Here is a 57671-nt window from a genome sequence, read left to right as displayed (position 1 = left end):
AATTTCTTTAAAAGATTGATCAGTCATCGTAACATAATTGTTAAACTGCCAACTCAAATTATACTATATGGTGGCGACAAAAAAGCGGGAAAGTAGGTTAAAAGTGAATAATTTGAACGCGAATTATCAACGCTTATCTTTTGGTTGGATCTTGGCTGGTATTATTACTTTGCTGTTAATTGCTACTACTGGCTTATACTGGCTCCCCCATACAAGTAAGACTATTACCCCCATTTCTCACCCGGGGGCTAGTATGTTTGTTTCTCGAACATCACCTGCAATGATATCTCTACTGGTTAATCCCCAGGAGTTACAATCTTTAGACCGGGAATTTACTCAGGCGATCGCCAAATTATTGGCAAAAAATATAACTAATGATATTCAATCCTGGTTAGGTAAGGAAATTAGCTTGGTTGTTACCACTGGGGATCTAGACCGTAACCCAGATAATGGCATGCAACCGGGATATTTAATGATATTGGAAACGGAGGATCCAACTGAAAGCCGGGAGTTTATTAAATTATTATTTTCTCAAAGAGCTTTATTAGGAAAAACACTAGAAGTTGCAAAATATAATGGTACAAAGTTGGTTTATGATCTGCCCAGTGAAAACAAGTTAATATCCAGTCAATTTTCGGGGTTTGAAATCAACAGTTCTTTAGCTGGTGCGGTTGTAGGTAAATATGTTTTGTTTGCCAATGATATCAAGGTTTTAAAAGAGTCAATTAATAATGTTCAAGCTCCGAATTTGAATTTAGTCAGTTCTCCCAAATATCAAAAAGCTATTCAAGAACTGCCTAAAAATGCCCTAGCTCTGGGATATTTTAATTTACCATATTTGGCAAGATGGCAAAATTTAGAGTTTCCAGAAACATCAAGTTCTGCCAACTATGATAGTCAGCTTCTTTCCTTAGTGTTAAATCCTGATGGTTTGTTGGTAGAAACTGGATTTTTTAACCCATCCCCGGTTCCTAACCAAGCATCTAGGGCAAGGTTAAATAATGCTGTGAATTATCTTCCGGAATCTGTTGGTTTAGCAATTATTGGCGCTAATCTCCAGGAGGAGAGTAGTATAAATAAACTTTGGCAACAAGCAACAACTACTATTTACGGATCCCCAACTATAGGTACTCGTAGGTTATTACCACATTTGTGGGAAATTCAAGAACAATTAGGAATCACCTTGGCCAATGATATTTTCAGTTGGATAGATGGCGAATATGCTCTGGGGATTTTTCCTAGTTTGGAGGATAATACTCATTGGACCTTTATTGTGGAAAATTCCCCCAGTCTAATCCAGGGGATTGCTCACTTAAATACTGTAGCTGTAAAACAGGGATTTAATGTTAGTTCGTTCCCATTAAATGACCAAACAATTTTTGCATGGACAAAACTAAAATTCCTTAATAAAGTTGTAGATGCACAAATCATAGGTCTTCATACAACAGTTGATAACTATGAAATTTTTGCTTCCGATATTTTAACAATGGAAAAAATCCTCACCCATCAAGAAAATCCCCTTACCCAAAACCGCCAATTTAAGACAGCTGCTGGTCATAGATCACAAACCAACCAGGGTTATGTGTATATGGACTGGCAAAAAAGTCAAAGATTTCTCGAAAGTCAACAACCCCTAGTTCCATTGGGGGAATTGTTCGCTCAACCACTTTTTAAAAACTTGCGATCGCTCACAATTAACAATTATGGTCAGAACCCAGGGATGTGGAAAGGTGGAGTGTTTTTCCAGCTTAAAGATTAAAGACTTTGACCAATATTTTTCACCAGAGTTGGAAATCTAGTGCCCTATGATTTAAAATAAGAAAGTAGCTTTTTTGGATAATATCTCGATGCTATCTACACTGCGTGACGATTTTCGTATTATCTTTGAACGGGATCCAGCTGCTCGCAACTGGTTGGAAGTTTTATTTTGCTATCCGGGTTTACAAGCTCTCATCTTCCATAGAATAGCACATACCCTACATACCATGGGTATTCCCCTAATTCCCCGTCTCATTTCCCAGATAGCTAGATTTTTCACGGGTGTGGAAATACATCCAGGTGCGGTAATTGGTAAAGGAGTATTTATTGACCATGGTATGGGAGTGGTGATTGGAGAAACTGCCATTGTGGGTGATTATGCTCTTATATATCAGGGTGTAACCCTAGGTGGTACGGGTAAACAAAGCGGTAAACGTCACCCCACCCTGGGAGAAAACGTGGTTGTTGGTGCGGGTGCTAAGGTGTTAGGTAATCTCCAAATAGGTAGTAATGTTCGTATTGGTGCAGGTTCGGTAGTACTCAGGGATGTACCATCCAATTGTACTGTTGTTGGTATACCAGGGAGAATTATCTATCGTTCAGGGGTGCGTATTGCTCCCTTGGAACATAATAATCTACCTGATTCTGAAGCAGAAGCAATTCGAGCTTTAGTTAATCGTATTGAAATGCTAGAGGAAGAAATCAAAAATCTCAAAGACCCAATTCCATCTTTCCCTAGTTATCTGAAGAGCCCAGTTTTAGTGGGTAAACTAATAGCAGATCAAGAATCACCTAGGGAACAGAAACTCTGTCATATTCGCGATAAAGCCATACAAGAATTTTTGGATGGTGCGGGTATTTAGTTATCAAAAATTTGGGTCTAAAATGTGCAAATATGGTTGACTTCTCCTGAACCCCCGTGTCTTTAGACCGGGGAGTCAAATAACACTTAAATTATTGGGTCAACCTAACTACTAATAAGCAGAGAAATATCTATAAGTGGTAGAATAATCTTAACCGTTGTTCCCCGATTTAAACCCAAACTTTCCAAAGTAATTTTCCCCCCCATTAATTCAATCAAATTGCGGGAAATAGCTAATCCTAAACCCGTTCCCTCAAATTTGCGCGTGGTCGTACCATCTACCATCACAAAGGGACGAAATAATTTTTGCTGCTGCTGTGGATCTATACCTATACCAGTATCCACCACGGAAATAACCACATATAATTTACTATGTTGTTTGATAACTTTAGTGCTAATTGTAATACTTCCTTCTTCAGTGAATTTAGTGGCATTACCAATAACATTGATCAGCACCTGTTTGAGTTTGATTCTATCACCCTTAATAGGGATAACTTGCTCTGATATTTCACATTTTAATTGCAGTCCCTTCTTTTGCACGTTGACTGATTGTAAATTAATTACTTCTAGTAATAATTGGCGTAATTCCAACGGAATCATCACCACCGAAAGTTTACCAGCTTCTATTTTAGAAATATCTAACAAATCATTAATAATCCCTAAAAGATGAATTGCTGTATCATCAGCTTTTTTTAAAAACTCTAATTCCTCCTCCTTATCGTCACATAAACCATCTCTCACTAAACGCACACAGTTAATAATAATATTGAGGGGATTTCTCAATTCATGGGATGTGTTGGCTAAAAACTGACTTTTGACGGTGTTAGCTGATTTAGCCTCCTTCCAAGCCATTTCTAACTCTTCTGTCCATGCTTTCAGTCGTTCCACCATTTGATCCAGTGCTTGAGCTAATTGATTAAACTCCTTAATTCTAAAATTGCGCGGAATTGGTTGTACTGCATGATGACTGTGAATATTTAAAGCATAGTCCCTTAACTCCTCTACAGGATCTGCTAACAAAGGTGCCAAATACAAGGAAACCAATAAACTAGCACCTACCAAACCAACTGTTAAAGCAATAAGTATCAGTTTAATCTGATCTAATCCTAAAAGAGCATCTCTAACACTAGCAACAGCTAATATCACCCATTTTTCCTGTCTTTGTTTAGTAATGGGATTGGGAATAGCTGTATACCCAGCTACCGAGTCCTCTCCGTCGCTAAAATGAAAATTTATGGAGTTATTATTACCCTCAAGAGCATCTTTAATAACTCCTTTTAGCTGCTGCAAATCTGTATATTTATTAATATTAGTTCCTATGGTTTCTAAAGATGGATGGGCCAGAATAGTCCCGTCTTCACTAATCACTACTAAAGCACCAATGAGAGAACCTCGTTGATTTTCCATTTGTCGGTGTAGTGTAGTTTTAATAATTAAAACATAAGCCAAATTTCCCCGCTGATTATACACTGGTGCTGACAAAACTAATTCCAGTTGGTTTTCTGCAGGACGTTTACCAGTAATTCCCGATTTCAATGGTAAAACTGGTGTAATGTGAACCTGATGACTAATTCCACCAGAAAATTGACTATTAATCCATGACATACTATTTTCTATCAAAGGTTGATCGCCACAGCTACTAGCAATCACCGGATTCCTATCATCCCTATTATCAAGATGATTGAGTTGAATACAATCAATTTGATTGGGCAATAATCTCTCTATTTGCTTGATTAATTTTTCCACTTCTATAACTGACCCCGATTTTATCGCTTGAGTCTGAGTAGCTGTCAGTAAATTGGTTTCTAGGGTGGCGATCGCATCTGTAATTTTCTCTCCTTTATTAATCGCACTATCAATTAAATTTTGCCGAACATTATTTAGCAAGCTTGAACGTGCTTTATTCAGTGCGGCTATTTCCCCAATTAATAAAACCGGAACAAAGACCAGTAATATTCTGGTTACTAAAATTCGTCTAAAGGAAGATTGACGGAGTTTAACCATCGCAGGACTCACTTCCAAAAATGTATACACTATCATCGCTACGGTACAACACTTGCCATATCAGATTCAACACTGCTGCAACGCCACAAAAATTAAAAATCTATCTACCAGTTCATATAGTGCTTTCCAGTTCTGGTAATTTTCATCCGGATATTAAGTTTTTTTAACAATCGGTTGAATACTGGTTAATTAATACCGCTCAAGGTGCTATCTTTTGGCAAGGACGTTAATTATCCGTATTTTCAAGTGTGTTCCCACCTTGTAAATACTCACTTTAACTTACACTGCTTCTACTGAGAGTGTGTCAAATTTATGTCTCAACAATTGCCCGCACCCAACCAATTCGGGAAATTACCCACCGAAGCTCAATTAGAAGAAAAACTAATGCAGGATGTGTTAATACTATTATCTAGTATGTTTCAAAGGGAAGAGTCCACTATTAAACTAATCTTGAATTGTCTTTATGATATCGGTGCCAATAATCTAATTAACCAAAAGTTTCGCTACGGTACTATAAATAAGCTCTTAAAATGGATCTCGAAAACATCCAAACCCGCATTCCGGATGATTGCTTGGCAATGGTTCAAAAAAAATTGCCCCCAACTCATTGCTGACTGGTTACATACCCAAATAGAGTTTAAACCCCCCCAACCTACACCCTTACCAAGTCCTAGGGTGGAAGTAATTAAAGATATTAATTCCCTACCTCCCATGACTCAAGACCAAATTTATGAAGTTAACCATGAAGTAACACAACTCCGCTCCCAGGTCAAACTATTAAGGGGTATTTTGGTGGGTCTAGCTACCGTATTAACTGCTAGTTTTATGTGGGCTGGCTATATAATAGAACATTAACTCCATTATTACCAAGGGGATGTGGTCAAATTTTGTCTAGTTTCCAGATAGACAAGTAGGGCATTAATATCAGCAGGGTTAACTCCTCCAATGCGGGATGCTTGTCCAACCGTGAGAGGTTTAACCGTGGTGAGTTTTTCCCTAGCTTCCTTAGAAAGAGTGGTAATAGAATTATAATCCAAATTGGGGGGTAGATGGCGATTTGCTTGACGAGCGATTTGGTCGATTTGGTTTTGCTGTCTGGCTAAATACCCAGAATACTTAATATCTATTTCCGCACCTTCCTTTTCCGCTCCATGGAGATGGGGATTGCCAAGTCCGTATCTTTCCAAATCAGAATAATGGATTTCTGGACGACGCAACAGATCTGCGAGGGTGATGGAACCCTTAATAACCTGTTGAGTATGTTGAGTAATCAACCTACCAATATCCTCATGCTCCTTAATTCTGGTGGAATGGAGTCTTTCCTTTTCCCCAATAATTTGTTCTTGTTTTCTAGTAAACAAATTCCATCTTCTGTCATCAATTAAACCTATTGCTCTTCCTAGGGGGGTCATACGTTGATCCGCATTATCAGATCTTAGTAACAACCGATATTCTGAGCGACTGGTGAGCATACGATAGGGTTCTCGTAAATCCTTCGTGCACAAATCATCAATTAAAGTGCCAATATAACTTTGTTCCCGGGGAAAAATCACCATTTCTCGACCTTGGGCAAACTGAACCGCATTAATGCCCGCCACCAATCCTTGAGCAGCTGCCTCTTCATAACCCGTTGTCCCATTAATTTGTCCGGCACAAAAAAGACCTTCTATTTTTTTAGTCATTAAAGATGGGTAGCATTGAGTTGCAGGCAAGTAGTCGTACTCCACAGCGTAAGCTGGACGTAACATCACACATTTTTCCAAACCCGGAAGACTTCTCAACATGAGGATTTGCAAAGTTTCTGGTAATCCCGTGGAAAAACCCTGAATATAGAGTTCGGGTATATCTCTTCCTTCTGGTTCAATAAATATCTGATGACTTTCCTTGTCTGCGAACCGCACTATCTTATCCTCGATGCTGGGACAATAACGAGGACCTTTAGCATCCACCCAACCCCCATATACGGGAGATAGACCTAGATTTTCTTGAATGAGACGATGGGTTTCTGGAGTAGTGCGGGTCATGTAACAGGGAATTTGCTCTTTTTCTACCCATACTTGCGGGTCAAAGCTAAACCAACGGACTTCCCCATCTCCCGGTTGGATTTCCATTTTGCTGTAATCTACAGATCGCTTATCCACCCGAGCGGGAGTTCCAGTTTTCAATCTTCCAGTTTCAAAACCCAAGCGATGGAGGGTGGTAGTTAAACCCACTGCTGCAAATTCTCCTGCTCGACCAGCTTCCATGGATTTATTTCCTACCCAAATTCTCCCTCCTAAAAAGGTTCCTGTAGTTAAAATCACAGCTTTACATGCAAAAGCCACACCAAAATAGGTTTCAACCCCAATTATTTCATCGTTTTTGCCCAAAACCAAGTCGGTTACCATAGCTTCCCGAATGGTCAGGTTCTCTTGGTTTTCCACAATTCCCTTCATCACAGCTGCATATTCACGTTTATCAGTTTGAGCTCGTAGGGCCCAAACTGCTGGACCTCGAGAGGAGTTCAGGACTCGTTTTTGCAGGTAGGTACGGTCTGCCATTTTACCAATTTCCCCACCTAAAGCATCCACTTCATGGGTGAGTTGGGATTTGGCTGGACCTCCCACCGCTGGATTACATGGTTGCCAAGCGATTTTATCCAGATTCAGGGTTAACAATAGGGTAGGACAACCAAGACGAGCAGCAGCTAAAGCTGCTTCACAACCAGCATGACCTGCGCCTACTACAATTACATCATAAGCATCTTGAAATTCAATGTTATGGTGATTATTATTTTGAATAGCATTTTGAACAGTAGTTTCCATAATCATTATGGTGAAAAAATATTGGGGGATTTTTAGTTGGTGTTTTTAATTGTAATTATATACCGCACCAAAGGTGAAGAAAATGGCGTACAGTGATTTTAGTTTAACTCAATTTAGAAATAAATTTCACATCGAAATTAATGAAGATCCGGATTTATTTGCCCATGTCAACTCCGTGGAACCTAGTGATAAATTAATCAGCACTCTGGGGGAAACTATGGAAATGGCCCTAGCAATCAATACGGAAAAAGCGCGATCAGAATTCATCATCGCCCCTATTTTGTTGGAAGTACGACGCAGGGCCAATTATCAAATTAGTCTGTTTTCTGGCAGTGATTTTAATGTGGATCCTGAACAAGGTTTAACTGGCTATTGTGATTTTATTATCAGTCTCTCTCGGGAGCAATTAATTATTAATGCTCCTGTGGCAATTATTGTCGAAGCAAAAAATGAAAACATTAAAGCTGGCTTGGGTCAGTGTGCAGCTACCATGTTAGCAGCTCAGCTGTTCAATCAACAGCAACATAATGGATCACCTGAAATTAAAACTATTTATGGAGCCTTAACCACAGGGGACATTTGGAAATTTTTGCAGTTAGTAGAAAGCAAGTTATTGATTGACCTAAATAACTACTATATCAGTGATCTTAATAAAATCCTAGGTATTCTCTTGGGATTAATTGTACTATAGCACTATCGATCATCTTCCGTGGATAGATTTGTAACTTCCAATACAAAAACAACAGAGCATAAAGTGGCAAATTTAGCAATCTTTGATCCTAAAACTACTTGAGGTTATAGTCTTAATCTGTTAGTCAGTAAACCTTATCCAACTAATTATGGTTCAAGAACTGAAACGTCCACGCCAGATTGCGTCCTTTCCCGAAACTGCTCCCGCAGCCAATCCTGTGTTTTTCAGGACCTATAGCCGTCGCACCCAAACAGGATTAAGAGAATCCTGGAGCGATGTATGCGATCGCACTTTAAAAGGACTAGTAGAGTTAGGAAAACTCAACTTGGAAGAAACTGCACTGTTAGAAAAAATGCAACTACAGATGAAAGCCTTACCGAGTGGAAGATGGTTGTGGGTTGGTGGTGTGTGATTCGTTGAATCGAAACTGGTTTAATTGAACCGGGGGATGATTCGGTGGGTTCAACAACCGAATAAAAAAGTACGGTTAACCGAACCCAAATAACTGTATAACCTTATAGGTGATGTGATAGACACAGAGTCCTATCCTCCAAGCGTGGGAGTGAAAGCATTTCCCCTACCTAGGGACTGGTAATCAAAGGGTAAAGCGGGGAAAAAAGCTGGTAACACCAAACCATGAGGTGAATCCCAGCGAGCAGGAGTGCATGGATAACGAAAGTGAAGGTACATCTAAACAGTCGTCACCTAGCAAGTAGCGAAAAAAATGGTTGATACGCTGCTGTCAAAAGACAAAGAGACATTAAGGAACCCAAAAGTACCACCATTAAGGTCACGCTTTCCTGTCTCCGGCTGAGTAGTGCCATCCTAAACACTCAAATCAATGGTTATACGGAACGAAGTAATTTTATTAGCAGCTCTTTCCGGGGTCGATAGGGAAGTAGGAACCAATCCGCAAGCTCTAATAAAAAGAGATGGAATCAGAAGCAAAGGTCTACCTGTAATGGGTATGAATAAGCTGACAGATTCCCGATGATTTGGAAGATAGAGTTTCATATAGCAATGAAAATGACTAAAACACGGAAAACACCGATGGTGGTATGGGCACAGATAAACTGGCGTAAGCTAGAAAGGGCTGTGTACAAGTTGCAACAGAGAATTTATCAAGCCTCTAGTCGGGGAGATGTTAAGGTAGTGCGTAAACTGCAAAAGACTCTGCTGAATTCCTGGTCTGCCAAAATGCTTGCTATTCGCCAAGTAAGAACAGAATACCAAGCACAACAATTATTGATTAAACTGGCTCTAGAACCTGAGTGGGAGGCTAAATTTGAGTCTCATAGTTATGGATTCCGACCGGGTAAAACTTATATGGATCCTATAATGGCTATTAAAGAGGCAATGAGGTATGGTAGCAAGTATGTTATCAGTGCCAATCTTGCCCAACACTTCGAGCAAATTGACTACGAAAAGCTATTAAGTAAGATAAATACTTTCCCAAAACTCCGTAGGCAAATAAGGGTAGGAATGAAATCGGGTATATACAATCTTAACTCATGGTTATTAAATCAAGAGATAATCCATCCCGGTAGTTTACTTTCCCCGCTTTTAGTCAGTATTGCTCTCCATGGCATGGAAAAAATTGTCCGAGAATATGGCAAAACTATTCCAGGTAAAAAAGAGGAAATAACCTTGATTAGACATGGCAGCGAATTTGCACTGCTAGATTCTGAATTCGATGTAATTATCAAGGCTAAAATACTGATTGAGAAGTTTCTGAGTGATCTAGGTATACAAATCAACTTGGAGCAAACTCTCAAGGGTACAAAATCCCCTGGGTTCAATTTTCTGGACTTTAATATCCGCCAATATGAAATCAAAACCCATTCCCAACCACAAAGGTATCAAACTTTCATCCAGCCCAGTCAAGAAGCAATTAAAACCCATTATGGGGAACTAGCTCAAGAAATAGATAAATTTAAGTCTTGTCAATCCCAATTAGACTTAATTAAACGACTAAATCCCATCATTACCAGATGGAGTAACTATTATTTCCCTGTTAATAGTGCTAAAACATTCCAAAAGCTAGACCACCTAATGACCTTAAAATTAATTGCCTGGGTGAAGGCCAGACATAATCACAAATCCACCAAACAGTGGGTCGAGAAATATTTTGGCTCCAAAGACCAAGCTAATTGGGTATTTCGTGCGTTTGAAGAAAGTCAACCGGTGTACCTTACCTACCATCATGGATTTCTCAACGCTGTCAAGCAGTGTGACACCTATACCAAGACATCAACCCCAAATTGGTACTCTTAAAAGAGCCAAATCATTGAGGAGCCGTGTGATGCGAAAGTATCACGCACGGTTCTGAAGCCGAGTCATATTGGAGACAATGTGGCTTAGGGTCATACGGAATGGTTAAAAAAGTCGAAAAATTTCTCTGGAGCTTATAACTGCACTTCTACAAACCTCATAGATTGGCAAGCATTTGGTTTAATGATGGATCTGGCCATGATGGGTTGTGGTACAGGAGCAGTGATTGAACCCCAGTATATTAATCAATTACCCCCCATTCGTAATCGGTTACAGGTGACCATTCAGGGGAAAATTGGCAACACTCCAGAAAAAGACCGTCGGGAGTTTACAGAAACAGTTATAGAAGGTAATCGGGTGACTATTTATGTAGGAGATAGTCGAGAAGGTTGGGTAAATTCCTACCAAACCCTTCTAGAACTCTCTACGGATATACGCTTTACCGATGATATTCAAGTGTGTGTAAATCTTGATGATGTGCGTCGCTCCGGAGAAACCCTCAAGGGATTTGGTGGTGTTGCTAACCCAGTCAAATTATCCGGATTATATACTCGTTGTGCTTCTATTCTCAACCAAGCTGTAGGTAGAAAGTTAAATTCCGTCGAATGCTGTCTATTAATAGACGAAGCTGCCGTATCAATTGTTGCTGGTAATATTCGGAGATCGGCGGGTATGAGACAATTCATTGCAGAGGATGAAAATGGAGCAACAGCCAAAGATAATCTGTGGAAACAAGATGCTCAAGGAAACTGGAGCATAGACCCAGAAAGAGATGCTTTGCGCATGGCCAATCATACTCGAGTGTTTCATCACAAACCTACTTTAGAAGAATGCCTTGCAGCTGTTCAGAAACAGTATTATAGTGGTGAAGGAGCAATTCAATGGGCTGGTGAAACAGTAGCTAGAGCAAATATTGATTTACTCAAAACCCTTGAACTAAAAAAACAGTTTCTGAATGCTTATGCAACAGGACAGGCCAGAACATGGATAAAAGAAAATTATCCAGAGATGGAAGATTCAGAGCTGGAACATCGTTTGGGTAGATATGGTTTAAACCCCTGTGGTGAAATTATTGGTGCTGACTTCCATTGTAACTTAGCCGAAGTACATTTAAACCAAATTGATCCTGATAACTATAAGGAACAGGAGGAAGCCTTTAAAGCAGCTGCTATATCCGTAGCTGCCTTATTAAATCACAAATTTCAGGAGATCCGCTATCAACATAGTCGAGAATTGGATCCCATTGTTGGTGTTTCCTTCACGGGGTTGTTTGACTTCTTTGTTCATGCTTTTGGTGTGGAGTGGTTACATTGGTGGGAACAGGGAAGACCAGAAACCCAGGAAGGACTAATATTTAAACGGGGTGAGCAAAAATATCTCAATAAATGGCGAGAAATAGTACATCAAACCGTTTGGGAATATTGCGACAAACATGGGATTAAAAGGCCCAATCGTTGTACCACTGTTCAACCTAGCGGCACAAAATCCTTATTAACAGGTGCTTCTCCTGGTTGGCACCCTCCCAAAGCGCAACGATTTATTCGTCGGATTACTTTCCGTAAAAACGACCCAGTAGCTCTAGCTTGTTTGGATTATGGGTACAGTGTCATACCTTCCCAATCTGATAAAGACGAACAAGGTAATTTACTGGATAATCCCTTTGACCCCCGTTGTAGTGAGTGGTTAGTAGAAATCCCCGTAGCGGTTTCTTGGGCGGATTTACCAGGAGCAGACAAAATAGATGTATCCAAATTTTCTGCTTTGGCTCAGTTAGATTTTGTCATGGAGGTACAGAGGTGTTATACTACCCATAATACCTCAGCAACCTTAGAATTGAGATCTGACGAAGTTGAATGCTTAGGAACTCGCATATATGAAGCCATTCAGAAGGATGAAGGGTATATTTCAGCAGCCATACTAGGGAGATTTGATGATATTCAAACCTTTCCTCGTCTACCCTTTGAACCGATAGATCAGAAAACATATCAAATGTTATCCGCTCAGGTAAAGTTGCGACGGAGAACGGAAGATTTTTGTCAAGCTCTAAGTCGTTATGATTTAGGTGAATTAATAGAATCAGGGCCAACTGCTTGTGATTCTGACAAATGTATGTTTCCCGAACAGCTTATAGAAAAGTCGTAGGTTTTTAAAAACGGAGGTGGATGCAGCCATCATGCCATTTTGATTTCCACTATATGGCTGGAGCTAATCCATTCTCCCTGAGCATTATAACTACGAATCAGTCTTTGTCTTTCTGTATCTTTGACTAACCAACCTGCTTCGATGAAAAACTCTTTTCTCCGCTCCAGTTTTGGGGGAACGTTGCTAGACACACCATCTGGCAAAAGTATTTCCTCATTGTTTAACTTTTGATTAGATTGTTGTCTGGATGATGGTTCAAATATCAACCTGTTGTCTACTATTTTACCGAGAGAAATCATTTCTTCCCCAGCAAACAATTGCTGTTTTTCTAAATGCCCATTATCTAGTTTTTTAATTTCCAAGTAAGTTGTTTCTTTATTGGATGGTCTTAGATCTGAGTAAACCGTATGCGATATTCCTTGCCACTTACCGATTAGCTGTTCTACTGTTAGTTGGGGTCTCTCCTGTGCATCCGTAAAACTACGAAACTCCCTAATTAGCGTTAAACCACTTAGTTCACCGTCCTTATTATATAATTGCACCAAACGAGACCTGCGGTTCTCATGGACAAAACCATATTCCGCACCAAATTCAGCAAAGGGGGCCAGTTGCACGGTTCCCTTAGAAAAAGCACCTGTTTCAAAAAAAATATTCTCTTTAGCCAGGGATGTATATTCCTGTTGATAGTCTTGAATAACAGGACTATCATAATCATGACCTTGGAAACGTCGTAGTCTAAACAATACAGTTTCGTTGTTATTAGTAGCCTCTAAGTTTAAAATACTCAGAGTAGAATCCAAAATCTCCCCTTGACCAGAGATGCGAGTGAATGAGCCCCTCCACTCCCCAGCATTTTTGAGAAAATTGCGCCAATTAGTTAACATAAGCCCATTCCCCCCTTGCGAGTGACTACAGCTATAATCTATAATAAGTTTTTACATTATTACATTATGGGTGGAGAGTGTAATGTTTATCAGTGAATTATCGCCTCTGTTTCAAGAGCTAAAAGAGCATCCCGTTTCCTTTCTCAGCGGGTTTGTCTCTGGACTATTACGAATCAATCTGACTGAGGATCCGGTAAAAACCTGGCTGGATAAGCAAACTTCCTCATGTCAGTCTTGTAAAAGTGCCACTGATGACCAAAATGGAGCCAAAAATAAACCTCAACAAATTTCTATTGATTAATCAAAGTCTAGAACCCATGATGAGTAAGCATTATAGCTCACCTTCATGCAGGTGCTTAAACCATATTTTTGGGCTATTTTTGCCAAACTACTTGCCATTTTGAGTAAACCAGTGTAAAATACATAGGTGGTCGGCATGAGGAATTGGCAGACTTTAAACGGACGTGAAAGCAACAATACTACTTAGGTAGCAAGTTGTGGACAATCGTCAAGAATCCCTGATCTTCTAGGTCAGTGCTTATGTCAATATATTAATGGATGGCTGTGTTGAGTGGTGTGGCAAATCTGAGAGCGTCTAATCGGCTTCCTACTTGTCCACAAACCAACGCTAAAAAATTGCCAAGTTGCATTTTTTTACTAACCATCCCCCTTTGTTGAAAATTACGTGACTCACAATGACTATCTACATTGGAAATCTCTCTTACCGCGCAACTGAAGCAGACTTAAAAGCCGTGTTTGCAGATTATGGCGAGGTAAAAAGAGTTGTTTTACCTACTGACCGCGAAACAGGAAAGATGCGCGGGTTCGCTTTTGTTGAAATGAACGAAGATGCACAAGAAGATGCTGCCATATCAGAATTGGACGGTGCAGAATGGATGGGTCGTCAACTAAGAGTGAACAAAGCTAAACCAAAAGAGGAGAATAATAGGGAGAATAGACCAAGGAAAGGACACTCCAAAGGATAGTCAGAGGACAAACTATAAAAATCTCGGCACTCTTAACACTACCAATAGTATATAAACAATAGCAAGTTGTTGCTCCTAGATATCTCCAGAGCTTGACCGCCTTGCTTCCGTGAGGTGTCTAGGGTTTGTTCGGGGTGGGTGATGTTGATCTACCATCCATATTTTTTCGTTCTTATATTTTTGTTTGAACAGGATTAATCTGATCTAGTACTTGCCATATTTCTTGCATCATAGCATCTAACCCTGTGCGAGTGACAGCGGAAATAATAAAAACTGGGGCTAGGGATAGGTGATTTAACCTTGTAGCTAGTCCATTTAAATCCACAACTTCTTGATCCACAGCATCAACCTTGTTAAGAGCTAAAATCTGTGGTCGTTTAGCCAAGCCTCTGTCGTAGGCTTTGAGTTCTGCTTGAATAGTGTGATAGTCAGCAATAACATCTTCACTGGTACTATCTATGAGATGTAAGAGGATTCGGGTGCGTTCGATGTGACGTAAGAAGTCATGACCTAGGCCTGCACCATTGGATGCGCCCTCAATTAGACCTGGAATATCAGCAAATACCGTACCATCACCCGTGGGTTTTTTCACCACACCCAAATTAGGAATTAGGGTAGTAAAAGGATAATCAGCGATTTTGGGACGTGCAGCAGACAGGGAAGAGATTAAAGTTGACTTACCAGCATTGGGTAAACCGATAATACCGACTTCTGCTAACAGTTTTAACTCCAAGCGCAAAACCTTTTTTTCTCCTTCCAGACCGGGGAGTGAGTATTCTGGAGCGCGGTTGCGGTTACTGAGAAAGTGCTGATTTCCCAGTCCACCCTTACCTCCTTCTGCTGCGCGAAACCGTTGTTGTGGTTCCACTAAATCACATAATAAACCATCCGTTGTTCCATCATAAATAGCAGTACCGCAGGGAACTTCCACAATTAAATCTTTGCCACCAGCACCCGTACAATTATTGGGACCACCACGATCGCCATTTTCCGCTTTAAATAAGTGTTTGTATCTAAAGTCCAATAGAGTTTGGAGATTGGGATCTGCCACAAAAATTACCGAACCGCCCTTCCCTCCGTTTCCACCGGAAGGACCACCTGCTGGGACATATTTTTCCCTGCGGAAAGCCACAATACCATCACCACCTTTACCTGCTTCTACCTCAATAATTGCTTGGTCTATAAATTGCATACTAGTAATTACTTGGACATTTTGGACATTATTTGCCATGGAAAACCATTATAGCCATCTCTAGATGTATTTGGAAATATCCTCCTGACAATCATCTGCAAGATAGGACAAAGCGCGGAAACGTAACCCAACTAATTGCGATCGCCACCTGCTGTTCGCAGGAAGTTTTCCGCCTGCGATTTGTTCTGTGGTATAGGGAGTAGCACTCATAAAAACTCACGCCCAAAAATTTTTTAAGTAGGTCATTCCTATTATGACTGTTTCTGGATAGATGGGGAATTATTCGTGGAGATTATTTTGCGGTTTACTTCTTGTGGTGGTAAGTTTTTAAAAACCATCGGGTGTGGAGGTGAGACTTGCTAATTGAACTGTTAAGATATATGATGTGAATTGTTAACAGTAAATTTTTTGAGAAGTATATATGTTTTTTTTTGGAATTGAACATGAAGTAGCTTTTATCAACCACCAGGGAAAGTTCGCCGATTTTAACTGCACAAATTTTCAAGACTTTCAACAAATAGTTGATGCTTTGCCCATTTATCCCCATGATTATCTGGAGTTAAGAGTTGGGGATGCGGGAATTAAAAAGAAAAGATGGTATATTGAGGGATTTGAAAGATTTGATGCGGGGGGAGCATTACTGGATTGTTCCCCCAAGGGAATTGAAATTAGAACTACCATACATCCAACTATTCAAGGTGCCATTGATGAATTAACTACCAGTTTTTCTTTGTTGAGCCAAGTGGCTAATAATCGGGGGTTTGTTCCCATTTTAGCCAGCTTTAATCCCTATACCTGTAAATTTGAACCACAACCACCATTAAATGATTTTGAACTCCAACAATTACAGGTGTATCCTGATGAACAAACTGCCTATATCTATATGGTTTCTTATGGACCAGATTTAAATATTTCCCTGGCAGATTTACCAATGGAAAAGGTAATTGATATCGGTCAAAAATTGACCTACTACAGTCCTTTTATTGTTCCTTTTACCTATAGTTCACCATTTTATCATGGTACTCTCTGGGATGGACTTTCGGTGAGAACCTTTATCAGAACGGGAAAAAGATCTGCTACCCTAGTATTTGTAGAGAACCAACAACAGCTGATTACAAGTACGCCTTCACTAACTAAGATAGCTCGGATTCCAGCTGAAATTGGCAGAATAGAGTTTAAAGCCTGTGATAGTTGTGATGATTTTGCTATTTATGCAGGTCTATTGGCATTATTAAAGGGTTTGATACTAGATACCACTTTATTAGACAGGGCTATTATACCCGATGCCAAGCTGCATCAAATTTCTGCTAAAGAAGGATTTAACCATGAGGATATTTTTAACATGGCTAATAAACTTCTAACAGCTGCTGAGGAGGCTTTGATTAATGATTCAGATGTTAAGTTTTTAGATACATTAAAACAAATTTTACTGAGTCGCAAAACCAAGTCCCATCAACTAATTGAATTGTGGAAAAGTATGGGTTCAATTGAGGAAACACTTAAAAAGACATACCATTCCCTATTAACATAAAAGAGGATTAAGTTATCAAAAAGTTGGGGTTTACGAAAAATCATGTATGTCACCTTACAAGTAAATGGAGAAAGTCGCACCGTTCCACCAGCAACTTGTTTACCAGAATTACTGCGAAAACTGGGTTTTAACCCTCGATTGGTAGCTGTGGAATACAATGGTGAAATTTTACACCATCAATTTTGGTCAGAAACCCAAATCCAGGATGGTGACCACCTGGAAATTGTTACCATTGTGGGTGGAGGCTAAATGGATATTGTTTAACAACAGTCACGGACTCTCTCCAGGATGTGGTAAAAAAAATGAAAAGTTTTGTAAACTAAGATTAATAATCTTTATATTTATGATGGAACCTCCGTGCAAGAAGATTTTCGGTTGATTGTGGATTTGGTTTCAGTGTTTGCTGTCGCTGCTTGTGGTGGAATGTTAGCAGCTTTGCTGAAACAACCTGTCCTCCTGGGATATCTGGTGGGAGGAATGATTGTTGGACCCACCGGATTGGGTTTAATCAGGGAGGTAGTGCAAGTAGAAACTCTTGCACAATTTGGTGTAGCTTTTTTATTGTTTGCCTTGGGGGTAGAATTTTCCTTTAGTCAGCTGAAAAAGGTAAGGGCTATAGCGTTGGGCGGTGGGGGATTACAAATTATTCTCACTATTATTACTACTGTGATTGTTTGTGGTATTACCGGTGCTTGGGAAACTTTACCTGCTAAGGGCGTATTTTTAGGTTCTATTCTTTCTCTCTCATCTACAGCAGTTGTTCTCAAATGTTTGATGGAGCGCAATGAAACAGAGACAACCCATGCTCAGGTGATGCTAGGTATTTTGGTGATTCAGGACCTAGCTCTAGGTTTAATGCTGGCAATTTTGCCCGCTCTCCATCAACCAGGAGAATCTATAGGTTTAGCACTCTTCAATGCCATCGCGCGCATTGCTTTATTTGCAGCGGGCGCTGTAGTTGTTGGTATTTGGATAATGCCACGTATATTGCGTCTTTTAGCACGCACGGAAAGTCGAGAGTTGTTCCTATTGGGTGTGGTGACCTTATGTTTATCTATTGCCATCCTAACCGAATATTTGGGTCTTTCCATTGAAATGGGAGCTTTTGTCGCGGGGTTAATGATTTCTGAGGTGGAATATGCGGACGAAACATTGACGATTGTTGAACCGCTACGAGATGTTTTTGCCAGTTTGTTTTTTGCTTCTATCGGGATGTTAATTGATCCGGTGTTTTTATGGCAAAATCTGGATTTGATTCTGGGTTTAGTTGCTCTGGTGTTCCTAGGGAAGTTTTTAATTATTACCCCCTTGGTTAAATTATTTCGCTACCCACTTAAAACAGCTTTGATTGCCGGATTAGGATTGGCTCAAATCGGTGAGTTTTCTTTTGTACTTGCTAGTGAGGGTCAGGTGTTAGGGTTGGTTTCCCGTCATGTGTATTTGTTGATTGTGGGGACAACAGCTGTTACTTTAATGTTGACTCCCTTCGTGCTGAGAGTCATACCATTTTTATTTAATTTAGTAGAGTTTATACCTTGGTTAAAACCCTATCTAGTGGATGAAAGAGCAGAGGATTTTACAGAAGACCTACCCACCAAAGATCATGTGGTAATTTGTGGTTATGGTCGCATCGGTCAAAATTTGGTGCGGTTGCTAGAACCCTACCAGTTACCTGTGGTAGTGATTGAACAGTCAGAAAGTCGAATTCAGCAGTTACGGGAATCGGGAATACCTTATGTATATGGTAATGCAGTTAGTTTTCACGTGTTAGAAACCGCTGGAGTAAACTATGCCAAAGCAATGGCGATCGCACTTCCTGACCCTACAAGCATTCGTCTATGTTTAAAAAGGGCTTTGGAGTTATCACCGGAATTAGATTTAGTGGTGCGTGCTACTCAGGATAAGAATATTGAGGTACTTTATCAGTTGGGTGCGAAGGAAGTAGTGCAACCAGAATTTGAAGCTAGTTTGGAAATGGCCTCCCACTTACTAATGGATGTGGGACTAGGGAAAGAGCTAATAGAGCAAAAAATGCAGCAAATACGTCAAGATCATTATTTGGATTTACGACCAGAATGGTCTGCTGCTCAAGTTTCCCAGCACCTACAGAAAGTCACCCAGGATTTAAACCGTCGTTGGTATGACCTACCTGTTAATTCTCCTTTAATTGGGATGACCTTAGAGGAATTGGATATGCGTCGTCTCATTGGAGTTAGTTTAATGGCTATTCGTCGTGCTGATGGCACAGAAATAGATTATCCCCATAATGGTACACGACTAGAATCAGGCGATCGCCTATTGGTGGTGGGTGCAGATGAGGAACTAACAGCTTTAGTAGATTTTGCCCAGGGTAGTATTGCAGTTCCAGGGGGAGCAAGTGCTTGTCAGTGGGTAACAGTTCAGGTTAATTCTCCCATTTTGGGTAATAATTTGGCGGATTTGATTTATAAAGATTATGGAATAAAAGTGCAAGCAATCCGTCGGGATGGTAAGTTAAGTGGTAATCCCACCAATGTGGATCTGAAAGTTGGAGATCAGGTTTTACTATGTGGTAACTTGCCTCAACACTACCCAGAGCAGATGGAAAAGTTACTTGACAAACCGTTTGTTATACAAGCCCTATCTGATGTTCATGAATAAATTTGAATATTAAGTGAATATCTATTATGTTGGTGGATTGCTATCATGGGACACCTTTAAATAGACAATAGCCAGTCTATTAATTGTAATATGGTCATCTTGAGAATCCACCACACATATACAGTTAACATCTTGCCAAAAAATCCTAGCAGTGATAGTATCACCAGTAGTCAATTTAAACTGCACAGTAGTTTTCTGCTTGATCCAGTTTTGTATTTGTCGAATACTGGGTAAAGTGGTGTCAAATTCTATGGGTGGCATTTTTGGGACAGAAGAAATAAGGTTTAGGTTGACTAGCAATTTAGATTTGATCATCGAAAATGACCATAGAATTTACAAAGTATCACGGTTTGGGCAATGATTTTATTCTGATTGACAACCGTTGTGACCTAACTCCCCTAATTACCCCCGAAATGGCCATAAGGATGTGCGATCGCCATTTTGGCATTGGTGCTGACGGTGTTATTTTTGCCCTTCCCGGTCAAAAGGGAACAGACTACACCATGAGAATTTTCAATTCCGATGGTTCGGAACCAGAAATGTGTGGTAACGGTATTCGCTGTTTAGCTGCTTTTTTAACCGAATTGGAAGGAATTTCCCGCAGTAAGGACTACTATTTAATTCACACCCTAGCTGGTGTAATTAGACCCCAACTGACGGATGATGGTCAAGTGAGGGTAGATATGGGTTCACCTCGTTTACTTGCTCAGGAGATTCCCACAACCCTAGCACCTGGTAACAGCAAGGTAATTAACCTCCCCCTAGAAATTGGGAACCAAACTTGGCATATTACCTGTGTAAGCATGGGGAATCCTCATTGTATTACCTTTGTGGAGGATGTAGCGAGTATTCCCTTAGAAATTATTGGTCCTGAATTTGAACATCATCCAGTTTTTCCTCAACGTACCAACACAGAGTTCATTCAGGTTGTTAATCCTCATCACTTAAAAATGCGAGTGTGGGAAAGAGGAGCAGGTATTACCCTAGCGTGTGGTACAGGTGCTTGTGCTTCCCTAGTTGCTGGAGTTTTGAATAATTTATGCGATCGCATGGCGATTATAGAACTACCGGGGGGGAACTTAGAAATTGAATGGTCAGAAACCGATCAAAGGATTTATATGACCGGTCCAGCGGAGCGGGTATTTACCGGTAAAATGTAAGGGATCTGGGTGGAATCATCTCTTGGTGGTAAAGACAGTGGTAAACATCATCACCATCCCACCCAGCAAAATGAGGACTGCTAGTCCTCCAGTAATTAAATCTAAAGTATTAGTGTTATCCATAATTTATGCTTTTTTATCCTTGATAGCTAGATTAGAATGCCAAGGATAGAATCTTAGCATTTTCCCAAGTTCCATGGGGTGATAACTAAAGATACATTTTAGTTTTTAAAAAATACATTGTTGATTACAACCGAAAAAAGAATTTAACCAGAAAATAGTAGAAGAGAAAAAATATTATTAATCATAGAAGACGAATCATGGTAGCGATATCAGAGACACCACGTTTGACCATCCAAACTGTAGAAATTGCTCCCAATACCATTGCGATTCGTTCTCTAGATTGGGATCGTGATCGCTTTGATATTGAGTTTAGTTTACAAAATGGCACGACCTATAATTCCTATTTAATACAGGGTGAAGAGACCATTCTGATTGATACATCCCATCAGAAATTTCGTCAATTGTATTTAGAGACCCTAAATAACCTAGTTGACCCTCAGACCATTGATTATATCATTGTTAGTCATACTGAACCCGACCATAGTGGATTAATAGAAGACGTGCTGAGATTAGCACCTAGAGCTACAGTATTAGCATCCAGAGTTGCCATTCAATTTTTAGAAGGTTTGGTACATAGTCCCTTTTCTAAAAGAATAGTTAAAAGTGGCGATCGCGTGAATATTGGCAAGGGACATGAAATAGAATTTGTCAGCGCTCCCAACTTACATTGGCCAGACACAATTTTTAGCTTTGATCGCAAAACCCAGATTCTTTACACCTGTGATGCTTTTGGGATGCACTTTTGTGATCATCGCACTTTCGACGAAGATTTAGAAGCGATTGAGGCGGATTTTAGATTTTATTATGATTGCCTAATGGGTCCAAATTCCCGTTCTTTATTAAATGCTATGAAGAGAATGGGTGAACTAGGTAAAATTAAAATTATTGCTAGTGGACATGGACCCTTACTCTATCATCATCTGGAAACCCTAACCGAACATTATCAAAATTGGAGTCAAAAACAAACCAAGACAGAGAACACTGTAGGTTTATTTTATGTTTCTGGTTATGGATATAGTGATCAGTTAGCTCATGCAATTGGTGATGGTTTACAAAAAACAGGTGTGGGGGTAGAAATCATTGATTTGCATAGAGACAACCTTGCAGAAATTCAAGAACTAGCCACTAGAGCATCGGGTTTAATTGTAGGAATGCCACCGAGTTCTTCAACGGTTGCTCAAGCAGGTATTAGTTGCATTTTAGCTGGAGTCAAAAGTCATCAGTTCCTAGGTTTATTTGAGTCTTTTGGCAGTGATGACCAACCGATAGATATCTTAGGAAGAAAGTTTATTGATTTAGGAATTAAAGAGGGATTTACTGCCATTCGCATGAGAGAAATTCCTAGCGAATCCACCTATAAAATGTGTACTAGAGCAGGTACAAATTTAGGGAAATTGATCCTAGAGAAAACCAATAATAACCAGACGAAATCTCTGGATGTGAACATGGAAAAAGCCCTAGGGAGAATTAGTAGTGGACTATATATTATAACTGCTAAAAAAGGTGAAATTAGCGATGGCATGATGGCTTCTTGGGTAGCACAAGCTAGTTTTCAACCCTTGGGATTTACCATAGCAGTTGCCCATGATCGACCTATTAATAATCTATTACAACCAGGCGATCGCTTTATTCTTAACGTCTTAGCAGAAGGAAACTATCAAGAGTTGAAAAAACACTTTCTCAAACGATTACTACCAGGTATGGATAGATTTGCAGGAGTGAAATTTCAACCTGGTAAAAATGGTTCACCAATTTTAAATGACGCCCTAGCATATATGGAATGTGAAGTCATCAGCAGGATGGAATGTAGTGACCATAGGATCTTATATTGCACTGTTGAAGATGGCAAAGTTTCCCAGACTAATGGTTTAACAGCAGTGCGTCACCGTAAAGTAGGAAACTATTATTAAGATATATGGGGTTTCTTGAGTTTTATTGCACCTAAAATACCTATGATAGAATCTAAACCACGGGATGTACAAATTGGGAGTATTGGGACTAACACACAGATTTTAAGAGCTAGAAGTTGGTCACGATTAAGATTTGAAATTGAATATGGACTTTGTCGTGGTACAACTGCCAACTCCTATTTAATCACAGCAGATAAAATTGCCATCATTGATCCACCCGGTGCAAGTTTCATCAACATTTATCTAGCAGCTTTACAAAACCAAATCCATTGGCAAAACTTAGACTATGTAATTTTGGGTCACTTTAGTCCCAATCGCGTACCAACCTTAACAGCATTATTGGAACTAGCACCACAAATTACTTTTGTTTGTTCTCTTCCTAGTGCTAATAATTTACATTCCACTTTCCCAGACGAAGATCTGAAGATTTTGATTATGCGGGGGAAAGAAACTTTAGATTTAGGTCAAGGTCATATTTTAAAATTCCTCCCCAATCCTAGTCCTAGATGGCCAGAAGCACTTTGTACTTATGACCCACAAACCCAAATTCTTTATACCGGTAAATTATTTGCAGCTCATCTTTGTAATGATCAGGTTTTTGATGACAATTTAGATAGTAATTACCAGGAATTGGAAGAAGATCAAAAATACTATTTTAATTGTTTAATGGCGCCCCACATAACCCATGTAGAAGCAGCACTAGAAAAAATTGCCCACTTGCAAGTTCAAATTTATGGAGTAGGTCATGGTCCATTAATTCGTAGTGGGTTAATTAAGTTAACTCAATCCTATTTTCAATGGAGTCACGCTCAAAAAGAGCGGGAAATATCCGTAGCTTTACTTTATGCTTCCGCTTATGGAAATACAGCTACCCTAGCACAAGCAATAGCTCTGGGGATAACTAAAACTGGTATAGCAGTCAAATCTATTAATTGTGAATTTACCTCCCCCGAAGAAATTCATACCACCGTGGAAAAAGCAGACGCTTTAATTATTGGTACCCCTACTATCGGTGGTCATGCACCTACACCCATTCAAACCGCATTAGCTATTGTGTTAGCTACTAGCGATAACAGCAAATTGGTGGGTGTATTCGGTTCCTACGGATGGAGTGGAGAAGCTTTAGATATAGTGGAAACAAAACTGAAACATGCAGGATTTCCCTTTGGATTTGATACTCTAAAAGTCAAATTCAAACCTGACGAACTAACATTAAAAATCTGTGAGGAAATGGGTAGAGACTTTGGTCAAAACCTAAAAAAGACCAAAAAAACTCACCCACCCCGGGAAATTGCCACACCAACAGAACAAGCAGTAGGTAAAATAGTTGGATCCGTATGTGTATTGACTACTAAACAAGCAGAAATTTCCATGGCAATCTTGGTCACCTGGGTTTCTCAAGCTACATTTAAACCACCGGGAATTACAGTGGCGATCGCTAAGGAAAGAGCCATAGAATGTCTAATGTACATTGGCAGTAAATTTGTACTGAATATTTTCAGTGAAGGTATTCACACAGACTATATAAAATCCTTCCGCAGGAATTTTACTCCCATAGAACACCATCTGAGTGGGATTAAAACTATAGTAGGGGAAAATAACTCTCCTATTCTAGCTGATGCAGCTGCTTATTTAGAATGTTCCGTTAATCAGCATTTAGATTGTGGAGATCATTGGGTAATTTATGCCACCGTTGACCACGGTAAACTCATCAATCCTGATGGAGTGACAGCCATAAATAAGACAAAAGCCTCATAAAGATGTTGAGTTATTAAACTTAACTTAAAATGGGCTACGGTAAAACCAATCGTTTTTCAACCGACTTTGGGTGTCGGGTAAGGGAATTCATTCCTACAGGAGCGGTGTGGTACAATTGACTGAGCAAGTATTTTCTCAATAACATGGGTAGCACATTTGGTCATCTTTTCCGAATTACGACATTTGGTGAATCTCACGGTGGAGGTGTGGGAGTTATAATTGATGGTTGTCCTCCTAGACTGGAGATTTCTCCCGCAGAAATTCAATTTGAACTGGATAGAAGAAGACCAGGACAAAGTAAAATCACCACACCCCGCAAAGAAGCAGACAGCTGTGAGATTTTATCCGGGGTGTTTGAGGGTAAGACCCTGGGAACACCAATTGCCATTCTGGTGAGGAATAAAGATACCCGCTCCCAGGATTATGACGAAATGTCTGAAAAATACCGTCCCTCCCACGCGGATGCTACCTACGACGCTAAATATGGATTCAGAAATTGGCAGGGTGGTGGTAGATCTTCTGCACGTGAAACCATCGGTAGGGTAGCAGCAGGGGCGATCGCCAAGAAGATTTTACTTCAGGTAGCAGGTGTGGAAATTATTGCTTACGTTAAACGTATTAAGGATTTGGAGGGAACTGTTGACACTAATACTGTGACTCTAGCAGATGTGGAGAGTAATATTGTCCGCTGTCCTGACGCAGAAATTGCACCCCAGATGATAGAACTAATTGAGAAAACCGGTAGGGATGGTAATTCCATTGGTGGGGTGGTAGAGTGCGTGGTGCGCAACGTTCCTAAAGGTTTAGGAGAACCGGTTTTTGACAAGTTGGAAGCTGATTTAGCCAAAGCTGTTATGTCTCTACCTGCTAGTAAAGGTTTTGAGATTGGTTCTGGCTTTGCAGGAACTTTATTAACGGGTTTTGAACATAATGATGAATTCTATATAGGTCCCCATGGTGATATTAGAACTGTTACTAACCGTTCGGGTGGAATTCAAGGGGGAATTTCTAATGGTGAAAATATTATTTTAAGAGTTGCTTTTAAACCAACTGCGACTATTAGAAAGGAACAAAAAACAGTCACCAAGGAAGGGGAAGAAACCGTCTTAGCGGGAAAGGGAAGACATGATCCTTGTGTTTTACCCCGTGCAGTACCTATGGTGGATGGAATGGTAGCTTTGGTTTTATGTGATCATCTATTGAGACACTATGCACAATGTAAACTCCTCTAAGATTGCTCCAACTTTATTACCGTCTCCCCTGAGACCAGGGGATCTATTACGCGTTATTGCTCCCAGTGGTGGACTCAGAGAAATTACAGCTTTTGAAAAGGGTGTAAAAATTTGGCGAGACCGTGGTTATAATGTTCAAATTAGTGATAACATAGAAAAGCGATATGGCTATCTCGCGGGCACTGATGACCACCGTCGTCACCAGTTGTGCGCAGCATGGCAAGATCCCCAATGTCGTGGAATTATTTGTGCTAGAGGGGGGTTTGGTAGTGCTCGTATTTTGGAAAATTGGCACTGGGAGCAAAATCCACCAGACCCAAAATGGCTAATTGGATTCTCTGATATTACCGTTCTACTGTGGAGTCTATATAAAGGGGGAATTTCTGGTGTACATGCACCTGTACTGACTACTTTATGTGATGAACCACCATGGTCAATTGAAAGGTTATTTGACTGGGTAGAGGGTAGAGCTATTCACCAATTACAGGGTAAAGGTTGGGGAAACGGTCAGGTAACAGGAATATTACTTCCTGGAAACTTGACTGTAGCTACCCATCTTTTAGGAACACCCCTTTTACCACCAATGGATGGTGTAATATTAGCTTTGGAGGATGTTACTGAAGCACCTTATCGAATTGACAGAATGTTGACTCAATGGCGATTAAGTGGTATTCTTAGTCAAGTAAAAGGTATTGCTTTGGGAGGGTTTACTAATTGTCAACCACCCCCTAATATACCAAGCTTGACTATACAGGAAGTTTTATGCGATCGCCTATCTGATTTAGGTATACCTATTGTGTCTGACCTACCTTTTGGTCATGACATTCCTAATGCTGCTTTACCTGTGGGAGTACGAGCAAGATTAGATGCGGTGCAAGGAACATTAGAAATTCTCTGATTTAGGACCATCATCATAACCCGTGACTCCGGAAGTCGGGGGAGCGTCAAAAAACTTCATAAACAACATGTATGTTAAAATGATGATCAAACCACTACTACAGCTGAATAGGTGGCAATTAAGTCGCCAGATTTCCATACTGTTATGCTTATTGAGTTTATGTTCCTTGGCAATATTGAGTGGTTGTCAAAACAACATACCTCAAAAAAACCATATTACCCATCTAACTTTATGGCAAGGAATTAACCCACCAGCGAATCGGGATGTTTTTCAAAAACTAGTGACCAAATTCAATCAAACTCACCCAAATATTCAAGTTGATTCGTTGTTTATTTTGGGATCAGATATGGCATTACCTAAAATATTAACCTCTGTAGTTGGTAACGCCACTCCCGATCTTTTGGTTTATAACCCTGGAATTACCGGACAAATTGTAGAACTAGATGCGGTAACTCCCCTAGACCAATGGTGGAATCAATTTCCACATAAATCTGAGGTATTTCCTAACTTGTTAGAGCAGTTAAAACTAAATGGCAAATTGTGGTCATTACCATTGTGGAATAGCAACGTCGGCATTTTTTATCGTCCGGATTTATTTGAAGCTGCTGGTATCACCCAAACTCCTAAAACTTGGGAAGAATTAATAGCAGTTGCTCAAAAATTAACCCTAGATAAAAATGGAGACGGACACCCAGAACAGTATGGCATATTATTACCTCTAGGTAAAGGGGGATGGACTGTTTTCACTTGGTTTCCCTTTGTATTAAGTGCAGGGGGGGGAATCATGACGGACAACTATCCAAATCTCAACAACCCTGCTGCTATTACCGCAATCAAATTTTGGCAACAACTATTACAAACAGGTGTAGCAACCCTATCTCCACCAGAAAGAGGTTATGAGGAAGATGCTTTTTTCGCTGGTCGGGTGGCTATGCAAATTACTGGACCATGGTCTTATATTACAAAATCTCCCATACCCTTTAATGCGTTTCCTATCCCCATCCATACTACTCCAGCAACGGTAACTGGTACGGGTAATATATTTATGATGAAGACCACTTCAGAAAAACAACAAGCTGCTCTTAAATTCCTGGAGTTTATTGTCAGTCAAGAATTTCAAACCCCCTGGTCTATAGGAACCGGTTTTTTACCCGTCAATATCAAATCTTTAAATAGTCCTGAATATCAAGACTATCTCCAAACCAGACCCTGGTTAAAGGTATTCCTAGACCAAATTCCCCTAGCTGGTTCCCTTCCCACTATAGCTGGTTTTAGTCGGATCTCGGAAAATTTAGGTAGAGCAATTGAACAAACATTATTGGGCAAGTCCTCAGCTGAAGTTGCCTTAAAACAAGCTCAGGAACGTTTGGATGTAATTTGGGGAGACATGTCCTCCCCCTAAATTGCCAACCAAAATGGAAACTACACCGGAACATGAAGGTTTTTGGCAGTCTCAAAGAAAAAAGCCACATTCTCTTCTGGTGTTTCTGGTAACACTCCGTGTCCCAAATTAAGTATGTGTCCCCAATTGCCAGCTTTGCGAACTGTGTCTAAAATTCTCTCCCGGATAAACTGCTTTGACCCAAATAATACCCCTGGATCTAAATTTCCCTGCACCTTAACGTTATTACCCAATCTTCTACGTGCATCTGCCATATCCACAGTCCAGTCAATGGTGAGAATATCCGCACCAGAGGTAGCCATTCTTTCCAACAGTCCCGCACTACCCGTAACTAACAAAATCAGGGGTGTTTGTGGATGGGTTCTTTTCACTAACTCAAACACCTTTTTTTGGTAAGGTAAGGCAAAGATATCATAATCTTGGGGACTTAATTGCCCTGCCCAAGAATCGAACATTTGTACTACTTGGGCACCACAATCTATTTGGTAGCGGATATATACGGCTATAGATTCTGCCAACTTGTCTAATAACTGATGGAGAATATTAGAATCTGAGAAAGCCATATTCTTAATTATAGAATAGGTTTTAGAGCCTTTTCCTTCCACTGCGTAAGCTGCTAAAGTCCAGGGTGCGCCAACAAAGCCCAGTACGGTTGATGCACTACCTACTTCCTGACGCAACGCTCCCAAAATCTGACGAATAAAAGGTAAAGCGGTTTCTGGATCTAGTGGGTGTAACTCATCAACTTGTTGTTGAGTGCGAATGGGCGAAAAAATAATTGGCCCTTTTCCTTCCGCAATATCCATGTCAATACCCATTCCAGGTAGGGGAGTGACAATATCGGAAAATAAAATTACTCCATCGGGTTGGAAAGCTCTCCAGGGTTGGAGGGAGACTTCAATGGCCACCTCAGGAATTTCTGAGCGTTCCCGAAAAGAAGGATATTTCTCCCGCAGATCTCTATAAGCTTTCATGTAACGTCCCGCTTGACGCATCATCCACACGGGGGGACGATCTACCTTTTCACCGCGTGCAGCTCGGAGCAGGAGAGGAACCGTTGAGGAAACACCCATTTAACACTTCATCCTAAGTCACTTTTATATTTCATGTTTAGCTTATCATCCCCAGCTTACGGTTCCCTCTTATATCTTTATAAAACTCAACATTCTTCAACCTTTGCTGACTCCGCTGGTTTTGAGAACATCTGTCATGGTGGGACAATAGTTGGGTAGGTCGAAAATTCCTGGGTTAATGGGATTGTTATAGGTAAAATGTCTATACCTCATGCAGAATCTGTCCCAGGAGGCCATTTGAATTTTAAAGACTTTAATGATTAAATCTGCTAAAGCTAGAGAAAGGGGAATGCGAAAGTAAATCTTTTTGTTTAGGTATTCACACACCTCTTCTATAGCTTGATTTACTGTTAGTGGTGCTTGACCTAAAACCAGTCTTCTGGGGTCTCCTTTTTGTAGTGGGTGATCAATCAAATGCTCTACCACCTTGGCAATGTCTTTACCATGGATAAAGTGAAAACTACCATCGGTTTTTAAAAACCGAATTATATTCAGATATTTTGTCACTTCATGAATACCCGAGGTCAGGTGAGAGTAGGGTTTGTTTTTATCTCCTCCCAATACTAGGGTGGGGAATACTGTGGTAATTTTGGGGAAAATCTCTAAATCCTCAATTTTACGTAAACACTTGTATTTGGAGCTAATATAGTCGGTGCCAATTTCTCCAGCTTCTTTTAAGGGTTGATTTTCACGATTTAAAACACTAGCAGTAGAAAAATAAATTACCTGTTCACACCTGTCAGGATTTAATAGATTCATTAGTTGTATGGTTTTATTGACATTAATATCAAAGATATTATTTCCTCCCCAGGAAGTAGCTGTTAAAACCGCTGTGTCAATAGTTTTGAGTAAATTCCCCAAATTACTAATTTCCCCCATGTCGCCCTGTAATATGGTCACACCAGGACGCATATCAGTATTAACTTGCAGTTTGTTAGGATTTCTCACCAGTAAATAAAGTTGATGATTGGTGTTTTCTATTAGTGTTTCACTAATGTAGTGACCAATACAACCGCTGGCACCCGTGATTAAAATTCGTTTTTGATTCATTGAAAATTTTCTCCCCTACTTCCTCCGCTCTTCTAGCTTGCGATAGACCGATCTTAAATCTACTTGGTGATGGGCCAAAGCCACAAGAGTATGATAAAACAAGTCCGCCACTTCACCCGCGATCGCATCTGGGTCATCATCTTTAAAAGCCATGACTACCTCCGCACTTTCTTCACCTATCTTCTTTAAAATTTTATTATCCCCCCCTGCTAATAACTTACAGGTGTAAGAACCTTCCGCAGGATAATCCCGGCGATCGCATATCACATGAAAAAGGTGAGATAGGGAATCTGGGGGAGGGGGAATAATTTTGGTGTCATCCAACTGATGAAAACAACTACGTTCCCCGGTGTGACAAGCGATATCACCAATCTGTTCCACACTAAATAGTAGAGCATCACTATCACAATCATAGCGAGCAGTTTTCACCTTTTGAATATGACCGGAAGTAGCTCCCTTGTGCCAAAATTCCTGACGGGAACGACTCCAAAACCAGGTTTCTCCTGTAGTTAAAGTTCGTTGTAATGATTCCTGATTCATCCAAGCCATCATTAACACAGTACCATCAAGATAGTCTTGGATGATTGCTGGTACAAGACCATATTGGTCGTAGCGGATTTTTTCCACTGGGATAGAGTATTCTAAAGATAGAGATTGGGAGGATAGCATAGTGTGCGACGGACTTTATTTAAGAATCATCTCAATAATCAAACCATATCAAAATATGGGATAAAACAATAGGATAAGTTTATCCTATTCTTTCATAGAAACTGAAATTAATCACCACTTATAGGAGATCACCTTGGTAGACACTACTATTAGAACCACAAAATCCCAAGAAATCTTTGCAGCAGCTCAAAATTTAATGCCAGGAGGAGTTAGCTCACCCGTACGCGCCTTTAAATCAGTTGGTGGGCAACCAATAGTATTTGATAGGGTTAAAGGTGCTCATATTTGGGATGTGGATGGTAACAAATACATTGACTATGTAGGCACCTGGGGTCCAGCCATTTGTGGACACGCCAATCCAGAAGTAATTAGTGCCCTACATCAAGCTCTAGAAAAAGGTACAAGTTTTGGCGCGCCCTGTGTGCTAGAAAATATCCTAGCAGAAATGGTAATTGATGCTGTGCCCAGTATTGAAATGGTAAGATTCGTTAATTCTGGCACAGAAGCTTGCATGGCAGCGCTGAGACTAATGCGAGCTTACACCAATAGGGAAAAAATCATCAAATTTGAAGGATGTTACCATGGACATGCGGACATGTTTTTAGTCAAAGCAGGTTCAGGAGTAGCCACCCTGGGGTTACCAGATTCACCGGGAGTGCCAAAATCTGCCACAAAAGGTACATTAACAGCCCCTTTTAATGATTTAGAAGCGGTCAAAGCACTATTTGAACAAAACCCAGGAGAAATAGCTGGGGTAATTTTAGAACCAGTAGTAGGGAATGCTGGGTTTATTGCTCCCGACGCAGGGTTTTTAGAAGGGTTAAGAGAAATTACCCAAGAAAACGGAGCATTACTAGTATTTGACGAAGTAATGACCGGGTTCCGAATTGCTTATGGTGGTGCCCAGGCAAAATTTGGCATTACCCCTGATTTAACCACCCTAGGGAAAGTGATAGGTGGGGGATTACCCGTAGGAGCTTACGGAGGTCGTCGAGAAATCATGTCCATGATTGCTCCAGCAGGTCCAGTCTATCAAGCGGGAACCCTATCTGGAAATCCCTTAGCTATGACTGCTGGAATTAAAACATTAGAACTATTACAGAAACCGGGAACTTACGATTATTTAGAGAGAATCACCCAGAAATTAGTCAATGGAATGCTAACAATTGCCAAGGAAGCGGGACACAGTGTGTGTGGTGGCAGTATCAGCGCCATGTTTGGTCTATTTTTTACATCAGGTCCCGTGCATAATTATGAGGATGCCAAAAAATCAGACACAGTCAAATTTGGTAGGTTTTATCGGGCCATGTTGGAACGTGGTATTTATCTAGCTCCTTCCCAATTTGAAGCTGGTTTTACTTCTTTAGCTCATACAGAAGAAGATATAGACCAAACCCTAGCAGTGGTGAAGGAGGTACTCAGGGGAGTTAATTCCCCAACCTAGGTGGAGAGTAGCTAAACTTTGAACATTTTTAAAGATAGTGGAAATTTGGTACTGCTGTTTGGTATTTGTGGAAATGTGATTAAATCAGGAGGGTCAAATATGACTTCTAAAACAAAAGAAACCAAACCCAGTTATGTTTTCCGCGCCAGTTGGGCCATACTGCTACTGGCTATCAACTTTTTAGTAGCAGCTTATTATTTCCATATTATTGAGTAGGTAGGTGGAGAGGGACCGAATCTCCCAGTTTCTAGCCCCTCCCCTACACTGTTCCTTTAAACAGTCCTTTGGGACGAATGAGTAAAACTAAAATCATAATTAACAAGGCAACTCCTTGCTTATACTGAGATCCTAACCAAGGAGTGCTGACTTCCTGGGCAATGCCAATAATAAAGGCAGCAAATATGGCACCATAAGGGTTGCCAATTCCCCCTAAAATTACTGAGGCGAATAGGGGTAAAATTAAAAACCAGCCCATGTTAGGACGAACAGCAGTAATTAAACCATACATACTACCGCCTAGGGAGGTAAAGCTACCCGCAATAATCCAGGTCCAAAGAATTACTCGTTCTACATTAATCCCGGAAACCCTGGCTAAATCTAGATCATCTGCTACTGCTCGCATGGCTTTACCAATTTTGGTGTTCTGTAATATATAGTGCAGGAACAAAATCGCCAATATGGCTAGGACTAAAACTAGTAATTGATTTTGTGGCACTTTCAAACCGCTTATATCCAAGGCCTGAATTACCGGAAGATTGTAATTTTGGTTTTTACCCCCCCAAAGAAAAATAATCCCGTTACGGACAAATAGGGCCAGTCCAATGGAGATGATAATCAGGGTCGTAGATGTGGCACGTAATGCTCTCATTCTTGACCACAGTATCTTCTCTGTTATTAACATCGCTATCACGGTTAATATGGCTGCAACAACCATTGATAACCAAATGTTCATTCCCCACCCGTTTATCACCCAGGTAAAATATGCCCCTAAGGTTAAAAAGTCTCCATGGGCAAAATTCGATAGTCTTAAAATTCCATAAGTGAGTGTTAGTCCTACTGCTGCCAAGGCAATAATACTACCTACCGCAATCCCATTAATAATTAATTGAGCTAGTTGTGCATCCATTAATAAATACTACTATAAAGTCACTTTACTTAGATTCTAACATCAATATCACCCTATGAATATCATAAGTTATATCTCATACGAAGCTAGTGAGGAAGATTAACTTCTGTGTTAACATACACAGTGTGGAGATCACTATATGAAAATATAACCCTTATTTATCTCCCGCTGTTTTCCGCTAAGGTTAGTATCTTTGGTCACTTTTTATGTACAAATACTCAAACTTACCAAAAGGAAATCCTCGGATAGATAAAACCCCCAAACTCTTACGCACCATCCAACAACAAGGATATGATTTGTGGTTGGAAAAACATTTGAATCGGTTACAACTTAGTCTAAATTTTTGCTTATTCACAGCAGTTAATACACCTTTAAGCACGGGTGAACCTAATACCCAGGAGGCAAAAATCGCTGAGTCCCAGATTTTGCAAACTCTGCTTAATGAGGTTTATGCTGCTTTGAATTTTAATGGGTTGGGTCTTGAAGGTATTACATTATATATAGCTGAGTGTGAACCTCAAGAAAATATGGCTAGAATTGTCTTGATGTGTAATTCACCAACTTCACCTCCATCCCTGTCACAAACAACCTCCAGATGGAATTTGGAATCCCATATTGGTCTCCCCGATCTCCTGGAAATGGAAAAGCACAACCCTCCCCTAGCTTGGCGTTTTCCTGATGATTCTACTAATGTGACTAAATGGCTAATTGCTCTTCATCCCCTATCTGATTTATCTGGTCTTGCTAAACCTCAATTTTCTCCCTTGCACTGGCGATCGCAGTTTATTCAAAAAGCCATTAAATATTCCTGGACTTATTTAATACAAACTCAAAAAATTCAGACTTTAAAATATTCTTATCAGTCCCTATTACAGTTTAATTACAACCTAGAACGTAAGAATAAACTTAAAAATCAATTTTTGGCCAACACTAGTCACGAAATCAGAACCCCCTTGACTTCGATTATTGGATTTACTGAGTTATTATTAGCTCAAGGTTACCAAGCGGAAAGAGAACGCCATCAAGAATATTTACAGATTATTCAATCCAGCGGTAAGCATTTATTGAGTTTAATCAATGACATTTTAGATCTTTCCAAAATAGAAGCCAATCAGCTAGAAGTGCAATGGGAAGTAGCCGATATACCATCATTGTGTAAAAGTGTTTTGGCCCTAGTGAAGGAAAAAGCAGGAGATAAGGGTTTAAAATTACAATTGGAAATCAATGAGGATGTGAACACTCTGTTGGTGGATCCTCTACGACTGAAGCAAATGCTATTAAATCTATTGTTTAATGCCATAAAGTTTACTAATGTAGGGAGTGTAGGTTTACGAGTTGTTCTTAAAGATTCATGGTTGAGATTTACAGTATGGGATACGGGAGTTGGCATTTCTGGGGAAGACCTGTCTCTACTGTTTCGTCCCTATACCCAACTAGTAAATACCATAAATACCCAACAAAATCATGGCACCGGTTTAGGATTGATTGTGACCAAACAACTTGCGGAAATTCATGGAGGTAGTATTGAGGTGCGATCGCAATTAAATCAAGGTTCTGAATTTACTATTATTCTACCTCTCAAATCTGAGAGAACTACCCAAATACTAGAAATTCAACCAGAACAAGACCCAGAACTAATTGACAAAACTCTTGACCACCTAATTAATACTCCAACCAATATTCAAAAAATCAATCACTGCACAATATTACTAGTAGAAAATGATCTAAATAATAGTGAACTCATAAAGACTTATCTAAATAGATTAGGCTATCAAGTTATACACGTAAAAACTGCCACAGAAATGTGGGTAAATTTACCACAAGTGCAACCGACAATCATCTTAATGGATTTGAAACTGCCAGATGGTAACGGACTGAACTTAGTATCAGAAATCAGAAAAGACCCCAGATATCAGAACATTCCTATCATTGCTCAAACAGCAATGGCCATGAAGGGAGACAGAGAAATATGTCTAGCTTCCGGTTTCACCCACTATATTCCTAAACCCATAAATTTGACAAATCTCGGTGCTATACTGGAAAAGTGCCAGAACTCCTAGCAATCAACCATCCTACTTGTCCATAGCTTTCTGGATCAAGCCATATATGTATAAAATATTAAAAATATGACACTCACAGAAAAATTAGAAAAATTAAAGACCTTATTTGCCGAAATGGGACATGCTTTAATAGCCTATTCCGGAGGAGTTGATAGCACACTAGTAGCCAAGGTTGCTCATGAAGTATTAGGCGATCGCGCGGTAGCGGTAACTGCAGTATCCCCATCTTTACTACCGGAAGAGTTAACAGAAGCTACTGCACAAGCAGCAACCATTGGGATAACCCATAAAATTGTCCATACTCAAGAGATGGCCAATCCCAACTACACGTCCAATCCAGTTAACCGGTGCTACTTTTGTAAAAGTGAATTACATGACACGCTCAAACCCCTAGCATTAGAATGGGGATACAGTTATGTGATTGATGGGGTAAACGCTGACGATCTCAAAGACTACAGACCGGGAATTCAAGCTGCAAAAGAAAGGGGAGCAAGATCACCCCTAGCAGAAATAGGAATTACTAAAATGGAAGTGCGTCAACTTTCCCAACAATTAGCACTACCCTGGTGGAACAAACCCGCCCAACCCTGTCTAAGTTCCCGATTCCCCTACGGAGAAGAAATCACCATAGAAAAATTACAACGTGTGGGGAGAGCAGAAATATATTTAAAAACTTTGGGTTGGGAAGACCTGCGAGTCAGATCGGAAGGGGAAACCGCCAGAATTGAACTCCCACCGGAAAAAATCAAGGATTTCGTCCTCAAAACAGACTTACCTACCCTAGTAACCACTCTGGAAAATCTAGGGTTTATTTACGTCACCTTAGATTTAGAGGGTTATCAGAGTGGTAAGCTGAATCGAGTCTTGACAAAACAGGGTCCCGTCCTTCCCAAAAAATAATCCTGATAGAGAAAAAGGAAAGCAGAAAAATAACAATAAGTGACATACTCCACACACTCCCTTACAGGTGAGTGTGGGCTTCTCAACGACTCTTCTATGAAGACATTGATTGAGCTTTGAGGGCGTGTGTCCCACGCGCCTTTATATTTATAGCCGCATTTAGATCCCGGCACAAGCTAAAACTATTGGGAGGAATTCGCCCAAATTAGCACCTGTTTTTGGTCAGGACTGTAGCTATTCCACCTAAAAATTTTGAGGTTATTTCTTACTTAAAATGGTTCCCAAAGAAATCTAGCTACTGATGAAACTAAACCCAGGAAAGTCAAAATTTCATCACTTTGATTCCAGATTTCCTTGGGATTTGCTTTGAGGTTGCTGGAGATACGACTTTAACTTGATATTAGCCTGATGACAGTCTTAATTCTTGGTCTTCACCCAGGAATCAAGACTAGTCCGAGTTAAATTTCGCCGTCCACTTGCATTTTGTGCACTTGATCAGCTAACTCTTGACGACCTTGGTCATCTAGCTTATCAATTGCCAACATACCCATGAGGATAACCTCTTTTAACGTCAGACGGGTAGAATGTGCCTGTTTTTGCACAGTCTCTTTGATCACTGGACTTACGCCAATTGCGGTACTTGCTCTAGCCACGGAATTCACAATAAACATTAACGACTTCGGATAAAATCTTAGCACTTTAAATGCAATTATTGTCTACATAATAAAACTTAACAATTTTTTTTTTAATTTTCTTTATCTTCTTCCCTCCACCTATCCCCCTTTTCTCTATCTTCCCCTCCTTACTCCTCCTTCTCCATTTTTTGATGCCAACCCTGACTAGACCTGGTTTAGAAGGAGAAGTCCTACCTGTAACAGACCCACCCCTAACCCTAAAATACCTCCTAGATTCACAATTGCCTGTAACTCGTTCTTGACAATCCCCTCAATAGCTGCTTCTAAGTCAGCAGGTGAGGTGGCCTTCACTTTTTCTACAATAACTTTATCCAGGGATAAAATTGGAATTGCTTGCGCTACAATGGTTTCTAGGTCTTTTTCTAAATACTTGTCTAAGATTAGGGCTAACTCTTGAGCCACAGACTCTAGGGAACTGTTAACAATGGCTGAATCGCGCAGACGATTTAGTAGAAGCATGGAAATTTTTTCCCATTCCGCTGATTCTGTTACTTCCTGTATCAGGTTACTGCCAGTGTCTCGCAGATAATATCTTATGCTCTCTTTTACACTCTTTCTTAATTCACGAACTGTGCCAATGGGCAAATTTTGCAGGGATAAATCCTGTAATAGCTTTTTCAGGCGATCGCCCAATTGTAGGTCTTGAACTAACTCTTGCAGTCGTTGATTAGTCAATTCCTTCTCATCCAAACAAAAACTTCTGAGTCGGGTAAGAGTATTTCGTAAACCGAAAAGATTAGCTACCACCCAGTAAGTACCACTAGTTTTTTCTCTAAAGCTATCATCAATAGTTTGAATAGTTTTATCTGTGAGAAAATTAATTATTGCTTGTCTTAACACATCCGGTGGAAAAGCAACCTTCAGTAACCAGTCAGCTAACCAAATAGCCTGTTCTTCGTTTAGTCTAAACTCTAATATTAGACGGTCAAAAACTTGATTAATTTGTACTTCTAGAAAATCTTCTTTACGAGCTAACACTCTTAACAGACGGGGAAGAGAATCCCCCAATAAATCGCGCAAAATTCCCGCCAAGATCTGAGCAGTTTTCTGATTTTTTTCCTGTTTAATTTGGGCTAGTGCCAATTGCAACAACCATAGGATAGCAGCTTTGACCCGGTCAGTTGCCAAAAGTCGTCCAGCCAATTTATGTAATTCGTCTGGAGTTAGGAGGGAACCCATGATAGCATGGGCAATATTGTTTCCCAATCGCTCTTGATTACTGGGAATCAAACCAGGAGTAAAAGGTAACTTACGTCCCAGAACATAGACGGGTCTGTAGGGACGGAAAAGCATTTTAATGGCTATATCATTAGTGAAATAGCCAATTACACCACCCAGGACGGGAGGTGATATATAAAGCCAAAGATGTGACCAATCCACAGGATTTTGGAATCAGTTCGATTAGGGAACGACAATTACTAATACCCCCATCATAGCATTAGAAATTGGATAATGAACAGCATTGACAAACCCAACTTGACGTGCTAGGGCAACCTGTTCTTTACCCCTGGGAAAACGCTGCAAACTGGGACTGATGTAAGCATATTCTTCCCTTACACCCAAATTAGTGGCTAGGGGAACAACCAGATAATCTAAATACCATTGTTGAAAGGTCCTCCAGATGTGGTCATCAGGACGATGAAAATCCAAAATTGCCGCCCTACCCCCAGGTTTTAGCACTCGATAGATTTCCTGTAAACTGCGGGTGATATCTGTCACATTTCTTAAACCATAACCCATGGTCACAACGTCAAATTGATCATCTGCAAAGGGAAGACTCAGCACATCTGCTTCTGTCCAGGTGATAGAATATGGGTTCTGGGATAATTTCTGGCGGTTTTTAGCAGCATTAAGTAAATTATTAGAGAAATCCACACCATATACTCTACCAGCAATTCCTGCACGTCGAGCCAAACGAAAGGTTAAATCCCCACTACCACAGCATAAATCTAAACAAGTATCTCCTGGTTTCACACCACTCCATTTCACAGTCATTTCCTTCCAGATGCGGTGTTGTCCCAGGCTTAGCCGATCATTAAGTTGATCGTACACAGGAGCAATACGGTCAAAAATATCACGAATTCCTTGCTTCATTGGTGGCGGAAAAAAATTGGGAGATTTAAAATTTAAAACAAAACAAACTACTTTTGGTAATGAAATCGAATCCAGTCTCAATATAACATGAATTGTCTTGGTAGCGATCGCTCGTTTAAAAGAATGGGAATTTATCTGCGATCGCACCTTGTCAAAAATTGGGAGCTGTGTTAATGTAGGTGTTAAAAAATTTAATATATAATTAATATATAAAATTTAATATATAAAATACAACCAGTAAAGCTTAATAATCTTTCAGGTAATTTAAAGATGTCTACATCGAATAGAAACACATCAGTTTACGACCAAGACTTTTATCTTTGGATTCAGGAAACCATACAAGCTTTGCAATTAAGTAAGTTAGACCCCAAAGAAATTCCCCATCTCATTGAAGAACTGGAAGACATGGGCAATAGTCAAAAAGATGCTTTAGAAAGCAATTTAATCCGGGTGCTTCAGCACTTACTCAAGTGGAAATATCAAAAGCATAAACGTACTGATAGCTGGCGGGCATCAATTACTGAACATAGTCTGCGTTTAAATAGAGCTTTTAAGAAAAGTCCTAGCTTGCGACCATATTTTGCCCAGGTTTTTGACGAGTGTTACAGCGATGCTCGACTCATCGCTTCCCGGGAAACTGGTTTAGAACTGGAGGTATTTCCCCAAGAATGTCCCTTTGATCCCAAAGACGTGCTCAATCCAGAATATTTGCCATAGTTAATTTAATATAACTGATAGAGATTAAGAACTATTATGGACATCAACTATATCATTGAACTAATGAGACTATTTCAGCAAAGTGGACTTTATCACTTTGATGTCACAGCAGTTGACAATACCAATCCGTCTTATCTCAATCACAATGCCATTGATCGATATTTCCACAGTTATGATGTCCACTATATGGAAATGGAACAGGAAGAGAAAATAACACTGTTAAAAAACACTGATATCATTGCGGAAAACGAGCAAGTGACAGTTGGTGGTCTTTTGGTCTTTGGCATTAATCCCCAGCGGATTTTCCATAATGCTTCTATCTCATTTGCCCACTTTCTAGGAGATACAATCTCAGAAGAGTTAATAGACAAAAAAAATATTGAAGGATCACTGCCAGATCAGGTACAAGCAGCATTACAAATAATCAAAAACAATATTCTGACCCCATCATCTATTTTGGGAACCAGGAGAGATGAAAGGATAAAATATCCTGACAAAGTGTTTCGGGAATTGATTGTCAATGCTTGTGTGCATCGTAATTATTCTATAACCGGTTCCAGGATCCGAATTTTTATGTTTGATAACCGGATAGAGTTTATGAGCCCGGGGAAATTACCAAACACGGTCACTATTGATAAACTGAGGTTTGGAGTGTCTTACTCTATAAATCCGGTTATTGTTAAATTTATGGAAAACCTCAGATATATAGATAAATTGGGCAGAGGTTTACCTATGGTTTATCAAGAAGCGAAAAAACTTGGCAAGGATGTACTCTTTGAAGAAATTGGGGAAGAATTTAAGGTCACTCTGTTAACATAGGATAAGATAACGACAAAATCTGGTTCCACAAACAAAATATCATGACTACACTTAATCTGGTCAAATTGCCAATCACTACCATTGAAATTGCACCGGGTAGTCACTTGTTGATTCACGATGTTACTTGGGAGCAATATGAAGCTTTATATAAAGAGTGGGGGGATGAACGCCAAGTGCCCCGAATGAACTATTGCAATGGAACCCTAGAAATTATGTCTCCCCTTCCTGCTCATGAACGTCCTCACCGCATTATTTCTGATATTGTCAAAACCCTATTAGATGCTGAAAACAGACCTTGGGAAGATTTTGGCTCTACCACCTTTAAAAAGCCAGAACAAGCAGGTCTGGAACCAGATACCTGTTTTTATATAGAGAATGCGGATCGGGTTCGCTCCTTGATGCGAATGAATATGGAAACGGATCCGCCACCAGACTTAGCAATTGAGAGTGACCTTACCTCTCAAACCACATTAGATACCTACTTGACCCTACAGGTTCCTGAGATCTGGATTTATGAAAATGATCGCCTAACAATTTACCTGCTAGAAAAAAACAACTATCAAAAGAGTACCACCAGTCGAGTCTTTCCATCCCTGAGTATTACAGATCTCATTCCAGAGTTAGTACAACAAGCGATTAAACGGGGAACAAGCAGTATGTTACGCAACCTGCGCCATCAATTGTCCACTTGACTTATTAAATAGATTGTAATAAAATAGGGAGCAGTTCTTTTTTATACTTATTTTAATTATTTTAAAATTTTAAAAAAGTTGATTAGGATAAACTAGGTGAAAACAACAAGAGTAACTTATGACCCAATCTTCCAACAGAGAAAACCACCAGGGAAATATTCAGAACACAGATAATACAGCTGAAGAATTACTAGTAAAACTGAGACAGAAAAAAGGTAATTGGGTAGAGTGGGGAAATGCGATCGCCCATTTACAAAAAAATGGCTATAATCCCCAGGATATTTTTGAAGCTACAGGATTTGAACCGATTCAGCAAAATCAGGTGGTTGTTGGTGCACAGGTTTACAGCTCCCTAGAAAAATTCGGCGCATCAGAAGCTACCAAAACCTACTACGGAACAAGAGCCAGTGACATTCTTTACGAACTGAGACTATTAACCCAGGGAGATAGAGCGACAGCTGCGGATTTAATTTTTGCCCATAAACTGGATGTGGATGAAGCAAGAGAAATTGCTAAAGCTATTAAAGACTTCTCCCGATTTTCCACTCCCCCGGAAGGATTCAGTACCCATCCTGGAGACGCTATTGCTTACCAATGCTGGAAACTGGCCAGACAAAACTCAGACCTGCAAGAGAGATCCCGTTTAATTGCCAAAGGATTGCGTTTTGTGCAATCGAGTACAGCCAGAAAACAGATTGAACAATTACTAACAGACTTTACCATTGTTCCCCAGCGCAATGCGCCCTTGCTTCCCTATTTTCGACTAGAGTCCGATGAAGAACTGCCCAGATTAGTTCCCGTGGTAGGAGAATTACCCCTAACCCCAGAGGATGTCAAGTCAGTACCCCTAATTATAGAAGAGGCCCCTTTTAACATAGTTAAATTTGCTGGTGAGCAAGCTTGGGTAGCATTACCGGGATGGCAAGTGTTGCGTTCTGCGGAAGATCCAATAGTGATAATTGGGGAGAGCAACATTTTTCCCCAGAGCAAATCTGGCAAAACCGAACAAATTCTAATTGTGATAGATAGAGATGAAAGAGATTGGGATGACGGGAGTTATTTTGCCTTTGACAATGATGGAGAAGTGGATTTTCAGTGGTTTGAAACTCAACCAGAGCAGACAATATTAGGACGCATAATTGTCATTTTACGTCCTAAAAAAGTTTTAGACGAAGATTTTACCAAAGATAGTTGGCAAATTGATGAGTGATGAGATATGGAAAAGTTGACCCTGTCCAAGATTTCTAAATCTGATTTAAAAAGATTTGTGCAATTAGACGAAAAGGGAATTGGGAGTTATGAATGGTTAGACCTTGAGAGTATAACCATAACTCAAGATGAACAGCAACAGGTGGGCTATATACAATCTCATTTATTAAATTATTCTATTCATTTAATGAATGAAGCCACCATTTGGGCTAGGGGAATTTACCCCTTTTTACTGTTAGCAGAAAGGGGTAAAATTCAAGCATTAGCGGAAGTATTGTTGCAGGCAAAATATCCCCAATTTGAATTAGAAGGAATTGCTGATGGTTTACTAGCTAGGAGCGTGGTTGATAGTGTAGAAGTTCCATACCTGGTGGTGGTGGAAGCGAAAAAGGGTTTAGATAATCAAAATCCTCTATCCCAATTATATGGCCAACTGCTAACAGCTGGAAGATTGAATTGGCAAGAGGATAGACAAGATCCCCAAGAAGTATATGGGTGTTATACGATTGCTGATGTTTGGACTTTTGTCCATGCTAAAATTGAAGGTATGGAATCTGAAAAGTTAAGAATGGAACTGGAGTTTTCTAGGGAATATAGTTCCAAAAATGAGGGAGAAATCATCCTAAAAATCCTCAAAAAGATTGTTACCAACCATCTCAATCTCCACTAAAGAATTGGGGTGATGTGAGCAATAAACAAATCACAATAAAATTAAGTGGGTGGGTGGAATTAAATAATTGTGCCTCCCTACTTAACCCGCGATTAAGATTCAGAATCATCAGAGCAAATCCATGCAACTTGAGAATTTAAATAGTGAAAAATGGGACTCTCAAGATAGAGAACATAGACTAGAGGTCAAAATCCAACAGATTCGGCAAAAATTGCGTCCTGGACAGGTGCAAATGGCTGATTGGTTGGGGGGACCATTAGCTGTTTCCGCTGTCCCTGGTGCGGGTAAATCTACGGGAATGGCTAGTGCAGCAGCTATTGCCATAGCGCGTCAGTATTACTCCCACTCCCGTTCCCAATTAGTCCTAGTGACTTTTACCAAGTCAGCTGCTATGAACCTGAAATTAAAGATTTGTGAAAAATTGCGGGAACTATCTCTACCACAAAAGGGGTTTGTGGTTTATACATTACATGGTTTGGCTTTAAATATTGCCACTCGTTATCCCCAACTGTCTGGTTTGGAGTTAGACCAGGTGAAGTTAATTACTCCTAATCGGAGTCATCGTTTAATTAGTATAGCTGTAGAGCAGTGGATTAGCAAGCATCCCACCATGTATTATCGTTTATTAGAAGGACACCAATTTGATGGGGAAGAAACGGAGAAACTGCGTCGTCAATCGGTTTTAAGAACGGAGATTTTGCCAGATTTAGCTTATACCACAATTCATGAGGCTAAAAGTTCTGGGATTGTACCGGAAACTCTCTATCAATGGAGTGAGAAAACTCAAAACTCCTATCAAATTTTGCGGATTGCAGCGGGACTATATGAGGAGTATGAAAAGTTAATGAAGTCCCAAGGTTTGATTGATTATGATGATATGATTTTGGCAGCTTTAGAAGTTTTCAAAAATCCCAGTGCGTTACGAATTGAAAAAAATAAGATTTTTGCAGTTTTTGAAGACGAAGCACAAGACTCTAGTCAGCTACAAACTCAACTATTAGAAATATTGGCAGAAAGAAAAGATAGCAACGGAGGAAAAACAACCTTGAATTTGGTCAGGGTTGGTGATTCTAATCAAGCTATTAATTCCACTTTTACGCCTGCAGATCCCATTTATTTTCGGGAATTTTGTGAACAATGTGCTGGGGAACAAAGACTGGCAACTATGAACCAAGCTGGACGCAGTAGTAGAATTATTATTGATGCGGCTAACTTTGTTCTGGAATGGGTAAATCACCAATGGTCCAAAAGGAATCTACAAAATCATTCACCAAAAAAACCACCATTCCTAAATCAGAAAATTCAAGTCGTCAATATTGGTGATCCGCAAACCGATGCCAATCCTGCACCTGTAGGAAAAGGATTGGAACTACATACACCTGATGACATTCATCACACTGTTGAACTGATAGGTCAAAAGATTGTAGAACTATTCAAAACTAATGTAGGTACTGCTGCTATATTAGTGAGAGAAAATCGCCAAGGTAAATGGTTAGCAGAAAATATAGAACCAATATGTAACCAGCATCATATCGAACTATATGAGGTAGCAGAAACAGAAAGACGTTCCCAAGTACCAAAAGAAATCTTAGCTTTATTGCAGTTTTGCGATCGCCCCCATTCCCAGGATTTTTTAAAAACTGCATTAACCGTGCTGATGCAAAGACAATTAATAGCTGCTCAAGACGTTAATAGCTTGGCAATTTTACCCGAGGAATTTTTATATCCTACACCGTTCACTAAGGTGCAAACACAAGTAGTTAAGGAAGCTGCTCAACAATGTAGGAACTTATTGCAAGGAGCATGGGAAATACCAGTATATCAGATAATTTACTTTTTGGCCTCAAGTCTAAACTATGATCAAGGGGAGTTAGCTACAGCAGATAAATTAGCAGAAAAAGTTAATCTCCAAATTACCGGGGATAGATCGAGAAGTTCCCTAATTCATGCATTAGTGGAAATAGTCAATTCGGAAAAATTTGAAGCGGTGGATACAGAAAACCATGAAGATAAATATATAAAAAAAGGTCAGTTAACAATTATCACCATGCACAAAGCCAAAGGTCTAGACTGGGACTATGTGTTCCTACCCTTTTTGCATGAAAATCTAATTCCTGGCAAATTGTGGGTAAAACCCCAAAGTCAATTCTTAGGTGATTTTAGCCTAGCAGAAGTTGCTCGCGCCCAAATTCGCACTGCACTCCATCAAGGGACAGAAACCATGAATAATTTCCAGCAAAATGTCAATCACAACTCAAACAAAAGTCTTTTTGAGCTTAAACAAGCATGGGAAGAAGCTAAAGATTTAAAACTAGCAGAGGAATACAGATTACTATATGTAGCCATGACCAGAGCAAAAAAACTCCTCTGGATGTCCGCTGCGAAAAGAGCACCCTTCACATGGACAAAACCACATAGTTTGCAAGACCTTTTGCCATCTCCAGTATTTACAGCTCTCAATGCGATCGCCTAATTGCCTAATTCCCCTCAAACTCCATCTCCTCTTGAATATAGTCTATTTCCTCAATTTTTGCTGGTCGCACCACAGCAGTTTTGGGAATTTCAACTATTGGGTTATTGAGGGCGACCATTAAAGGAGAGATTGGTGCTTGTGTTTGGACACTATCTATCTTCTGTTGTGCTAGTTGTAACCTGGAAGTATTTCCTGGCAAAATTCCTGATAGGGAACCAATAACACAAGCTGCAATAGCAGCACCACCCCACATCCAATTTATCCGACGACGGAAAATTATGCGTTTCCAAACAAGATCAAATAACTCCGAAGACGCAGCGTAACAGCTTGGCACAGGCATGGATCGGACACCATGCCTCAACCTTAGCAGTTTCATGTACAAACGCTTACCGGATTCATCCGTTGCCAACCACTGCTCTATCCGCTGACGTTCAGTAGCTGTAACCTCACCATCCAAGTATGCGCTTAACAGTTCAAACTGATCCCCTTCATGATATTCCTGATAATTAAACCTATCCATATTCGCTTTAACCACGGGTAAACTAGAGGAATTTTCCTGTGAATCCACTTAACCATCCAGATAACTTTGTAGTTGGCTTTGCAGTCGGGAACGAGCTCTAGCTATTCTAGATTTGACCGTTCCTAGGGAAGCACCAGTAATTTGAGCAATTTCTTCGTATGCTAAACCTTCGATTTCTCTGAGGACTATAGTAGTACGAAAAATCTCTGGTAAATCAGCAATAGCTTCCCGCAGTTGCTCATAAAATTCCCTAGTTCTGAGTTGTTCTTCCGGACTTGGTGTATCGCTAGCAATTTCCCAATCCATTTCCCCATCCCCTGCTAAACGAGGAGCATCTAGGGACAAAGAACTACCAGACCTTTTGCGCTTACGTAGCTCATCATAAAACAAATTAGTGGCAATTCGACTTAACCAACCGCGAAATTTAGCAGGTTCTTGTAATCGGTGAATGTTCCGATAGACTCGAATCCACACCTCCTGAGCCAAATCAGCTCTGTCAGACCAGTCGGGAGCCAAGTGATATAGTACCCTATCCACCTGGGCCTGATAGCGGCGCAGCAATTCAGCAAAAGCTGCTTTGTCCGGGCGCAGTCCAGATTGACAGCGCAAAATAAGATCCTGATTTGAGAGTTTATCAACTTGCACCGATGCTTGTGAATAATTGGCATCAACAGTTGACCAGGATACAGCAATAGACTGACTCATAGATCCCACTGGCATAAAATAATCTCTATCTATTAGACTGAGTCTAATTTTTTATGTTCCCAACCTTCAAAACAATTGCACTTCTCTATTTGTCAGGGAGACAGGGAATTCATTCCCTGTCTCAAAGCGCAAGTCGGTTGGAAACCGACTGGTTTTGTCGTGGATAATCGTAGGTTGGGTTGAGGCACGAAACCCAACAAACCAACAGGATATATATAAATGCGATGGGGAAGGACTCCCTACGGGATCTCGCACCCTGATAAAACAGGGCGTAACCCTGCCCACGAGTTAAATGTATACAAGGGGACTGCTTCCCCTCTTGGAATCAGTGAAAAACAAAAGAAAATTTGCTGACCTTCCCAAAGTGGGTCTGGACACCAGTCAGGGTAAGAGCTTAAAATAGAGGGGTGCACTTCCCTCAAAGGAAGTAGAATTAATGGAAACCTCTGGAATCCCTAGATTGCCCTCGATCATGGGATACCGATAGTATCATTGCGACAACCTTGTTCATCCATATGTTCTTGAGAAAAAAAATAGACGCTTATCTGATTGCAGCAATCCTTGTGGTTCTAGGAGTCGATTTAGCGGTTTTCTTATTTAGCCCTTCCCCCCTTATACCCATCATTTGGATGTTGATTAGCTTAAATATTAAGGGTTGCATTTGTTGCTGGAATCACCACCATCAGCACCTCAAGTTTTTTTATCCAGAGTGGGCCAATCGCGCCCTGGAACTAGTGATGGGGTTGCAAACAGGAATTGTCGGCGAAGCCTGGGTTTTGCACCATATCTTTGGTCACCACGTTAACTACCTTGACCAAACGAAGGATGAGTCCGCCTGGAAAGACGAGAAAGGCCGGACAATGCCCCCCCTAGAATATGCGTGGACTGTTACAACTCAAGCTTATCCTAAAGCCTTAAAGGTGGGCAAAAAGTATCCTAAAATCCGGGTTAGGCTAATCCAAAACATGGTGGCCACGGCGCTCGTTCTTCTGGCTCTGGCTTCCGTGAACAGTGTCAATACCCTGATCCAATTTGTATTTCCCATGGCCTTTTTGCTCTTTATGACAGTCTATGTCACCTATGAGCACCATGCGGGTTTGGATGAGAAAGATCCCTACAAAGCGACCTATAATATCACCGATCACTGGTACAACTTTTTTACCTGCAACCTGGGCTACCACACGGCTCACCATGTCCAATGTGGCCGCCACTGGAGCGAACTACCCCAGTTCCATGCAGAAATTAAGGACAAGATCCCGGCCACCCTCTACCGTGATGCGGGTTTCCCCCTTACTTGGATAACCAAGGCCCAACAGATCCTGGCAGCTCATGGTGTGTCCTGGAACCGGGGATAGGCTTAGCCTGATCCCTACCTGTGGGTGTCTCGATTCCTCAGAATATTAACATTCATGAGGATTTGTCAATACATGGGGAAAAATTTTCTTGCAGTTTCTACCCCATTTGTCAGGATGATCCTACATTAGATAATTTCTGATAAATTTTTTGCTAACTGACACTCTCGGAGGGTTTAATAATTGTAATGGGCCAGCTATGGCAAAAAATTAAAGCGTTTAGTCTATACTTTATTTGCAATGGCAAAGAAAAAACCTTTACTACCCATGCTTATGTTACTCTGCTTAGGCACGTCCATTGTTTCTCTCGTTTTCTATTGGTATACCTTTACAAATGAGTCCAATAATTCCCCTTCCATGATACTGCGAACAAATATCAATTCTAATGAGCACAATCCGGATTTCTCTTCGGGTATTACTATTGGAGATAGTGCTTTGGGTGCTGATATGAACTCTTCATCTAATTCTGGTGATGGGGAAAAAAACACAAGATTGGTAGTCCCTACACAACAAAACAAAACAAATAGTGGGTTAAAAGGCTTTTTCTTTGGTGGTGGAAATGACTCTCCATCTCCCGGAGCGGGAAATAACCAAAGTGATGTGGTCGTCGATTTGAGCGATCGCCGGGTTTATGTTTATCGTTATGACCAGGTGGTGGCTAGTTACCCAATTGCAGTTGGTAAAAAGGGTTGGGAGACTCCCACGGGTACTTTTAAAGTTATACATAAGGAGCATCACCCTATTTGGAAACATCCAATTACGGGGAAAATATTTGAAGCGGGGACGGATAGTCCCCTGGGAGATCGATGGATTGGTTTTTGGTCAGACGGTAAGAATGAAATTGGTTTCCATGGCACACCTAATAAGGATTTGATTGGTGGTGCTGTGTCCCATGGTTGTTTGAGGATGCGTAACCCTGATGTAAGAATGTTATATGAACAAGTGGACTTGGGCACTCCTGTATCAGTACGCCACTAATCAATAGTTTTGGTTTTCCAAAATATAGGATCAATGGATTTGCCATTGACATATAAACCCCAATGTAAATGGGGACCAGTAGAAGCACCTGTGGAACCCACAGTACCGATGAGGTTGCCAGCTTGGACAAAATCACCCTCTTTCACATTAATTCGGTTCAAGTGGAGGAAAATGCTGGTTACTCCCTGACCATGGTCAATACCCACCACGTTCCCATGAACCCTAAACCCCTGGGATACCTTCCCCACTAATGCTACTCTCCCCGCTGCTGGTGCAATTACTGCTGAACCTGCTGCACCTGCATAGTCTAACCCTCGATGATAGTAATCTTGGGCAAATACGCCATTGTAGTACCGTCTGACACCATATCTCGTGCTCATCCTCCCTTTATTGGGATTGAGAAACACTCCATTCCAGTATTTTTCTGGTGTTTGTAGTTCCTTTAACTGTTTTACACGAGCTAGTTCATATTCTGTGGCTTTTACTCCTGCTTTTCCTGGTGGTAGGTTGATCCTCTGTAACGGAAATTTCCTATTACCTACTATTACCTCTAATTTTTTTTCCTCTTGTCCCCCCACTAGTATTGTAATTTTTCTTATTCCTGGTTTTTCTAGGGGGGTAGTAGGAATCAGGGAACGATAGGTATTTGGTGCGATCGCAAAAGCTGGATATGTGTTTTCATCAACTTTAACACTAGGTTTTATAAGATTTTGGATATCAGTATTTAGAGTTTGTTCCGCATCGGGCTTAATTAATACTGAGATTGTATCTCCCAATTTTACCGTTTGTGGTAAAATTTGCACCTCTAATGCTTTTGCTGACGGGATGCAAGCTAGGGGAGTAATTGCCAATATTCCCGTGATAACCTTGCCTAGACTGGTGAGATTAATCACCCGCAACTTATGGTAAGTATTCATCAATTTCAACCTGGTGACAGTTTTTAAAAATCATTGCTCCAATTCTAACAACCCCTTGCAAAAATAAAATATGCTGGTGAATATGATTTCTATCCATAGCATTAGATGATCTAGCCAGGTTAAAATCTGCTCCAATGGGTGTTTTTCATAACCAATAAATGTGGCTTTGATTTCTATCCAATCAGGCTTGAATTGATAATAGTGGTATGGATAATTATTTTGTTCTCTTCCTAATTTGAGGTCACTTTCTTGAGTTTGATAATTTTTACCATAACTAGACATTTGTCGGGGTTGACGCGAATCACCATCAGAAAAATCGCTCCCAAATAAATCCTCCCATGTTAACCAACAATCTTCCTTAACTTCCCCAACATGGGATGTCTGTACTTGTTCCCAGCTAGGAGAAAACCTGGCACTGGTCGTGAGTTCGTGAGGGAGAACAGGAGCAGTTTCTTCACCCATTAAGGTAATTTGTCTAGTTTCAAAAATGTAACCTATGACAGATTGAATTAAGACCAAAACATTGGCACTCCCAACAGACACATTAGCTGGTAACTGAGCTTGATGTTCTATTTTAACCAGCATTGTATCTACAAGTTTCAAACATTTAGATGCCAAAACCAGTGAATAAGAGAATACACGCGGAAGGAGATCAGCTAGAATCTCCACATTACTGTTAGAATAGTTATTTATCTGCTCCTCAATGCTATTAGCAATTTGCTTTTGTTGTATAGGTGTTAAAACATCAAAAACCTTATTGTTTTCCCCCACAAGTACCAAATCACGACTTGTTAAATTAACCGCAATTGCTTCTATCTTAGGAATATGAGACTGTAATGTCTTACTTTTTACAGACTGGTCATCTTTTGCACCTCCGGTCAACTTTTGCACAATTCCACCAAACCAACCCGAGGATTTGACATTTTGTAAATTTTCCGATTCCCAAGTAGCTGCAGATGGTAAACTCCTGACCAGTTCCAATACTTTTACAATTGGTGATTCCATTGATGTATGGTCATCCAAAGGGGGGTACAAAGTTTTCAGTCTTTTCCCCACTGGTTCATCAGGTTGTAATGACTTATGAAGCGGGTAAAGCAAAGCCTCCGCCCCCCATTTTGTTGCCAACTGTAAATTGCGGAAAGCACCTCTCAATTTTTGGGACAACCGACGAGACTGGTGACTGAAAAATTTAAATACTTGGCTTTGATAAGGACTAGAGGAACCGGAGGACATTGCGAGTTTATTTATTAGTTAATTAGGGTTTGCTTTTATGAATTATCCCACCCCCCCAACACACAGTCAGTCCCTCTCAGACAAAATTGAACAATTACACTCCCACTGTCAAGTTAATATACTTTCATCCTGGGTGTGTTGGCGAGGTGACCTAGAAATTACCGATGTAATACAATCAAACCTCCTCCATTGGCAACCCATACAGTTAAATGACAAACAACAGGTGGGTTGGAATCAAGGAAAGCACATACTTTGGTTAGGACAAAAGTTCACTGTGCCAGAAAGCTTATATGATTATCCTTTAAGTGGTTTATGTGCGCGCTTATCTCTAACTTGGTGGGCGGATGCGGTTGAGGTTTATCTCAATGGTAATTTATTGTCAACGGGTGATTTATTTGATTGTTCCCCACGGTTGCTTTTAAGTCAAGAGGTAAAACCAAAAGATGAGTTTTTTATTGTATTGCGGTTGGTAAGTCCTGGACATTGTGATGGAGCTTTGATGCACTCCCAGATGATTTTTGAATCGGGGGATGATATAGATCCTGGTCTTATAGCTAATGAGTTGGCGATCGCCCAAACTAGGGGAAAAAATCTTTCATCAACGGAGTGGAATAGACTAGTAACAGAAGTAGAAGAGTTAATAAATTTTAGCTGTGGTATAAAAACACAATCAGACTGGAAGAGCTTGTTAGAAAAGATTCGTCAAACCTATTTGAGAATAGACCAGTTAACAAGTATTAAAGATAATAAACTATTTTTAGTAGGTCATGCCCATTTAGACTTAGCATGGCTATGGCCAGTCCAAGAAACTTGGAAAGCAGCACAAAGAACTTTTGAGTCCGTATTAAAATTACAAACGGAATTTTCTGAGTTAATTTTTTGTCATACCACACCAGCTTTATATGCGTGGATGGAGGAACATCAGTCTTGGTTATTTACTCAAATTCAGACCCAGGTAAAATTAGGAAAATGGGAAGTGTTAGGTGGTTTTTGGGTAGAACCAGATTTGAATTTGATTTCGGGGGAATCAATAGTTAGACAACTGTTATATGGTCAGCTTTATTTTCTAGAAAAATTTGGAAAAATATCACCGATAGTGTGGGTTCCTGATACTTTCGGTTTTTGTGGAACTTTGCCTGGGTTTCTCACTCAAGCAGGGATTGAATTCTTTGTCACCCAAAAGCTCCGCTGGAATGATACCAGTCAATTTGATTATGATTTATTTTGGTGGCAATCTCCCGATGGTAGTCAAATATTAAGTTACATGTCACCACCCATTGGGGAAACTATAGATCCAGTCAAAATGACTGATTATCTATCTACATGGGAAACTAAAACCGGTTTAGTAAATGCTCTTTGGTTACCTGGTGTAGGAGACCATGGTGGTGGACCGACTCGTGATATGTTGGAACTTGCAAGAAGGTGGAAGGATTCCCCCATTTTTCCAGAAATAGAATTTTCCACCGCCGAAAATTATTGGCAATATCTCAAATCTTCTGTGGCAATTCTTCCAGAGAAATTGCCAGTATGGCAAGATGAATTATATCTACAATTTCATCGAGGATGCTATACCACCCATGCGGATCAGAAAAGATGGAATCGTCAATGTGAAAATCTCTTATATCAAGCGGAATTATTCTCCACCCTTGCTACTGCTGTTTATGGTTTACCCTATCCCAAAACAGAACTAGAAACCGCTTGGAAAAAGGTTTTATTTCACCAGTTTCACGACATTTTACCCGGTTCTTCCATCACCCAAGTTTACCATGATGCTTTACCAGAATGGCAACAAGTTCAACAGTTAGGATCTACTCTCCTAGATAGATCACTAAGAGCGATCGCCTGGAATATAAATTTGCCCGAACCTCCTCAACCTGACAGCATTCCGGTAATTATCTTTAACTCACTCAATTGGGAGCGTTCGGAAGTGGTTAAGATCAAACCTCCCCATCCTCAACATTGGTTAATTCACGACTTCGATGGTAATCAGCTACCATATCAAATAACCAGGGATGGTTTATTGTTTATTCCTACTATCCCTTCCATAGGATATCAAATATATTGGCTTTCTCCCGGGGATGTGGATGAAAACAAATGTGGGGAAGAGTTTTGTTTAGAATTTTATCTGGAAAATGAATATTTACTAGTTAGGGTCAATTCACAAACGGGAGATCTAGAAAGTGTATTTGACAAAATCCAATTTCGAGAGGTTCTGCAAGGAGCAGGAAACCAGCTACAAGCATTTGCGGATAAAGGACAATACTGGGATGCTTGGAATATTGACCCAGATTATGAATCTAAACCTCTACCACCTGCTAAATTAGAGTCGATTGAATGGTTAGAAAAGGGTATTATCCAACAAAGGTTACGAGTTGTACGTCAAATTGGCAAGTCCGAATTTACCCAAGATTATGTTTTACAAACCAATTGCCCAATCCTTAAAATTGAGAACAGTGTAAATTGGCAAGAAGATCAAGTATTGGTGAAAACCTCTTTTCTTTTAAATCTCAACAGCGACATTGCTACCTATGAAATACCCTGTGGGGTCATCCGTCGTCCTACTAATCCCCACACACCATCAGAACAGGCGAAATGGGAAGTACCCGCTTTAAAATGGGCAGATTTGACAGCAGATACAAATACTGGAAACTACGGTGTAAGTTTACTAAATGACTGTAAATATGGATATGACATCAAGGGTAATCAAATGCGGTTGACTTTATTAAGAAGTCCCCACTGGCCAGACCCTCAAGCAGATCGGGGAGAACATCAGTTCAATTATGCTTTATATCCCCATACCGGTGGTTGGCAAGCAGCAGAAACTGTCAGAAGAGCATACGACTTCAATATACCATTAAATGTACTTCTCGATCCCGAAACTAAAAAATCACCATCACCAGTTTTTAAAAACAACAGTTTCCTCACACTAGCAGCAGATAATTTGATTATCACAGCTTTTAAGGTCAGCGAAAACCATCCACAAAGCTTTATTCTAAGATTTTATGAATGTCATGGTCAATCCGCAAACTTACCAACCCTAAATTTAAAAAGTGAATTTTTTACCTTGGGTAACCCGCTTGATTTATTAGAAAGAAATATCTATCCCGCTGTCGTCAACCCAATTGCACCCTGGAAAATCAGCACGTTTCAGGTTCTCACTCGGGAAGTATAAACTTGCCTCAGTAGAAAGGGGATAAAACCCCCTTATCTATTCTTGATTGTGCTTCTAATCCTCATGATCCTCAAAAGGATCTGCTAGTTCTTTACTGGGTGGGCCGAAGGATGTGTATATGGCCATAGCAGTGATAGCAACGAGAATGGCACTAAAGGAAACACCTAGCACTAAACCGGGGTCTAAGTCCATGATTTTAAAGTTATGTTATGAGATATGTTATAATATATTACAAAACTTAACTCTAATTAAACCTGAATTACAAAACTTTCAGTTTTCCTACAGAACAGTCAACTACGTGACCCGGATAGTGGTATTATCTTCATAGTCAGAATTATCCCATGTAAGGTTACAATACTGCTGAAATATTGCAGCACCCTACAATAGGGAATAAGAAAATTAAAAAAAAGTTTTGGCAACTGATCTTAGGTGAACTATGGCACAACGGACTAAATTGGGAGATATCCTCAGACCCTTAAACGCTGAATATGGTAAGGTAGCTCCTGGTTGGGGTACAACTCCTTTAATGGCTGTTTTTATGGGTTTGTTTTTCGTATTCTTGCTTATTATTCTGCAGGTCTACAACAAATCTTTGTTGATTCAAGACGTGCTTGTAGACTGGCGCAGTTTGGGTGGCTGATTTCTATCCATGTCAATCAAAAACTTAGGTTGAAATTTCCGTCTCCGGTTACTACTCAAGTAGCGGGGACGGATTCCTTGCATTTTTGCTGCTCCAAAAATGATTGTCAAAGTACAAGCAGTTTTATGTCTAATCTGTTAGGGTTGAAGTAAATAATTGTTCAATTACTGTGAGGTTTTATGAATATATTTGGTATTGGTCTACCGGAAATGGTTGTGATTGGGGTGGTAGCTTTGTTAATTTTTGGACCCAAGAAACTACCGGAAATTGGTCGCAGCTTGGCCAAAACTATTCGTAGTTTCCAACAAGCTTCTAGTGAGTTTCAAAATGAGTTTAAAAAAGAAGTTCAACAACTGGAGGAGACTATTAAGACCACTGCTGAAATTGAACCGAAACAAATAGAGTCTAGTAAGGAGCAGAAGCATTCCTAATAATCGGATGATAGAAGTTATTACTCCACCTACTTTGGTTATTCCCCAGCTCATAGTTGGGTTAGGCAATCCTGAGCCTAAGTATGACCAAACACGACATAATATTGGTTTTGCTGCTATTGATGCTATTTCCCGTAATTGGCATATTCCTGTAACGGAAAATCGGAAGTTTCAAGGACAGTTTGGGGAGGGTTTAGCGATGGGAAGTAAGAAAATTAGGATTTTGAAACCGCTAACCTATATGAATCGTTCTGGTGAGTCTATTCAAGCAGTTACTAGTTGGTACAAGTTGCCACCTGAATCGGTGTTGGTAATTTATGATGATATGGATTTGCCTTTGGGAAAGATTCGTCTTCGTTTATCTGGATCCGCTGGTGGACACAATGGTATGAAAAGCACTATTTCTCATTTGAATAGTCAAAACTTTCCCCGGTTACGTATTGGTATTGGTAAACCCAAGAATTTACCCAATAATGATGATGGTGATACGGTTTCTCATGTTTTGGGAAAGTTTTCCCCCCAGGAAGCAAAATTAATTGATCCGATTTTGGCATTTGTGGTGGAATGTGTGGAATTGACCTTGAAGCAAGGGGTGGAAAAGGCCATGAACCGTTGTAATAGCTGGAATGGTGTGCTTTGAAATTGTCGTCATTAGAAATTGTGGTTGTTGGAGGTGGAGCAGCGGGATTCTTTGGTGCGATCGCCTGTACTAAGACCAATTCTCAAGCTCAAGTCACCCTCTTAGAAGCAGGTTTGGAACCCCTTGCTAAGGTACTGATTTCCGGTGGTGGACGTTGTAATGTGACCAATGCCTGTTTTGTTCCTCAAGATTTAGTCCAAAATTATCCAAGAGGGAGTAAGGCGTTACGTGGTGCTTTTAGTCGATTTCAACCCCAGGACACGATCGCTTGGTTTGAGGAACATGGAGTGAAATTAAAGACTGAAGCGGATGGAAGGGTTTTTCCTATTACTGACCGATCTGAAACTATTGCTGAATGCTTAATTAAGTTTGCAGCTCATGGGGGGGTAAGACTAAAAACTCGCACTTCCGTGGTTTCTGTAGAGCGTCAGAATGGACAATTTAAAATTGATTGCAAATCAGCTGGGGATGTGTATTCCCTGTATTGCGATCGCTTGCTTTTAGCTACAGGTAGTGGTTTAGTTGGTTATAAGATTGCTCGCGCTTTAGGACACCATATTGAGAGTCCGGTACCTTCCCTATTCAGTTTCAAAATTACCGATCCTAAACTACAGTCTTTGTCTGGAATTAGTGTTAATTCTGTCAGTTTAACTTTGTCTTTACAGGAAAAAGGTGTTTTAAAACAAACGGGATCTTTATTAGTTACCCATTGGGGTGTGAGCGGACCTGCAATATTAAAACTTTCCGCTTATGGTGCTAGATTACTATACGAAAACCGCTACCAGGGGAAATTATACATTAATTGGTTGCCAGATTTATCCCTAGAGGAAGTAAAACAAAAGCTTTTAGATGTGAAACAAGAATGGGGGAAAAAAGCCATAGCACTCCATCGTGGTGTAGATTTACCTCACCGACTATGGCAATATTTAATCGACCGAGTAAATATTAGTGTGGAAGAACGTTGGGCAGAAATAAGTAGTAAGGTGTTAAATCAGTTAGCACAAGAAGTCCATAGAGGAGAATATGTAATAACCGGTAAAGGTGAATTTAAAGAAGAGTTTGTCACCTGCGGAGGTGTAGACTTAAAAGAGGTAGATTTTAAAACCATGGAAAGTAAGATAGTCCCCGGTTTATACTTTGCAGG

General features: G+C 40.2%; 54 protein-coding genes and 2 pseudogenes (2 of these 56 only partly in view). 36 read left to right on the top strand and 20 right to left on the bottom strand.

Annotated features, from left to right (window positions below):
* Positions 1-27, bottom strand: partial view of a rhodanese-like domain-containing protein gene (locus tag C6N34_RS01505; RefSeq protein ID WP_115538856.1) — the 5' portion only. Its footprint begins 321 nt before the window's first position; only the first 27 of its 348 coding nucleotides appear in the window; the start codon lies at positions 25-27; its stop codon lies beyond the left edge, outside the window.
* A 76-nt stretch (positions 28-103) separates the two neighbouring features.
* On the opposite strand from C6N34_RS01505, the gene C6N34_RS01500 reads away from it, so the two are divergent.
* The gene (locus C6N34_RS01500; RefSeq protein ID WP_236107283.1) at positions 104-1759 is read left to right on the top strand and encodes a DUF3352 domain-containing protein; all 1656 of its coding nucleotides are present in this window, start codon (positions 104-106) and stop codon (positions 1757-1759) included.
* An 88-nt stretch (positions 1760-1847) separates the two neighbouring features.
* Entirely contained in the window at positions 1848-2621 is a 774-nt protein-coding gene (cysE, locus tag C6N34_RS01495; RefSeq protein ID WP_006275683.1) for a serine O-acetyltransferase, read from the top strand.
* 104 nt (positions 2622-2725) lie between these two features.
* Here cysE and C6N34_RS01490 read toward each other — a convergent pair whose 3' ends face one another.
* Positions 2726-4624, bottom strand: a complete 1899-nt coding sequence (locus tag C6N34_RS01490) for a sensor histidine kinase (protein ID WP_057177732.1) — start codon at positions 4622-4624, stop codon at positions 2726-2728.
* A 312-nt stretch (positions 4625-4936) separates the two neighbouring features.
* Here C6N34_RS01490 and C6N34_RS01485 point away from each other — a divergent pair, with 312 nt between their 5' ends.
* On the top strand, positions 4937-5479 hold the full coding sequence (locus C6N34_RS01485) for a hypothetical protein (protein ID WP_006275681.1): 543 nt from the start codon (positions 4937-4939) through the stop codon (positions 5477-5479).
* Positions 5480-5487: 8 nt separating this feature from the next.
* Here the strand turns inward: C6N34_RS01485 and mnmG are convergent, their stop codons facing one another.
* The gene (gene mnmG / locus C6N34_RS01480) at positions 5488-7428 is read right to left on the bottom strand and encodes a tRNA uridine-5-carboxymethylaminomethyl(34) synthesis enzyme MnmG (protein ID WP_115538908.1); all 1941 of its coding nucleotides are present in this window, start codon (positions 7426-7428) and stop codon (positions 5488-5490) included.
* A gap of 82 nt (positions 7429-7510) precedes the next feature.
* Between mnmG and C6N34_RS01475 the strand changes: the two genes are divergently transcribed.
* The 5 genes and pseudogenes from C6N34_RS01475 to nrdJ form a co-directional block, all read left to right on the top strand.
* A complete protein-coding gene (locus C6N34_RS01475) occupies positions 7511-8119 on the top strand; it encodes a hypothetical protein (protein ID WP_115538857.1) in 609 nt (202 codons plus the stop codon).
* A 148-nt stretch (positions 8120-8267) separates the two neighbouring features.
* Positions 8268-8531 (top strand): hypothetical protein, encoded by a 264-nt coding sequence (locus C6N34_RS01470; protein WP_006275679.1) that lies wholly within the window; start codon positions 8268-8270, stop codon positions 8529-8531.
* Between the two features lie 429 nt (positions 8532-8960).
* Positions 8961-9113, top strand: a complete 153-nt coding sequence (locus C6N34_RS01465; RefSeq protein ID WP_161489553.1) for a hypothetical protein — start codon at positions 8961-8963, stop codon at positions 9111-9113.
* A gap of 32 nt (positions 9114-9145) precedes the next feature.
* Positions 9146-10393, top strand: a complete 1248-nt coding sequence (locus C6N34_RS01460) for a reverse transcriptase N-terminal domain-containing protein (protein WP_236107281.1) — start codon at positions 9146-9148, stop codon at positions 10391-10393.
* A 108-nt stretch (positions 10394-10501) separates the two neighbouring features.
* A pseudogene (gene nrdJ, locus C6N34_RS01455) lies at positions 10502-12532 on the top strand (ribonucleoside-triphosphate reductase, adenosylcobalamin-dependent); the annotation flags it as partial.
* 29 nt (positions 12533-12561) lie between these two features.
* On the opposite strand, the gene C6N34_RS01450 reads toward nrdJ, so the two are convergent.
* On the bottom strand, positions 12562-13416 hold the full coding sequence (locus C6N34_RS01450; protein WP_057177735.1) for a DUF3598 family protein: 855 nt from the start codon (positions 13414-13416) through the stop codon (positions 12562-12564).
* Positions 13417-13498: 82 nt separating this feature from the next.
* Between C6N34_RS01450 and C6N34_RS01445 the strand changes: the two genes are divergently transcribed.
* Positions 13499-13717 (top strand): hypothetical protein, encoded by a 219-nt coding sequence (locus tag C6N34_RS01445; RefSeq protein WP_006275674.1) that lies wholly within the window; start codon positions 13499-13501, stop codon positions 13715-13717.
* Here the strand turns inward: C6N34_RS01445 and C6N34_RS01440 are convergent.
* A complete protein-coding gene (locus tag C6N34_RS01440; protein ID WP_161808582.1) occupies positions 13714-13854 on the bottom strand; it encodes a hypothetical protein in 141 nt (46 codons plus the stop codon). The two genes, C6N34_RS01445 and C6N34_RS01440, sit on opposite strands and share 4 nt — an antisense overlap.
* Before the next feature lie 257 nt (positions 13855-14111).
* On the opposite strand from C6N34_RS01440, the gene C6N34_RS01435 reads away from it, so the two are divergent.
* Complete coding sequence (locus tag C6N34_RS01435; protein WP_006275673.1) at positions 14112-14402, top strand: RNA recognition motif domain-containing protein; 291 nt, start codon at positions 14112-14114, stop codon at positions 14400-14402.
* Positions 14403-14574: 172 nt separating this feature from the next.
* Here C6N34_RS01435 and obgE read toward each other — a convergent pair whose 3' ends face one another.
* Positions 14575-15594 (bottom strand): GTPase ObgE, encoded by a 1020-nt coding sequence (gene obgE / locus C6N34_RS01430; RefSeq protein ID WP_040007883.1) that lies wholly within the window; start codon positions 15592-15594, stop codon positions 14575-14577.
* 60 nt (positions 15595-15654) lie between these two features.
* A pseudogene (locus C6N34_RS01425) lies at positions 15655-15732 on the bottom strand (Mo-dependent nitrogenase C-terminal domain-containing protein); the annotation flags it as partial.
* A gap of 283 nt (positions 15733-16015) precedes the next feature.
* Here C6N34_RS01425 and C6N34_RS01420 point away from each other — a divergent pair.
* From C6N34_RS01420 to C6N34_RS01410, 3 genes are all read left to right on the top strand, one after another.
* Positions 16016-17125, top strand: coding sequence for a hypothetical protein (locus C6N34_RS01420; protein ID WP_057177736.1), 1110 nt, complete (start codon positions 16016-16018; stop codon positions 17123-17125).
* A 42-nt stretch (positions 17126-17167) separates the two neighbouring features.
* Positions 17168-17374, top strand: coding sequence for a sulfur carrier protein ThiS (thiS, locus tag C6N34_RS01415; protein ID WP_006275670.1), 207 nt, complete (start codon positions 17168-17170; stop codon positions 17372-17374).
* A gap of 108 nt (positions 17375-17482) precedes the next feature.
* Positions 17483-19765 (top strand): cation:proton antiporter domain-containing protein, encoded by a 2283-nt coding sequence (locus C6N34_RS01410; protein ID WP_115538858.1) that lies wholly within the window; start codon positions 17483-17485, stop codon positions 19763-19765.
* Between the two features lie 24 nt (positions 19766-19789).
* Here C6N34_RS01410 and C6N34_RS01405 read toward each other — a convergent pair whose 3' ends face one another.
* Complete coding sequence (locus C6N34_RS01405; protein ID WP_040007880.1) at positions 19790-20026, bottom strand: Hfq-related RNA-binding protein; 237 nt, start codon at positions 20024-20026, stop codon at positions 19790-19792.
* Between the two features lie 59 nt (positions 20027-20085).
* Here C6N34_RS01405 and dapF point away from each other — a divergent pair, with 59 nt between their 5' ends.
* The 6 genes from dapF (at position 20086) to C6N34_RS01375 (ending at position 28248) form a co-directional block, all read left to right on the top strand.
* Positions 20086-20925: a diaminopimelate epimerase gene (gene dapF / locus C6N34_RS01400; protein WP_057177738.1), complete on the top strand. Its 840-nt coding sequence runs from the start codon at positions 20086-20088 to the stop codon at positions 20923-20925.
* A 320-nt stretch (positions 20926-21245) separates the two neighbouring features.
* Positions 21246-22958: a diflavin flavoprotein gene (locus tag C6N34_RS01395; protein ID WP_057177739.1), complete on the top strand. Its 1713-nt coding sequence runs from the start codon at positions 21246-21248 to the stop codon at positions 22956-22958.
* 42 nt (positions 22959-23000) lie between these two features.
* Positions 23001-24716: a diflavin flavoprotein gene (locus C6N34_RS01390; RefSeq protein WP_115538911.1), complete on the top strand. Its 1716-nt coding sequence runs from the start codon at positions 23001-23003 to the stop codon at positions 24714-24716.
* A 143-nt stretch (positions 24717-24859) separates the two neighbouring features.
* Positions 24860-25948 carry a chorismate synthase gene (aroC, locus tag C6N34_RS01385; protein WP_057177740.1) on the top strand — a complete coding sequence of 363 codons (1089 nt, stop codon included), beginning with the start codon at positions 24860-24862 and terminating at the stop codon, positions 25946-25948.
* The gene (locus tag C6N34_RS01380) at positions 25926-26846 is read left to right on the top strand and encodes a S66 peptidase family protein (protein ID WP_057177741.1); all 921 of its coding nucleotides are present in this window, start codon (positions 25926-25928) and stop codon (positions 26844-26846) included. Before aroC ends, C6N34_RS01380 begins: the two co-directional genes overlap by 23 nt.
* Before the next feature lie 82 nt (positions 26847-26928).
* Complete coding sequence (locus tag C6N34_RS01375; protein WP_115538912.1) at positions 26929-28248, top strand: ABC transporter substrate-binding protein; 1320 nt, start codon at positions 26929-26931, stop codon at positions 28246-28248.
* 20 nt (positions 28249-28268) lie between these two features.
* On the opposite strand, the gene hemE is transcribed toward C6N34_RS01375, so the two are convergent.
* The 3 genes from hemE to hisIE form a co-directional block, all read right to left on the bottom strand.
* A complete protein-coding gene (gene hemE / locus C6N34_RS01370) occupies positions 28269-29321 on the bottom strand; it encodes a uroporphyrinogen decarboxylase (RefSeq protein WP_057177745.1) in 1053 nt (350 codons plus the stop codon).
* Between the two features lie 96 nt (positions 29322-29417).
* Positions 29418-30371, bottom strand: coding sequence for an NAD-dependent epimerase/dehydratase family protein (locus tag C6N34_RS01365; RefSeq protein ID WP_115538859.1), 954 nt, complete (start codon positions 30369-30371; stop codon positions 29418-29420).
* Positions 30372-30386: 15 nt separating this feature from the next.
* Positions 30387-31040 (bottom strand): bifunctional phosphoribosyl-AMP cyclohydrolase/phosphoribosyl-ATP diphosphatase HisIE, encoded by a 654-nt coding sequence (hisIE, locus tag C6N34_RS01360; RefSeq protein WP_115538860.1) that lies wholly within the window; start codon positions 31038-31040, stop codon positions 30387-30389.
* Between the two features lie 133 nt (positions 31041-31173).
* Between hisIE and hemL the strand changes: the two genes are divergently transcribed.
* Positions 31174-32484 carry a glutamate-1-semialdehyde 2,1-aminomutase gene (gene hemL, locus C6N34_RS01355; protein ID WP_115538861.1) on the top strand — a complete coding sequence of 437 codons (1311 nt, stop codon included), beginning with the start codon at positions 31174-31176 and terminating at the stop codon, positions 32482-32484.
* Positions 32485-32583: 99 nt separating this feature from the next.
* Entirely contained in the window at positions 32584-32700 is a 117-nt protein-coding gene (psaX, locus tag C6N34_RS01350; RefSeq protein ID WP_040007874.1) for a photosystem I protein PsaX, read from the top strand.
* Between the two features lie 43 nt (positions 32701-32743).
* Here psaX and C6N34_RS01345 read toward each other — a convergent pair whose 3' ends face one another.
* Complete coding sequence (locus tag C6N34_RS01345; protein WP_057177748.1) at positions 32744-33610, bottom strand: branched-chain amino acid ABC transporter permease; 867 nt, start codon at positions 33608-33610, stop codon at positions 32744-32746.
* 206 nt (positions 33611-33816) lie between these two features.
* Between C6N34_RS01345 and hrmK the strand changes: the two genes are divergently transcribed.
* A complete protein-coding gene (gene hrmK / locus C6N34_RS01340; protein ID WP_057177749.1) occupies positions 33817-35670 on the top strand; it encodes a hybrid histidine kinase/response regulator HrmK in 1854 nt (617 codons plus the stop codon).
* Positions 35671-35736: 66 nt separating this feature from the next.
* Entirely contained in the window at positions 35737-36570 is an 834-nt protein-coding gene (gene larE, locus C6N34_RS01335; protein WP_057177750.1) for an ATP-dependent sacrificial sulfur transferase LarE, read from the top strand.
* Between the two features lie 458 nt (positions 36571-37028).
* Here larE and C6N34_RS01330 read toward each other — a convergent pair whose 3' ends face one another.
* The 3 genes from C6N34_RS01330 to ubiE all read right to left on the bottom strand — a co-directional run bounded on the left by C6N34_RS01330 (position 37029) and on the right by ubiE (position 39359).
* Positions 37029-37241 (bottom strand): hypothetical protein, encoded by a 213-nt coding sequence (locus tag C6N34_RS01330; RefSeq protein ID WP_006275651.1) that lies wholly within the window; start codon positions 37239-37241, stop codon positions 37029-37031.
* Between the two features lie 168 nt (positions 37242-37409).
* Entirely contained in the window at positions 37410-38645 is a 1236-nt protein-coding gene (locus tag C6N34_RS01325; protein WP_115538862.1) for a DUF445 domain-containing protein, read from the bottom strand.
* A 21-nt stretch (positions 38646-38666) separates the two neighbouring features.
* Positions 38667-39359: a bifunctional demethylmenaquinone methyltransferase/2-methoxy-6-polyprenyl-1,4-benzoquinol methylase UbiE gene (gene ubiE / locus C6N34_RS01320; protein ID WP_115538863.1), complete on the bottom strand. Its 693-nt coding sequence runs from the start codon at positions 39357-39359 to the stop codon at positions 38667-38669.
* Positions 39360-39629: 270 nt separating this feature from the next.
* On the opposite strand from ubiE, the gene C6N34_RS01315 reads away from it, so the two are divergent.
* From C6N34_RS01315 to C6N34_RS01290, 6 genes are all read left to right on the top strand, one after another.
* Positions 39630-40076 carry a DUF29 domain-containing protein gene (locus tag C6N34_RS01315; protein WP_115538864.1) on the top strand — a complete coding sequence of 149 codons (447 nt, stop codon included), beginning with the start codon at positions 39630-39632 and terminating at the stop codon, positions 40074-40076.
* A gap of 36 nt (positions 40077-40112) precedes the next feature.
* Positions 40113-40895, top strand: coding sequence for an ATP-binding protein (locus C6N34_RS01310; RefSeq protein WP_082604663.1), 783 nt, complete (start codon positions 40113-40115; stop codon positions 40893-40895).
* Positions 40896-40936: 41 nt separating this feature from the next.
* Complete coding sequence (locus C6N34_RS01305; protein WP_115538865.1) at positions 40937-41587, top strand: Uma2 family endonuclease; 651 nt, start codon at positions 40937-40939, stop codon at positions 41585-41587.
* 118 nt (positions 41588-41705) lie between these two features.
* The gene (locus tag C6N34_RS01300; protein ID WP_115538866.1) at positions 41706-42797 is read left to right on the top strand and encodes a RuBisCO accumulation factor 1; all 1092 of its coding nucleotides are present in this window, start codon (positions 41706-41708) and stop codon (positions 42795-42797) included.
* 6 nt (positions 42798-42803) lie between these two features.
* Positions 42804-43466, top strand: a complete 663-nt coding sequence (locus C6N34_RS01295) for a hypothetical protein (protein WP_057177756.1) — start codon at positions 42804-42806, stop codon at positions 43464-43466.
* A gap of 121 nt (positions 43467-43587) precedes the next feature.
* Complete coding sequence (locus tag C6N34_RS01290) at positions 43588-45939, top strand: ATP-dependent helicase (protein ID WP_115538867.1); 2352 nt, start codon at positions 43588-43590, stop codon at positions 45937-45939.
* Between the two features lie 4 nt (positions 45940-45943).
* Here C6N34_RS01290 and C6N34_RS01285 read toward each other — a convergent pair whose 3' ends face one another.
* Together C6N34_RS01285 and C6N34_RS01280 are read right to left on the bottom strand one after the other, a co-directional pair.
* Entirely contained in the window at positions 45944-46507 is a 564-nt protein-coding gene (locus tag C6N34_RS01285) for an anti-sigma factor family protein (RefSeq protein ID WP_006275644.1), read from the bottom strand.
* Positions 46508-47164 (bottom strand): sigma-70 family RNA polymerase sigma factor, encoded by a 657-nt coding sequence (locus C6N34_RS01280; protein WP_040007870.1) that lies wholly within the window; start codon positions 47162-47164, stop codon positions 46508-46510.
* A 629-nt stretch (positions 47165-47793) separates the two neighbouring features.
* Here C6N34_RS01280 and C6N34_RS01275 point away from each other — a divergent pair.
* A complete protein-coding gene (locus tag C6N34_RS01275; protein WP_219995524.1) occupies positions 47794-48519 on the top strand; it encodes a fatty acid desaturase in 726 nt (241 codons plus the stop codon).
* Between the two features lie 354 nt (positions 48520-48873).
* Positions 48874-49494, top strand: coding sequence for a L,D-transpeptidase (locus C6N34_RS01270; RefSeq protein WP_057177758.1), 621 nt, complete (start codon positions 48874-48876; stop codon positions 49492-49494).
* Here the strand turns inward: C6N34_RS01270 and C6N34_RS01265 are convergent.
* Both C6N34_RS01265 and C6N34_RS01260 read right to left on the bottom strand, forming a co-directional pair.
* On the bottom strand, positions 49491-50411 hold the full coding sequence (locus C6N34_RS01265; protein WP_115538868.1) for a M23 family metallopeptidase: 921 nt from the start codon (positions 50409-50411) through the stop codon (positions 49491-49493). The two genes, C6N34_RS01270 and C6N34_RS01265, sit on opposite strands and share 4 nt — an antisense overlap.
* Before the next feature lie 30 nt (positions 50412-50441).
* Positions 50442-51644, bottom strand: a complete 1203-nt coding sequence (locus C6N34_RS01260) for a hypothetical protein (protein ID WP_115538869.1) — start codon at positions 51642-51644, stop codon at positions 50442-50444.
* A gap of 37 nt (positions 51645-51681) precedes the next feature.
* Between C6N34_RS01260 and C6N34_RS01255 the strand changes: the two genes are divergently transcribed.
* On the top strand, positions 51682-54816 hold the full coding sequence (locus tag C6N34_RS01255) for an alpha-mannosidase (RefSeq protein ID WP_057177761.1): 3135 nt from the start codon (positions 51682-51684) through the stop codon (positions 54814-54816).
* 54 nt (positions 54817-54870) lie between these two features.
* Here the strand turns inward: C6N34_RS01255 and psbN are convergent, their stop codons facing one another.
* On the bottom strand, positions 54871-55008 hold the full coding sequence (psbN, locus tag C6N34_RS01250) for a photosystem II reaction center protein PsbN (RefSeq protein WP_006275637.1): 138 nt from the start codon (positions 55006-55008) through the stop codon (positions 54871-54873).
* A 244-nt stretch (positions 55009-55252) separates the two neighbouring features.
* Between psbN and psbH the strand changes: the two genes are divergently transcribed.
* The 4 genes from psbH to C6N34_RS01230 form a co-directional block, all read left to right on the top strand.
* Complete coding sequence (psbH, locus tag C6N34_RS01245) at positions 55253-55456, top strand: photosystem II reaction center phosphoprotein PsbH (RefSeq protein WP_006275636.1); 204 nt, start codon at positions 55253-55255, stop codon at positions 55454-55456.
* A gap of 179 nt (positions 55457-55635) precedes the next feature.
* The gene (locus tag C6N34_RS01240) at positions 55636-55887 is read left to right on the top strand and encodes a TatA/E family twin arginine-targeting protein translocase (RefSeq protein ID WP_006275635.1); all 252 of its coding nucleotides are present in this window, start codon (positions 55636-55638) and stop codon (positions 55885-55887) included.
* 7 nt (positions 55888-55894) lie between these two features.
* Positions 55895-56527 (top strand): aminoacyl-tRNA hydrolase, encoded by a 633-nt coding sequence (gene pth, locus C6N34_RS01235; RefSeq protein WP_115538870.1) that lies wholly within the window; start codon positions 55895-55897, stop codon positions 56525-56527.
* Positions 56524-57671, top strand: partial view of a BaiN/RdsA family NAD(P)/FAD-dependent oxidoreductase gene (locus C6N34_RS01230; protein ID WP_006275633.1) — the 5' portion only. The gene runs 94 nt beyond the window's last position; 1148 of the gene's 1242 nt are visible here — the first part of the coding sequence; the start codon lies at positions 56524-56526; its stop codon lies off the right edge, out of view. The genes pth and C6N34_RS01230 overlap by 4 nt, the downstream gene beginning before the upstream one ends.

This window comes from Cylindrospermopsis raciborskii Cr2010 (assembly GCF_003367075.2).
Taxonomy (GTDB): domain Bacteria; phylum Cyanobacteriota; class Cyanobacteriia; order Cyanobacteriales; family Nostocaceae; genus Raphidiopsis; species Raphidiopsis raciborskii.
This window is presented reverse-complemented; position numbering and strand designations above follow the sequence as displayed.

Excerpts from the sequence above, each read along its gene's own strand:
- cysE (WP_006275683.1), top strand. The coding sequence starts at position 1,848 with ATGCTATCTACACTGCGTGACGATTTTCGTATTATCTTTGAACGGGAT.
- C6N34_RS01490 (WP_057177732.1), bottom strand. The coding sequence starts at position 4,624 with ATGGTTAAACTCCGTCAATCTTCCTTTAGACGAATTTTAGTAACCAGA.
- C6N34_RS01485 (WP_006275681.1), top strand. The coding sequence starts at position 4,937 with ATGTCTCAACAATTGCCCGCACCCAACCAATTCGGGAAATTACCCACC.
- mnmG (WP_115538908.1), bottom strand. The coding sequence starts at position 7,428 with ATGGAAACTACTGTTCAAAATGCTATTCAAAATAATAATCACCATAAC.
- C6N34_RS01475 (WP_115538857.1), top strand. The coding sequence starts at position 7,511 with ATGGCGTACAGTGATTTTAGTTTAACTCAATTTAGAAATAAATTTCAC.
- C6N34_RS01470 (WP_006275679.1), top strand. The coding sequence starts at position 8,268 with ATGGTTCAAGAACTGAAACGTCCACGCCAGATTGCGTCCTTTCCCGAA.
- C6N34_RS01465 (WP_161489553.1), top strand. The coding sequence starts at position 8,961 with ATGGTTATACGGAACGAAGTAATTTTATTAGCAGCTCTTTCCGGGGTC.
- C6N34_RS01460 (WP_236107281.1), top strand. The coding sequence starts at position 9,146 with ATGACTAAAACACGGAAAACACCGATGGTGGTATGGGCACAGATAAAC.
- C6N34_RS01450 (WP_057177735.1), bottom strand. The coding sequence starts at position 13,416 with ATGTTAACTAATTGGCGCAATTTTCTCAAAAATGCTGGGGAGTGGAGG.
- C6N34_RS01445 (WP_006275674.1), top strand. The coding sequence starts at position 13,499 with ATGTTTATCAGTGAATTATCGCCTCTGTTTCAAGAGCTAAAAGAGCAT.
- C6N34_RS01440 (WP_161808582.1), bottom strand. The coding sequence starts at position 13,854 with ATGCCGACCACCTATGTATTTTACACTGGTTTACTCAAAATGGCAAGT.
- C6N34_RS01435 (WP_006275673.1), top strand. The coding sequence starts at position 14,112 with ATGACTATCTACATTGGAAATCTCTCTTACCGCGCAACTGAAGCAGAC.
- obgE (WP_040007883.1), bottom strand. The coding sequence starts at position 15,594 with ATGCAATTTATAGACCAAGCAATTATTGAGGTAGAAGCAGGTAAAGGT.
- C6N34_RS01420 (WP_057177736.1), top strand. The coding sequence starts at position 16,016 with ATGTTTTTTTTTGGAATTGAACATGAAGTAGCTTTTATCAACCACCAG.
- thiS (WP_006275670.1), top strand. The coding sequence starts at position 17,168 with ATGTATGTCACCTTACAAGTAAATGGAGAAAGTCGCACCGTTCCACCA.
- C6N34_RS01405 (WP_040007880.1), bottom strand. The coding sequence starts at position 20,026 with ATGCCACCCATAGAATTTGACACCACTTTACCCAGTATTCGACAAATA.
- dapF (WP_057177738.1), top strand. The coding sequence starts at position 20,086 with ATGACCATAGAATTTACAAAGTATCACGGTTTGGGCAATGATTTTATT.
- C6N34_RS01395 (WP_057177739.1), top strand. The coding sequence starts at position 21,246 with ATGGTAGCGATATCAGAGACACCACGTTTGACCATCCAAACTGTAGAA.
- C6N34_RS01390 (WP_115538911.1), top strand. The coding sequence starts at position 23,001 with ATGATAGAATCTAAACCACGGGATGTACAAATTGGGAGTATTGGGACT.
- aroC (WP_057177740.1), top strand. The coding sequence starts at position 24,860 with ATGGGTAGCACATTTGGTCATCTTTTCCGAATTACGACATTTGGTGAA.
- C6N34_RS01380 (WP_057177741.1), top strand. The coding sequence starts at position 25,926 with ATGCACAATGTAAACTCCTCTAAGATTGCTCCAACTTTATTACCGTCT.
- C6N34_RS01375 (WP_115538912.1), top strand. The coding sequence starts at position 26,929 with ATGATCAAACCACTACTACAGCTGAATAGGTGGCAATTAAGTCGCCAG.
- hemE (WP_057177745.1), bottom strand. The coding sequence starts at position 29,321 with ATGGGTGTTTCCTCAACGGTTCCTCTCCTGCTCCGAGCTGCACGCGGT.
- C6N34_RS01365 (WP_115538859.1), bottom strand. The coding sequence starts at position 30,371 with ATGAATCAAAAACGAATTTTAATCACGGGTGCCAGCGGTTGTATTGGT.
- hisIE (WP_115538860.1), bottom strand. The coding sequence starts at position 31,040 with ATGCTATCCTCCCAATCTCTATCTTTAGAATACTCTATCCCAGTGGAA.
- psaX (WP_040007874.1), top strand. The coding sequence starts at position 32,584 with ATGACTTCTAAAACAAAAGAAACCAAACCCAGTTATGTTTTCCGCGCC.
- C6N34_RS01345 (WP_057177748.1), bottom strand. The coding sequence starts at position 33,610 with ATGGATGCACAACTAGCTCAATTAATTATTAATGGGATTGCGGTAGGT.
- hrmK (WP_057177749.1), top strand. The coding sequence starts at position 33,817 with ATGTACAAATACTCAAACTTACCAAAAGGAAATCCTCGGATAGATAAA.
- larE (WP_057177750.1), top strand. The coding sequence starts at position 35,737 with ATGACACTCACAGAAAAATTAGAAAAATTAAAGACCTTATTTGCCGAA.
- C6N34_RS01330 (WP_006275651.1), bottom strand. The coding sequence starts at position 37,241 with ATGTTTATTGTGAATTCCGTGGCTAGAGCAAGTACCGCAATTGGCGTA.
- ubiE (WP_115538863.1), bottom strand. The coding sequence starts at position 39,359 with ATGAAGCAAGGAATTCGTGATATTTTTGACCGTATTGCTCCTGTGTAC.
- C6N34_RS01315 (WP_115538864.1), top strand. The coding sequence starts at position 39,630 with ATGTCTACATCGAATAGAAACACATCAGTTTACGACCAAGACTTTTAT.
- C6N34_RS01310 (WP_082604663.1), top strand. The coding sequence starts at position 40,113 with ATGGACATCAACTATATCATTGAACTAATGAGACTATTTCAGCAAAGT.
- C6N34_RS01305 (WP_115538865.1), top strand. The coding sequence starts at position 40,937 with ATGACTACACTTAATCTGGTCAAATTGCCAATCACTACCATTGAAATT.
- C6N34_RS01300 (WP_115538866.1), top strand. The coding sequence starts at position 41,706 with ATGACCCAATCTTCCAACAGAGAAAACCACCAGGGAAATATTCAGAAC.
- C6N34_RS01295 (WP_057177756.1), top strand. The coding sequence starts at position 42,804 with ATGGAAAAGTTGACCCTGTCCAAGATTTCTAAATCTGATTTAAAAAGA.
- C6N34_RS01290 (WP_115538867.1), top strand. The coding sequence starts at position 43,588 with ATGCAACTTGAGAATTTAAATAGTGAAAAATGGGACTCTCAAGATAGA.
- C6N34_RS01280 (WP_040007870.1), bottom strand. The coding sequence starts at position 47,164 with ATGAGTCAGTCTATTGCTGTATCCTGGTCAACTGTTGATGCCAATTAT.
- C6N34_RS01275 (WP_219995524.1), top strand. The coding sequence starts at position 47,794 with ATGTTGATTAGCTTAAATATTAAGGGTTGCATTTGTTGCTGGAATCAC.
- C6N34_RS01270 (WP_057177758.1), top strand. The coding sequence starts at position 48,874 with ATGATACTGCGAACAAATATCAATTCTAATGAGCACAATCCGGATTTC.
- C6N34_RS01265 (WP_115538868.1), bottom strand. The coding sequence starts at position 50,411 with ATGAATACTTACCATAAGTTGCGGGTGATTAATCTCACCAGTCTAGGC.
- C6N34_RS01260 (WP_115538869.1), bottom strand. The coding sequence starts at position 51,644 with ATGTCCTCCGGTTCCTCTAGTCCTTATCAAAGCCAAGTATTTAAATTT.
- C6N34_RS01255 (WP_057177761.1), top strand. The coding sequence starts at position 51,682 with ATGAATTATCCCACCCCCCCAACACACAGTCAGTCCCTCTCAGACAAA.
- psbN (WP_006275637.1), bottom strand. The coding sequence starts at position 55,008 with ATGGACTTAGACCCCGGTTTAGTGCTAGGTGTTTCCTTTAGTGCCATT.
- psbH (WP_006275636.1), top strand. The coding sequence starts at position 55,253 with ATGGCACAACGGACTAAATTGGGAGATATCCTCAGACCCTTAAACGCT.
- C6N34_RS01240 (WP_006275635.1), top strand. The coding sequence starts at position 55,636 with ATGAATATATTTGGTATTGGTCTACCGGAAATGGTTGTGATTGGGGTG.
- pth (WP_115538870.1), top strand. The coding sequence starts at position 55,895 with ATGATAGAAGTTATTACTCCACCTACTTTGGTTATTCCCCAGCTCATA.